This window comes from Flavobacterium sasangense DSM 21067, assembly GCF_000686885.1.
GTDB lineage: Bacteria > Bacteroidota > Bacteroidia > Flavobacteriales > Flavobacteriaceae > Flavobacterium > Flavobacterium sasangense.
The window spans coordinates 54,250-111,376 of the sequence record NZ_JMLU01000008.1 but is presented as its reverse complement, the minus strand read 5'-3'; the positions used below and the strand labels follow the sequence as shown (position 1 = coordinate 111,376).

Genomic DNA, 57,127 nt, shown 5'->3' with positions numbered 1-57,127 from the left:
GTCTTTGTGGAATTCCTGAAAACAGTATTGCTGAATTAGTTCGTAAAAATGTAACCAATTTAACTTGTATTTCAAATAATGCAGGTGTGGATGATTTCGGATTGGGATTACTATTACAAAAACGCCAAATCAAAAAAATGATTTCTTCTTATGTGGGAGAAAACGCTGAGTTCGAACGCCAAATGCTTTCAGGTGAATTAGAAGTAGAGCTAACGCCTCAAGGAACTTTAGCAGAAAAATGCCGTGCTGCACAAGCCGGAATTCCAGCATTCTTTACCCCAGCAGGTTTTGGAACAGAAGTAGCAGAAGGAAAAGAAACTCGCGAATTCAACGGAAAAATGCACGTAATGGAATTGGCATATAAAGCTGATTTTTCAATCGTAAAAGCATGGAAAGGTGACGAAGCAGGAAATCTTATTTTCAAAGGAACAGCTCGTAATTTCAACGCTTGTATGGCAGGTGCTGCAAAAATCACTATTGCTGAGGTAGAAGAATTAGTACCAGCAGGAACTTTAAATCCAAACGAAATTCACATTCCTGGAATTATGGTAAACCGTATTTTCCAAGGGGAGAAATTTGAGAAAAGAATTGAGCAAAGAACAGTTCGTCAAAAGTAATCAGTGTTCAGTTTTTAGTGTTCAGTAAAAAAGAAAGAATTATGTTATCAAAAGAAGATATAGCAAAAAGAATAGCACAAGAGGTGAAAGACGGTTACTATGTAAACTTAGGAATCGGAATCCCAACTTTAGTTGCCAATTATGTTCGCACCGATATTTCAGTTGAATTTCAATCGGAAAATGGAGTATTAGGTATGGGACCTTTCCCTTTTGAAGGAGAAGAAGATGCGGATATCATCAACGCAGGTAAACAAACGATTACAACTTTACCAGGAGCAAGTTTCTTTGATTCGGCTTTTAGTTTCGGAATGATTCGTGCGCAAAAAGTAGATTTAACGATTTTAGGAGCGATGGAAGTTTCTGAAAACGGAGACATTGCCAACTGGAAAATCCCAGGAAAAATGGTAAAAGGAATGGGTGGCGCTATGGATTTAGTAGCTTCGGCAGAAAATATTATAGTAGCCATGATGCACGTAAATAAAGCAGGAGAATCGAAAATCTTGAAAAAATGTACGCTTCCTTTAACCGGTGTTGGTTGTGTGAAAAAAGTCGTTACAGAATTAGCGGTTTTAGAAATCACACCAAAAGGATTCAAATTGTTAGAACGTGCGCCAGGTGTTTCAGTAGAAGACATTATCAAAGCAACAGAAGCAGATTTAATCATTGAAGGAGAAATCCCAGAAATGAAAATCGATTAGCCAATGAGGCAATTAGTCAATGTGTCAATTTGCTTAACTATAGTTCAATTGACACATTGGCACATTATAAAATCGACACATTAAACAAATATATAAGCCATGATAACATTTCAAGAAAAGTACAAAAACAATTTAATTCTTTTAAAATCATTTGAATTTGCTAAAAAAGTAGTTCAATACACAGAAAAATTAGAAGAAGATAGAAAGTATGTAATCGCCAATCAACTATTAAAATCAGGAACTTCAATAGGAGCAAACATCAAAGAAGCTCAAAATTCTGAAAGTAAAGCTGACTTCATTCATAAAATGAAAATTGCAATGAAAGAAGCCGATGAAACCGAGTTTTGGTTATTCCTTTGTAATGAGTTGGAAAATTATCCAAATTCAGAAGAATTACTAAATGAGGTTTTTGACATATTAAAAATTACAAATAAAATCATTTCAACCACTAAAAAAATGAGCCAATGAGGCAATAAGCCAATGTGACAATAAGAGAATGTGTCAATTAGTTGATGAATCAATAATAAGAATTGGCACATTGACACATTTTCAAATTGACTAATTAAATTGGCACATTGACACATTTTCAAATTGACACATTAATATGTTCCCAAAAGTAATTTTAAAATCAGGTAAAGAAAAATCAATTCAACGTCGTCATCCTTGGATTTTTAGTGGTGCGGTTTACGGTGTGAGTCGTGTAATTAACGATGGCGAAATGGTTGATGTAGTCGATTCGAAAAACAATCATTTAGGAACTGGATATTTCAGCGACAAAGGAAGTATTGTAGTTCGTATTTTGACGTTTGGCGATGAAACTTTTTCTGAGAATTTTTGGGCAGCCAAACTACAATCGGCTTGGTATTTACGTACCCAAATATTGGATTTTGAAGTTACGAATGCTTTTCGTGTCATTCACGGAGAAGGAGATGGAATTTCGGGATTAATTATTGATTATTACGATAAAAATTGGGTAATTCAAGCGCATTCTACTGGAGTTTTTCTTCAAATGGAACAAATTGCAGAAGCTATAAAATCGAATTTTTCGGAGTATTGCGAAACTATTTATTGCAAAAGTTCTGGAACTTTACCCAATACAGGAACTGATTATTTCTTATTCGGAAATAAAGTAGAAGCAGTTGCGAAAGAGAACAACATTTTGTTTTCGGTAAATTGGGTTGAAGGTCAAAAAACAGGTTTTTTCTTAGACCAACGCGAAAACCGAAAATTACTAGGCGAATTTTCAAAAGGCAAAAAAGTACTAAACACCTTTTGCTACACAGGCGGATTTTCAATTTACGCAATGAGTGCTGGAGCTGAATTGGTAACTTCGGTAGATATTTCTCAAAAAGCTGTGGATTTAGCAGCAAGCAATATGGAATTAAATTTCCCAAACGCCAATCATAAAGCAGTTGCCGATGATGTATTCAACTTCATGAAAGAGAATCATCAAATTTATGATGTAATTGTCTTAGATCCACCCGCATTTGCTAAAAGCATCAAAAGCAAACACACGGCAACACAAGCTTACAAACGTTTAAACATTGCAGGTTTAAAAGCTTTAGCTCCAAACGGAATTTTATTCACCTTTTCTTGTTCGCAAGTTATTGACGATGTTTTGTTCTACAACACCGTTGCCGCAGCAGCCATAGAAACCGGAAGAAACATAAGAGTTTTACACAAATTAGAACAAGGTCCCGATCACCCAACGAACATTTACCATCCAGAAGGTCATTATTTGAAAGGATTGGTGTTGTTTGTGGAGTAGTTCTTAGTTATGAATATATTTGATAGAATAAAATACAAGCTTTCAACAAGTATTAGATTTGTTGCCTTACTAAGTTTGATTTTGCAATTAATTATATTGAGTTTTATTTTTTTTGGCAAAATAGAGGCTACAGTTTTTATTTTTATTTTTTATCTTTTTTTCATTGTTATTGGCATCAGTAGATATGTTGAGCTTACATCTAAAAATTTCAAAGAAGTAGTATTTAATTTGTTTTATCTGATAAATTGTTTCCCACTTATTTTTATTGTTTTGTTCGTCTCAATTCATGTGTTGGAACAAACAAATATGCCTAAAGAAGAAAATATTGATGCAAATCAAATAGAACTCAAAGTCATTGATAAAAACAATGAAGAAAGAATTAAAAGTCCCAATGAGATTGATTATGACATAAAAAATAAGAAGTTAGAAGACAGCATAATTGAAGTAAAAATTTCGGAATAATGTTCAAAAAATCACAAATCATAAAAACCACTCTTTCAAAAGAAGAAATGATTGCAATTCTTCAAGCTAAGGTTGAAAATTTTCTCCGTGATAATTCTAAATTTGATTTTGAAGGTAATGTAAATTTGAGCGGAGAAATTAACATTAAACCAACCTTTGATTACGGTCCAAGAGAACAATTTCGTCCTGAAATATCAGGAAAAATTCATGGCAATCAAATGGATTTAGAGTTTCAGTTGAGTGCAATGATAAAAAAAGTTTTGTGGATTATTATTTTGATAGAACCTCTTTTTATAGGCTTTGTTTATTTCAAAACACAAGATAAACAAGTATTATTGTTTTTCCCTTTTTTGATTGTTTTTATGGTCATTTTTAAATTTACATTTGACAGTAAAGTCAAAAAGGCAATAACGTTATTAGAATCTTATTTTAAATAAAAAACCTGCAAGTCTTTCAACTCACAGGTTCCTTTTTTCTTGCTTCTTTTCTTTTTGTTCTAAACTAAAGATTCATAAAGAAATCATTCCCTTTATCATCGGTAATAATAAAAGCAGGGAAATCTTTCACTTCAATTTTTCTTACGGCTTCCATTCCTAATTCTGGGAAATCTACCACTTCAACCGATAAGATGTTTTCTTTGGCTAAAATCGCAGCAGGGCCTCCAATCGAACCTAAATAGAATCCGCCGTGTTTTTTACAAGCGTTCATTACGTCTTTGCTTCGGTTTCCTTTGGCTAACATAATCATGCTTCCACCAGCCGCTTGGAATTCGTCTACATAAACGTCCATTCTTCCTGCGGTGGTTGGTCCAAAACTTCCTGATGGCATTCCGTCTGGAGTTTTTGCTGGACCAGCGTAATATACTGGGTGATTTTTGAAATATTCTGGCATTGGTTTTCCAGCGTCTAACAATTCTTTGATTTTTGCATGTGCAATATCACGAGCCACAATCAAAGTTCCGTTTAATTTTAAACGCGTTTTGATTGGATATTTTGATAATTCTGCTAAAATTTCTGGCATTGGTTTGTTTAAATCAATTTCTACTGCTGGCTCTAAATGAGGTGCTGTTTCAGGTAAAAACTGAGCAGGATTCGTTTCCAATTGCTCTAAGAAAATACCATCTTTCGTGATTTTTCCTTTGATATTTCTATCTGCCGAACAAGAAACTCCCATTCCTACTGGACAAGATGCAGCATGACGCGGTAAACGAATGACACGAACATCATGCGTTAAATATTTTCCACCAAATTGGGCTCCAATTTGACTTTCTTGACAAATGATTTGCACTCTTTTTTCCCATTCTAAATCGCGAAACGCTTGACCTGACATATTTCCAGAAGTTGGTAAATGGTCATAATATCCTGCCGAAGCTTTTTTCACCGCAGCTAAATTCGCTTCCGCAGAAGTTCCACCGATAACAATAGCTAAGTGATACGGTGGACAAGCCGCTGTTCCTAAATCCATAATGCGCTCACGAACAAATTCGTCTAACGATTTTTCATTTAACAGCGATTTTGTCTTTTGATATAAAAACGTTTTGTTTGCCGAACCACCACCTTTTGTTAAAAATAAGAACTCATACGAATTTCCTTTTTTTGCATAAATGTCGATTTGTGCTGGTAAGTTCGAACCCGAGTTTTTTTCTTCAAACATCGAAATCGGAACAATTTGCGAGTAGCGAAGATTTTTATTTTGGTACGTATTGTAAATTCCTTTTGACAACCATTCGCCATCATCAACTCCTGTGTAAACGTTTTCACCTTTTTTGGCAACCACAATGGCTGTTCCAGTATCTTGACAAGAAGGCAATTGACCTTCTACAGCTACAGCAGCGTTTTGTAATAAATTATAAGCCACAAAACGGTCGTTGTCTGTTGCTTCTGGGTCTTCGATAATGTTTCTTAGTTTTTGTAAATGTGCCGAACGCAACATAAACGAAACGTCGTCCATAGCTTCTTGTGCTAATAATTCTAATCCTTTTGGATCCACCACTAAGATTTCTCTATCGCCAAGTTGCTCAACTTTTACGTAATCAGAAGTTAATTTTTTGTAGTGTGTATCGTCTTTTAAAATTGGATACGGGTCTTGATATAAAAAGTCCATTTTGTGTATGTTTTGAAAGGTAAAGTTACGGATTTTTGATGGGAATGAGAAAATGAATTTTGGTTATTTACTATACTTTAAAAAAACCAACTCGCCACAAAAATCGCCGTAATTACACAGATTAAATCCACTAAAAGCATCATTCCCAAGGTGTAACGCGTATTTTTTACGTTGATACTTCCAAAATAAACCGCAATTACATAGAAAGTGGTTTCGGCACTACATTGGAAAATACAGCTTAGTCTTCCGGTTAATGAATCGGGTCCAAATTGCTTCATCGCATCAATCATAAATCCTCGTGATCCACCAGAACTAAAAGGACGCAACATCGCCACAGGAAGCGAATCAGTGATTTCTTTAGCTACTCCAAGATGTGCAAATAAAAAGGAAATTCCGTTGGCAATAATTTCAAACAAGCCACTGTTTCTAAATAAGGAAATCGCTACTAACATTCCCATAACATAAGGAAAAATGGTAACTCCGGTTTTTAATCCGTTGTTCGCTCCCGCTACAAAAGTGTCGAAAATAGTCGTTTTTTGTTCTACGAATTTCTTCTCTTGAATAAAGGAAAATATCAAAGTTCCACCAATGATTAATATCAAAAGTAGTCCCGAAAGATTAGAAGTGAAGTAATTTTTTCCAATTAAATCCAAACTGTTTACGTAGAATAATAATCCCACAATCGCTCCGATAACTCCCATTAAAGCCGCTAATAAAGAAGCACTTTTGAAGTTTACTTTTTGTTTGATTCCCACTAAAATAAAAGCGGCAATAGTTCCAACAAAAGAAGTAATAATACAAGGTAACATTACATCGGCTGGATTTGCTGCGTGTTCAGCTGCGCGATAACCAATAATGGATGTTGGGATTAATGTTAAACCAGCAGCATGCAAACACATGAACATGATTTGGGCATCACTTGCTCTATCTTTATCTGGATTTAATTCTTGTAAACTTTGCATCGCTTTTAATCCAAACGGAGTTGCGGCTGAATCCAATCCTAAGAAGTTGGCAGAAAAATTCAATGTCATATAGGAAATCGATTCGTGATTTTTAGGAATTGAAGGAAAAACTTTTGCAAACAACGGACTTAATCTTTTTGCCAATCTTTCCGATGCTCCAGAAATGATTAGCAATTCCATTATTCCGCAGAAAAAAGATAAATAAGCGATTAAAGGTAAAATCAAATCAAACAAACTGCTTTTGGTCATTGGCAATAATCCATCTGCTTTTTGTTTTCCGCTGTAGATTTTTACAGTTTGATTGTTGTAAATATAAGTTGTGTCTGCATCCTTTTCATTTTTATTGATAATGAATGTTTTGTCTTCCGCTTTTTGGACACTATCTTGAACAAATTTCGGAACTTCTTTTAAATATTTTTCACCTATTAAAAGAGGTTCGCCTTGTTTCCCGTTCAAAACATAATCAATAGAATAATATTGCGATGAAAACAATCCGAATACAATAAAAAAGATAGACGATATAAATATTACTAACCAAAATCTACTTAAAACCATACAATGCTATTTTTTCGTAAATGTAGTATATCTTAACTTTTAAAGAAAATTTTATTTTTATTAGATAAAAATTCATAAATAATATATATTCAAGTTGTTATGTTTTAGAAAAAAGTTTATTTTTTTAAAACATTTTTTTAAGATTGTGAAAAAATTATATATTTGTTTTATTAAATAACACTAAACAGCCCCAAAAAATGAAAAAACAACAACTATTCGCTTCTTTCTTTGCGTTTTTTTGTACATTTTCTTTTTCCCAAACAAAAGAAGATGTTGCTAAAATCACAAAAGATTATGATGTAGAAAAAATCCAACAGAAAATTACCTACTTTCAAAAGTTGGAAGAAACAGAAAGAGCTAAAGCTATAGAAGTAGCAAATAAAAACGGTTGGCCAATATTCATTAAAGGTGAAAATGGTTCGTTCCAAGAGTTAATGAAATTAACGCCTGATGGTTTTCCTATTTATTACGCAACAACAAATGTAGCTGCTGCAAGATCAACAAGAGCTAATTTTTTAAATACTGGTGGTGGATTAGGATTAACCTTAGACGGACAAGGCATGGTAGCTCGTGTATGGGACGGAGGTACAGTGCGTAGATCTCATAGTGGATTTGGAGGCAGAGTAACAACAGTTGACGATGTTTCAGGAACAACATATAGCGACCATGGAACGCATGTTACAGGTACAATTCTTGCATTACCTTGGAATGCTGGCTCAGCTGGTGTTAAAGGAATGGCAACATTAGCAACTGCAAGAACATTTTATTGGGATAATGATGAATCAGAAGCATTATCTGAAGTTTTAGGTGGAATGTTGATTTCCAATCATTCGTATGGTGTGCCTATTACAAGCGGAACAACTTCTTTGCCTGCATGGTACATCGGGGCATACACAGATGCTGCACAAGGATGGGATGAAATTGCCTATTTATCTCCTTATTATTTAGCTGTTATGTCTGCTGGAAATGATGGGGGTAATAATAATAATACAAATCCAATAGCTGCAGGTTATGATAAATTAACTGGAAATAAGACATCAAAAAACACTTTAATTGTTGCTAATGCAAATGATGCTGTTATTAATGCAGACGGATCTTTATCAAGTGTTTCTATTAATGCATCTAGTAGTCAAGGACCAACTGATGATAGAAGAATTAAACCAGATATTACAGGTAATGGTACTGGTTTGACCTCAACTATTTCTACTAGTAATACGGCAACAGCTTCTTACTCAGGAACTTCAATGGCAAGTCCAAATGTTGCAGGAACCTTATTACTGGTTCAACAACACAATAAAAACCTAACCAATAGTTTTATGAAGTCGGCTACTTTAAGAGGGTTGGCATGTCATACAGCAGATGATGCTGGAAACGTAGGACCAGATGCTAAATTTGGTTGGGGTTTGTTAAATGCTAAAAAAGCAGTCGAAACGATAACAGGGAACGGATTAACATCTTGGGTTTCAGAAAACAATTTAACTCAAGGTCAAACATTTACTATGACTGTTAAATCAACTGGAGGCGCTTCAAATCCTTTAGTAGCTTCTATAACTTGGACTGATTTACCAGGAACAGCTAATAATGGTACTTTAGGAGATAATTATGCGGTGCCAGTTTTAGTTAATGATTTAGATATTAGAGTAACCAAAGATGGAACAACTACTTTTTATCCATGGAAATTACAATCAAGTCCAACTGCTTTAGCGGTGAGAACAGGAGATAATAATGTTGATAATATTGAAGTAGTTAGAATTGATACACCAGCGGCTGGTGATTATGTAATCACAGTTACTCATAAAGGGACTTTAGTTACAGGAGCTCAAAATTATTCATTAGTAGTTACTGGAATTACATCCAATTTTGCATTAATTTCTAAATCGGATGATTTAATCGTTTGTTCTAATCAAAATGCTGTATATACATTTGATTATAAACAATCGGGTAGCATGACAACGACTTTTTCAGCTGTTGGATTACCATCAGGTGCAACAGCTACATTTAACCCTTCATCATTAAGTGCTAATGGAACAGTAACGATGACAGTTTCTGGATTGGCGTCTGTTCAACCAGGAAATTACACAGTTGGAATTACAGGCTCAAATGGAACGGAAGTAGAAACAAGATTTAAGCAATTAAAAATTTATTCTCCTACCTTTCAACCAACAGTCTTAACTTCTCCTGCAACTGGACAGAATAGCGTTGCTACATCTGTTTTCTTCAACTGGAATTCTGATATAAATGTTGAAACTTACAATTTACAAGTATCTACTCAGTCTAATTTTGCTTCATTAATTTCAGATGTGAATACGGTAGAAAATAGTTACTTAGTAACAGGTTTGACTCCTGAAACTACTTATTATTGGAGAGTTGTTCCATCGAATCGTTGTGGGACAGCAGTAGCATCTTCGGCGACAGTAAATAACTTTAGAACAGGAATTGTAACTTGTGGAAATACATTTACAGCAACAGATTTTACTAATGCTACTATAGGTGCAACAGCAAATAGTATAGCTACTATTCCAATTGTTGTTACTGGAGGTTTAACTATTGGAGATATTAATGTTTCAATCGACATTACACACACATACATTCAAGATATGAAATATTATTTGGAAGGTCCTGCAGCTATAGGAAGTCCAATAATTACTTTATTTGATGAGCCTTGTGGCGATAATGATGATATCATTTGCACATTAGATGATGCAGGTGTTAATTTTACATGTGGAACAGGAATCCCTTCCATTACAGGAACAGTTAAGCCTGTAGGTTATTTAACAACTCTAAATAATTTATCTGCAGATGGAACTTGGATTTTAAGAGTAGTTGACTCCTACAATGGAGACAGTGGTATTATTAATGCGGTTTCATTATCGATTTGTAATATTGCACAATCTTTAAATACACCAACTAATGCTTTAGCTGAAATTAAAGTATATCCAAATCCAGCAAAAGGGGTTGTTAATATTGATTTAGCTGCAGACACTTTTGGAGAATCTACTTTTGTTATGTACGATGTGCAAGGAAGACAAGTTATTAGTAAAAAATCTTCAAACGCCATTGAAGTATTAAATATTGAAAATCTATCGGAAGGAATTTATATGTTAACCATTGAAAATGATTTAGGAAAAACTACTAGAAAAGTAGTGGTTAATAAATAATTTATTTAGAGTTATAAAAAGGGAGCTTAATTAGCTCCCTTTTTTTATACATGAATAATTTCATCTTCCACTAACAAATCTTCTCGTCTTAATCGTAAGAAAATTTGTGCTACAGCAATTACGTCTTTTTCACAATAGGTAATGATTCGGTCAATGTCGTTTTCAACATAAAAAACGTGTGCGACTTCGCTACCGTCAATGTCATCTTTTGGTGAAGGAATTCCAAGAACTTTAGTTAATAGTTTTAAAGAAGTAAAATGTTTATAGTCTCCAAATTTCCATAATTCTAAAGTATCTAAATGAGGTACTTCCCAAGGTTTTTTACCGAATAAATTCAACTTATTAGGAAGTGCAATTCCATTAATTATCATACGTCGAGCAATAAAAGGAATATCAAATTCTTTTGCATTATGACCACACAAAACATGTTGGGCACCATTAAAATGGGTATTCAATAAATTAGAAAAATCGTTTAAAATTTTCTTTTCGTCACCCCAAAAACTAGTAACACGAAAGTTTCGAATATCGACTTTATTAACAAAGTAACCCACTGAAATGGTAATGATTTTTCCAAATTCAGCCCAAATTCCAGCGCGTTCGTAAAAATCTTCTGCTGATACTTCATCTTTTCTTTGGTATTGCGTTTTTTGTTCCCAAAGTTGTTGGGTTTCATTATCTAAACCGCGATAATTGTGGTATTCTGGAACTGTTTCAATGTCTAAAAAAAGGATGTTGTTTAAATTAATTTTTTCAATCATGAGAGTAGTAGTTGTTTAAATTAATGTGCTATTTTTTCTTATCCCTTTGTGCTAACATGTTGTAGGCTTCTTCAACATAAATATATAAATCGTTACTATGTGGGTCTGTTTTAGTTTGAAGTCCTTTCAAATGTCCTAATCTTACAATGATTAAATCATCTTCAGGAATTACAATTACAAATTGTCCTAAATGACCGCGCATGTAAAAAAGTTTCTTTCCTTTAATTTCGTGCATCCACCACCCATAGCCATATTCTGGACTTTTTTCGAAACGTGGCGTGATGCATTTTTTCACAAAAGCACTATCTAATAGTTTTTGCCCATTCCACTTTCCATTGTTTAAATATAATTTTCCTAAACGAGCAAAATCTCTTGCATTACTTGCAATACAACAATAGGCTTTTTCAATTCCGTCAGGCGCTTCATCTAATTGCCAAAGTGCTTCGTTTTCGGCTCCCATAGGTTGCCAAAAATGTTTCGATACATAATCTGATAAATGTTCGCCAGTAGCTTTTTCAATACACATAGCTAATAGTTGTGTAGCACCACTTAAATATTTGAAAGATTGTCCTGGTTTTTCTTTGATGTCTAATCCTAGAATCATATCCTTCAAATTGTCATCAAAATAAGCACGAGTTACAATAGAAAACGGACTGTAATATTTCTCATCCCAACTTAGTCCAGAAGCCATAGAAGATAAATCGCCGATAGTAACTTCTTTGGCATATTTTCCTTTTAGTTCAGGAAAAAAGTCGGTTACTTTTTGATCTAAACTTTTCATTTTTCCTTCCATGATAGCTTTTCCCATAGCCATAGTAACAACACTTTTTGCCATGGAAAAAGAATTGGTTTTAGAATTTTTATCAAATCCATCGAAATAACTTTCGTGCCAAATACTATCATTTTTAATGATTAAATAAGCAACAGTTTGTAATTCTTTATGGTTTTTCGATAAGACTTCGGTGGCAGGAATAGAATTGTAATCGGTGGCTATTGCCCAAGGTTGTGCGATTCCTTTCTTAATTTCTCTATTAGGAAATTCTTTATAGTCTTCTAGAAAAGCTGTTGTGTAACCTTTAAAATAAATGGTTCTTACAGCTCGTAAAAGATAATCTACGTTAAAAATATACATTAAAACGATGATGCTTACTAAAATAATAGCAAACCATTTGAAGAATTTTATAAGAAATTTCATGAGCTAATTTTATAAGATTGCGTTATAAAAGTAGCAAAAAGTGATTGGATTTTACAACAAACTAAAACAAAGTTTCTTGTTTTACAGGATTTTCATGTTCAAGCAACCATTTTTTGCGCCACAAACCACCTGCATAACCTGTTAATGAGCCATCAGTACCAATAACTCTATGACAAGGAACCACAATCCAAAGTGGATTCTTTCCATTGGCAGAAGCAACTGCGCGAATTGCTTTTACATCACCTAATTTTTTTGATAATTCTAAATAGGAACAGGTTTTTCCGAAGGGAATATGAAGTAATTCATTCCAAACTTTTTTTTGAAAGTCGGTTCCACTTGGGTTAAGTGGAAAAGTAAAAGTTGTTCTTTTTCCATCAAAATAGTCTTGAAGTTGTAAAACAGCCTCTTTTAATTCTTTTGGAATTTTAGTTGAAATTTCAACATCTTCATTCATAACATGAATTTTTGAAATTCCATTTTCATCTCCTTGAATTTCTGTGAAGCCGAGAGGTGTATTTATAAAGACTGTTTTCATTTAGTAAAAATAAAAAAAAACCACCTATAAAAGGTGGTTTAATAAGATGTAAAAGCTGAATTAATAATATTATTAAGATTTAATCTCTTCTTTTTTGTCAGTAGCTGGCTCTAATACTTTTCCTTTAAAAGATAAAGTTTTTACAGCTTCAACTCCGTTTTCAGTTGTTGTAATAGTTACAGATTTTTGAAACATTCCACCGCTAGCGGCATTGAAAGTTGCAGCAACCATTCCTTTTTCTCCTGGTTTAATTGGAGTTTTTGTGTAATTTGCAGCAGTACAACCACAAGCTGGTCTTACATTTGTAATTAAGATAGTTTCTTTTGTAGTATTTGTAAAAGAAAATTCATAAGTAACTGGTTTTCCTTTTTCAATATCTCCAAAATCATGCATTTCTTGATCCCATTTAATGTTCGATTGTTTAGGAGTTACAGGAGCTTTAACTTCTGTAGGAGCTACTTGCATCGCTTTAGCATTTTCTACTTTAACTTCTTTAGTTTGCGCAAATGATGCACTAGCTATAAATAAAGCTACGATTGATAATTTAATTGATTTCATACGGTATAATTTTTTTAGTTATTTTAAATTTGTTGGTACAAAACTAAAAAAGTTTTATTTTTCTGTTGTTAATTAAATTTTAATGATTGTTAATGACATGTTAACAGGTGTTTTTAAAACCACTTTTTTCGTAATATCGAACTCATTATGAAGTTTAACAGATTTAATACCGTAATTTTTGCTGGGTTTTTAGCAATTGTAGGAGTAATTATCATGCAGTTGTTTTTACTCAATCAAGCCTATATTTTTGAGAAAAAAGATGTAGAAGATAAAATCCATTTTGCCTTGCAAGATGTGGTAAATAAAATTTATAAAGACAATAAAAAAGAACTTCCGATAGGAAATCAAATAAAAAAAGTTTCCGAAAATTACTTTATTGTAAATGTAAATGATGTTTTTGAAAATACCATATTAGAACAATATTTAAAAAATGAGTTCGAAAAGGTAAAGTTAGAATTAGACTACGAATATGCCATATATGATTGTAGTTCTGATGCTATGGTGTATGGAAATTACATTTCGGCTAATGGAAAAGAGCCTTCTAAATTTTGTGCCGATTGTTTCTCAAAAAATAGCGATTTAACCTATTACTTTGCGGTTCGTTTTCCAAATATTAAACAAACTTATTTTAAAAGTTTGTCACAATATTGGATTTTTACTGGAGTTTTATTTTTCGTTCTGATTATTTATGTGTATTCGGTTTTATTAATGCTAAAGCAAAAAAGATATACTGATTTACAAAAAGATTTCATCAATAATATGACGCATGAATTTAAAACACCATTGGCTTCTATCTTGATTGCTTCCAATTATGCTAATACTCAAAGAGAAATTATTGATAATCCAAAGCTTTCAAAATACATTCAAATTATTATCAACCAAAGTAATAAATTGAACCAGCACATTGAGAAAATTCTATATGTAGCGAAGACCGAAAGCAAGCAAATCGAATTAGAAAAATCGAAAGTTGATTTGAAAGTATTGTTGGAATTAGTTCGAGAAAACATCTTCTTAAAACATCAGAAAGAAATCAATATAGACATTCAATTAGAGCGAAATTATATCGTTCAGGCAGATGAATTTCATTTTTATAATGTGATTTACAATATCATGGATAATGCGGTGAAATATTCACCTCAAACACCACAAATAACCATTCAATCAAAAGAAAGTTCAAAAGGATTAGCTTTAAAATTTACCGATAATGGTTGCGGAATTCCAGAAAGTGATTTACCATTTGTGTTTGATAAATTCTATCGTGTAGCAAGAGAAGACAGCAAAGATATTGAAGGTTTTGGAATTGGCCTTTCATATGTAAAACGCGTTTGCGAATGGCATAAATGGAAAGTTGAAGCTAAAAATAATGAAGAAAAAGGAATCACTATAACCATCCAAATAAACAAAAACGATTATGAGTAAAAAGCGCATTTTGTATGTTGAAGACGACGAAACCTTAGCGTTTTTAACTTCCGATAATTTAGAGCAACATTTTGATGTAACGCATTGCGCCAATGGAAAAGAAGCTTTTCAATTGTTTTGCAAAGAGTCTTTCGATTTGTGTGTTTTGGATATTATGTTGCCCGATATGGATGGATTTGAAATTGCAACTGAAATCAGAAAACGAAATCAGGAAATTCCAATTATTTTTCTTTCGGCAAAAACCATGAAAGATGACCGAATTAAGGGTTTGAAATTGGGAGCCGATGATTATTTAGTAAAACCATATTCGATCGAAGAATTGATTTTAAAAATCGAAATTTTCTTAAACCGAAGCCAAAAGTCGACCGATAATTCAACACAAAAACAATATACATTTGGAAGTTTTCAATTTGAACCCGAGAATTATTTATTAAAGAACGAGAATCAAAGCATAACTTTAACCGAAAGAGAAGCCTCGCTTTTAAAACTGTTTTTAGACAATCCAAACACCGTTTTAAAACGTGAAAAAATCTTGATGGAATTATGGGGAAGCGATGATTATTTCCTTGGTAGAAGTTTAGATGTTTTTATTTCAAGATTGCGAAAAATCATAAAAGAAGAAACCCACGTGAGAATAGAAAACATTCCGCGCGTGGGCTTTAAATTAGTGGTTGAGTAACGGTTATTCGAAACTCATCATATATACTTCTAAGGCTTTGCGTTCTTCAGCCGTCATGGCTTTTGTAATAACAAAGTTAGCTTTCATAGTTTCGTATTGTGATGGGTCTACAATCGCTTCACTTTCTTCGTTTATAAAAGAAGCGATACTTGCTCCTTTTTCCTTGTAAATTTTGGCGATATCTTTTATGGCTGGTCCAATTACTTTTGTGTCAGCTTTGTGGCAAGCGGTACAAGTTCCTTTTCCTTCAAAAAGTTCTTGTCCTTTTGCTAGTAATGGGTCAACTGTGGGTTCTGCTGCTACTTCTGATTTTTCTTGAACAGGATTTCCGTAGGCATCCGTTTCCTTTTTTTCACCACAATTCGTTAAGGAAATGGCTAATGTGAAAACAGCAAATGATTTTAATATAAGTTTCATTTTGATATAATTTAGAAATATCGATAAAATTACAACATCGATTTCACTTAGTTTGTGACATTTGTCACATTACTTTTTATTTAATAAAATAGCAGCCTCTTTAGCAAAATAGGTTGAAATCAAACTTGCACCCGCTCTTTTGATACACATTAATTGTTCCATCATAATTTTGTCATGATCTAACCAACCTCTTTCCGAAGCCGCTTTAATCATTGCATATTCGCCCGAAACATGGAAAACCGTTACCGGAACATCCACTGCATTTTTAACTTCACGAACGATATCTAAATAAGCGATTCCAGGTTTTACCATGACCATATCGGCACCTTCTTCTACATCCCAAAGGGCTTCTTTAACCGCTTCGATGCGATTCGCATAATCCATTTGGTAGGTTTTTTTGTCTTTTGGAACTTCTACATCAGCATCTTTTGGAGCCGAATCCAAAGCATCACGAAACGGACCATAGAACGCAGAAGCATATTTAGCCGAATAACTCATGATTCCCACATTGTGAAATCCCGCAGCATCTAAACCTTGACGTAAGCGTAAAACACGACCATCCATCATATCGCTTGGTGCTACAAAATCGGCACCAGCTTGTGCATGTGAAACCGCCATTTTCACTAAAGCATCATTGGTGGCATCATTTGCTATATCACCTTTTTCAATAATTCCATCGTGACCATAAATCGAATACGGGTCTAAAGCCACATCAGGCATTACAATCATTTCTGGACAAGCGGCTTTTATGGCACGAATGGCTCTTTGCATCAAACCATTATCGTTCCAAGCTTCTTTTCCAGTATTGTCTTTTAAATCATCACTAACTTTAACATAGATGTTTACGGCACGAATTCCTAAAGCAAATAATTCTTTTACTTCTTCCACCGTTAAATCTAATGTTCGACGGAAAATTCCTGGCATAGAAGGGATTTCTACTTTAGTATTTTCACCTTCCATGATAAACATCGGAAACATAAAATCAGCCGGACTCAAGCTGGTTTCGCGAACTAAACTTCTTATAGATTCGTTTACTCTTAAACGACGACCTCTGTGTATTGGAAACATAATTTGTTGTTCAAAAAATTAGAGCGTAAAGTTACTAATTTTTAACCGATTTCTTTCTTTTGGAAACTATGTAAATCCGTAAAAATATTCTTAATTTTGTAGCATGAAGAAGCTAATTATTCTTTGCATTTGTTTGCTACTAACCAGTTGTTTTGAAATAACTGAAAAAATCAAGCATAATAATGACCAAAGTGGTGATTATAGTTTGGTAGTGGATTTTTCGAGTTCATGGTTCAAAACCAAGTCGGCTATAATGTTAGAAGAAGTTGATGGAGTTAGTATTCCAAATGAAGAAGACATCAAATCAAAGTTAGCACAATTTAGAACAGAAGCTTCAAAAATTAAAGGGGTTTCTAAAATTTCTACTTCGTATGATTTTAATACTTACATTTTCAAAATCAATTTTTCATACAATTCTTTAGAAACCTTGAATGCGGTTTTAAATGTAATGGATAAAAAAAATAATTTGGTTCATTTTAAAAACAATAATGGAAAATTTGAGCGAATTGCTTCCTATCCGTTACCAAAAAATTTAATCAAGAACGAAGATAAAAAAGAAGATTTACTAAAGGCAAATATCATAGCGGTTTATACTTTTGATAAAGATGTGGCAACGGTTCAAAATGCAAACAGTAAACTTTCAAAATCTAAAAAAACAGTGTTTTTAAAACAGAATATATGGAATGTTTTAAACAACAATAAACTGATGAACAATTCCATAAGTTTCAATCCTTAATTCAATTATGAAAAAGATTTTTTATTTCTTATTCCTATTTCCCGTTATCGTATTTGGCCAAAGCAAACAGGAAAACTATGATTATTTTGTGCAATTCAACACATCTCAATTTGCTAAAAAAGTAGATATGGATAGCTTGTTTAATCACAAGGTTTTTAAAAGTGTAAACGAAGCTAATTCCGATTTTAAATTAAACGATTTTATTTCGTTCATCGATAAAACAAAATCGGTTACGATTCATGGAAATTTTACGGATAGTATTGCTTATTATCAAATGACATTTCCACTAAAAGATGCTAAAGGTTGGAATACTTTCATCCAAAACAAGGTAAATAAAAACAATTTAAACACAGCAGATTCCATTAAAGAAGTTATTAAGAAACACGATAAATGGGCTCTTTATTCACCTAAAAACGATGATTTTACTCTGGCATGGAATGATGGTAATTTAATCATTTATGAAATTATTGAAACTAGAAATAACTTTGCTTATACTGACTTTTCTGATGCTACGATAGCCGTAGATACTGCCGCTGTGGTTGTAGATGAAGAATATTATGATGATGCTCCAGTTGAGGTTGTAGAAGAAGTTCCCACTAAAGTTATTTTAGATAAAAGAATTGAAGTTGGAGAAGGTGCTCCAATAGAAGAATTAGTTGATAAAAGAGCTGGAGCTGAAGAAGACGTTACTGAAGAGGAAGACATTGAAGAAGCGGATTTTAATGATGAAGAGTATAAAAAATGGATAGCTTCTTTTGAAAAAGAACAAGCACAAGAGCGAATCCAAAAGCATGAAAAACAAGAGGAACAAATTGCACTTTTATTTGAAAATGGATTTGTAACACCTGTGTCTTCAAAGATAAATACAAAGGCCGACATTGCTTGTTGGATTAATTATGAAGCTGTTTATGGCAGAATGAGTTCGTTTTATTATTTGTTAGGTTCTATCAATTCAAATAGAGAAGTAAACAATTCTAAGAATGCTATTAAAGGAATGAATGTTGATTTCTATTTTGAGAATAATAAAGCCCGAATGGAGCAAAAAGTAGAATATTCAGAATCTCTTGCCAATGTGATGCAAAAAGTAGTTGCGAGAAAACCGAATAAAAATATTTTTAATTACTTCCCAAAACAAGAGCCTTTAGCTTATTTTTCATATCATTCGAGTACCGAAGAATTGCTTAAAAATTATCCAGAAATCATGGAGCAAATTTTAGGTAATATACCAATTGACAAAAAAGATACAGAAATCTTAACCGATTTAATTTCAACTATTGTTGATGAAGAAGCTACTGCAACGCTTTTTGATGGTGACATTTCAATGTTTTTACATGCTATGGAAACGTATGAAAGTACTTTTATGTCGAGAACGTATGATGAAGATTACGAAGAAGTTGAAGAAGAAAAGACCATTACCAAAACTCGACCAATTTTTACTATGATTATGACATCTACTCATCCAACAATGGGAGATAAATTGTTGAATTTAGGTGTTAGAAAAAATCTTTTACAAAAAGTAGATGACTATTATTTGGTAAATCAATCAGAAGAACTAGGGGATTTCATGATTATTAAGAGAGGAGATGTAATGGTATTTACTAATGGTTTGGATTATTTAAATAATGGATCAAAATCAGATTTCACTAAAAAAGTGAAGAAAGATTTATCGAAGAATTATTTTTACGGAAATTTTGAAATACAACGTTTCTTCAAATCCTATTTGTTAAATCAAGATTTAGGAAGTGATACAGCTAAAATGGTACGTTTAGGAAATCAGTTTAAAAACATGGAGTTTAAAGCTTCAAATAAGTTAAACAATCACATTATGAAATTAGAAATGGATATTAATTCAAATTTTTCAAATGAAAACATTGTGCTTCAAATGTTAGATTTAATCGATTTCTTGGATTAATTTAATCATATAAATAAAAAACTCCGCTATAAAAATAGCGGAGTTTTTTTATACCCAATCGATTGGTTTTGCTAATATTTTCAATAATTTTTCTTCTTCACTTCCTGGTTCAGGATGATGGTCGTACACCCATTGCACATGTGGAGGTAAACTCATCAAAATACTTTCGATTCTTCCATTGGTTTTTAGTCCGAATAAAGTTCCTTTATCGTGAACTAAATTGAATTCTACATAACGACCACGACGAATTTCTTGCCAAGTGCGGTGTGCATCTGTATATGGTAAATCTTTTCTTTTTTCAACAATTGGAACATACGCTTGTAAGAAAGAATTCCCAACCTCAGTTACGAAATTGTACCAATCTTCCATCGACATTTGCTCGGTTGCTTTTAAATAATCGAAAAACAAACCACCGATTCCTCTTGCTTCATTGCGATGTGCATTCCAAAAATACTCGTCACATTTCTTTTTATAGTTGGGATAAAATTCAGGGTTATGTTTGTCGCAAGCGTTTTTACAGGTTTGATGAAAATGTTTGGCATCTTCTTCAAATAAATAATACGGTGTTAAATCTTGTCCTCCACCAAACCATTGGTTGATGATGTTTCCGTTTTCATCGTACATTTCGAAATAACGCCAATTGGCATGAACCGTTGGCACCATCGGATTTTTCGGATGAATTACTAAACTCAATCCGCAAGCGAAAAAATCGGCTTCTCCTACACCGAACATTTTTTGCATGGTATCAGGTAATTTTCCATGAACGGCTGAGATATTCACACCGCCTTTTTCAAAAACGTTTCCGTTTTCAATAACACGTGTGCGACCGCCACCGCCTTCTGGTCGTTCCCATAAATCTTCTCGAAATTTGGTGCCGCCATCGATGTCCTCTAATCCTTTACAGATTTGATCTTGTAGAGTTTGTATGTAGGTGTAGAATTTATTTTTCATATTGATCAGTTTTCAGTCGCAGTTTTCAGTCGCAGTTCTTTTGTAAACTGAGACTAAGACTGTCTACTTTTGATACTCTTTCACAGCCTCAACAAAAGCTTTAGCGTGATCTACCGGAATGTTTGGTAAAATACCGTGACCTAAGTTTACAATGTATTTGTCTTTTCCGAATTCGTCAATCATTTCGTGAACCATTTTTTTGATGGTTGGGATTGGAGATAACAAACGACTTGGGTCGAAATTCCCTTGTAACGTGATGTTACCACCGGTTAAATAGCGTGCGTTTCTAGGTGAACAAGTCCAATCTACTCCTAAAGCAGATGCTTTTGATTTTGACATTTCGTTTAAAGCGAACCAACATCCTTTTCCAAAAACGATTACTTCTGTTTCTTCGGCTAACGCTTCTACGATTTGGTTGATGTATTGCCATGAAAATTCTTGATAATCTACCGGAGAAAGCATTCCTCCCCATGAATCAAAAATTTGAATCGCATTACAACCTGCTTTTACTTTTTCTTTTAAGTATAAAATCGTAGTATCAGTAATTTTTTGTAATAATAGGTGAGCTGCAACTGGATTTGAAAAACAAAATCCTTTTGCTGTATCAAAACTTTTAGAACCTTTTCCTTCTACAGCATAACAGAAAATCGTCCATGGTGAACCTGCGAAACCAATTAAAGGTACTTCGTCGTTCAACATTTCTTTGGTTAATTTTACTGCATCCATCACGTAACCTAAAGTTTCGTGAATGTTTGGAACAAAAACCTGATTTACTTGCTCCATTGTGCGAATCGGATTTGGAATTATCGGACCTAAATTGTCTTTTAATTCAACGTGAATTCCCATTGCTCTCGGCACTACTAAAATATCTGAGAATAAAATCGCAGCATCTGGTTTTACAATACGAATAGGTTGTACGGTAATTTCAGCAGCTAATTCTGGAGTTTCGCATCGGGTGAAAAAATCATATTTATCGCGTAAAGCTCTAAATTCTGGTAAATATCTTCCGGCTTGACGCATCATCCATACTGGTGGACGTTCAACAGTTTCTCCTTTTAATGCTCGTAAAAATAAGTCGTTCTTAATCATTTTTTATACTTTATGCTTTAAGCAATTGGCTATAAGCGTTTATAATATTTTATTACTTCGGTAATTACATTTTCAACGGTGGGTTGCGATGCAATTATTATGTTGTTTGTTTTGTTTTCTAATGCTTTTGCTGTGGTGGTTCCAATGCAAAAACAGGTTTTGTTTTCTAATGAATTCTTTTCTGAAAAGCTGTTGACTCCAGACGGACTATAAAACAAAACACCATCAAATGGTTCTTTGATTTGGTGTCGTTTCAGCTTGGTTTCATATACGACAATTTCGTTATATGCGATTTTATTTTGCTGAAAAAAATCGGGAATCGTATTTCTTCTGATATTTCCACAAAAGAAAGTAAACGAATTAGTTTTATATTTTGATTCAATTATTTGAATTAATTCTTCCGCATAATCGGCACTTTCAATAACGGTGAATCCTTTCTTTTCAAGGAAACTTCGGGTTTTACTTCCCACACACAAACACGAAATGGAATGAACGTTTTTTATTTTCGATTTTAAAACACTTTTTACCGCTTCTTTACTTGTAAAAACCAAGAAGTCATTGAGTTGAGGTGTTTCAAAATCAATAGATTTAGTTTGAATGAAATTCTTTTCTACAAGTTCAATTTTAGCATCATAAAGTTTGTTTTTTAATACTTTTGAAAGTTTTTTTGTAGAGAGAATTTGGGTCATTTTAGCTTCTAATTTGGTGTTCTTCTTGTCCTAAACAATACGTTTCGATGTCTTTATTGTATCCGTAAACTACTAAAATATCGTCTTCTAATACAACAGTATCTGGAGCAGGACGACCAATCGTTTCTTTAATAATCGATTTTTTTCCGATAAGATTTCGTTTTTCTCTTTTTCGGATAATGGTTACTAAAGTCAAACGATATTTATCAATAGAATCTAATTCGGCTAATGTTTTTCCAAAAAATTCTGATTTTGCTTTTACTTCAGAAATGGTATAATTATCATCTAATTGGTAATTTTCTAAAGTCGATTTAAAGTTGATTTGCTTGGTTAATCGATCTGCTGATTCTTGTTCAGGGTGAATGATGCTGTAAATTCCCATCGCTTCTAAAACCGTATCGTGAATAGGAGATAAGGCGCGACTAATAATTTTTACATCGGATAATTTCTTAATAATCGCTGTTGTAATAATTGCTGCACCTTCATTTTCACCTATGGCAACGACCACTTTGTCAGCATCTTTTAAAGGCAAGGCTTCGTAAGACAGTTCGTTAGTAGAATCTAAGGCAATAGCTAGCGAAATTTTATCTTTCACTAAATTTACCTTTTCGATGTTTTTATCAACACCAATTACTTCGTTTCCAGTTTCAGTTAGACTGATAGCAAGCGACATTCCGAAGTTTCCTAAACCAAACACGATAATTTTCATTTGGACAAGATTAGTTAATTAATATATTTTCTTTTGGATATTCGTAGAATTGATGGTTCATTCTTCGTAATAATCCCACCATTAAGTTGAGCATTCCTATTCGACCTATAAACATGCAAGCAATAAGAACATATTTACTAGGCTCTGTTAAAATAGGTGTAAAATTTAGCGTCAATCCCACAGTACTATAAGCTGAAAAACATTCAAAGGCAACCGTTAATAAGGGCGTCCCTTTTGGTTCAAAAATTAATATTGCGACAATGGATATTCCAATGGTTATTAATGAAATACATAAAATAGCAAAAGCGCGAGAGGTAGATTCTGATGAAATTCTTCTTCCAAACAATTGAATTCTGCTCTTTCCGCTTGCCACGGCAAAAATATTTAGTGTTGCTAATGCAAAGGTACTTGTTTTTATACCACCGGCAGTAGATGCAGGCGAACCTCCAATCCACATTAAAAAAATGATAAACAAAAGAGAAGGAACATTCATTTGCGTGAAGTCAACCGCATTAAATCCAGCAGTTCTTGGAGTAACCGAATTGAATGATGCGGCGGTTATTTTTCCAAAAATAGTATTGTGTTCTAATAATGTGTTGTTGTATTCTGAAATAAATAAGAAAACAAAGCCACTGATTAACAAAATCAGCGTAGTGTAGATTACAATTTGCGTATTTAATGTTATGATTCTAACTTTTTTATGAACTATAGTTTTGTCGAAAAATTCAAGAACATGCGTTTTGATTTTCTGATAAAAATTAAATACGATATTGTGTCCTAACCCTCCTAAAACAATCAAAGTCATAATAATCCATTGAAGAAAATAGTCAAAGCGTATAGCCTCATCATATAATCCGGCAGACAAAATTGAAAAGCCAGCGTTACAAAAAGCTGAGATAGAGTGGAAAATTGAGAAGAAAAATTTGTTTTCTATAGTATTAATTTCCAATATAGAGGAATAGATGAAAATAGCACCTACGGCTTCAACTCCCAAGGTAAAAATTACTACGTTAAGGGCTGCTCTAAAAACATCTCTTAACCCTTCATGTGCAATAAAGTCTTTAGTATTCAATCCTTCTTTAAAAGAAGAACTCCCTCTAAAAAAGAAAGCAAAGAAAGAAGTGAAGGTTAATATTCCAATTCCGCCTAATTGAATTAAAACTAAAATTATGGATTGCCCAACGGTCGTAAAAGCGGTTGAGGTGTCTACAACTGCTAATCCAGTAACACAAACAGCACTTGTAGAAGTAAAAAGCGCATTGGTAAAAGTTATTCCGTTTGTTGTAGCACTCGGTAGCATTAATAAAAAGGCACCTGTTAAGGCTAAAATCATGAAACTTCCAACAAATACAATGGCTGGATTAAAGTAAATATCATAAATATGACGTACTAAAACTAAAAGTCGTAGTAAAAAATAAAAGATAAGCCCTCCTTCTAAAATTGGTTTTACTTTTTGAAGAATGTAATCTGATGAAAAGTTTAAATTTAGTAATGAAATTATAACACAAGTCAACATAATACCTGCTAATAATATCATGTTAGCAAGTGCTACTTTTTTATTACTCTTGTATTTATAGGTAAAAAATTTAAACGAATTAAACGCTAATAGTCCTATTGAAAGAAATATTAATCCTATAACGTGTGGCGAATTATAGTTTTCTTCGAAGTCATATCCAAAGTCAAAAACTATAAAAAGTAGTACGATGATATCAAAAAAACGATATAAATAATTGAGTAACGATTCTTTCTCCATTTTGGAATAAAATTACTTTTTTAAATCCTGGCGAATGCTTTCCATTAAAACATTTCCACCGTCGTTTAAAATTGCTTCGGCACAATTTTTTCCGAAGTTTTTATAAGAATCAAAAGTACAACTTTTTTTGATTGTGTGTTTTTCTTTTCCGTCTAAAGAAAATAAAACGCCTTCAAAATCAATTTTATCTGAAGTAAATGTGGCTAAAGCTCCAATTGGTGCCGTACAACCACCTTCAAGTGTTTTTAAGAATTCACGTTCAATGTGTGTGCAAATTTCGGTTTCGGTATGGTTTAATTTAGCTAAAGTTTCTCTACAAAAATCATCGTTTTCCATAGCAACTACAACCATTGCGCCTTGTGCAGGAGCTGGAATCATCCAACTTAAATCGATATAATTTTCAGGTTTTAAATTGATACGTTCTAATCCTGCTGCAGCAAAAATGGCTCCGTTCCAATCGCTATCATGTAGTTTTTGCATACGCGTATTTACATTTCCACGTAAATCAACCACATTGTGATTTGGATATTTATTTAGCCATTGGGCTTGTCTTCTCAAACTTCCCGTTGCAATAGTTCCTTCCGAATTTAAAAAATCTAAATTTCCTTTATGAACTAAAATATCCAACGTATTAGCACGTTCTAAAACAGCGGCTTGAACAATTCCGATAGGTAAAGCCGTTGGTACATCTTTCATAGAATGAACCGCAATATCTACCTGACCGTTTATCATGGCGATGTCTAAGGTTTTGGTAAAAATTCCTGTAATTCCTAATTCGTAAAGTGGTTTATCAAGAATAATGTCTCCTTGTGATTTTACGGCAATAATTTCAGTCTGATAGCCTAAATCATTTAATTTCTTTTGTACTGTGTGTGCTTGCCAAAGGGCTAATTCGCTGTCACGAGTTCCTATTCGGATTATTTTGCTCATTATTTTGAAACCGTTTCTAATTGGAAAATTTTCTCAATCCATTCAATACTTTCGTCCACCATAGTTTCATCATCTTTTAAATGATTAGCAAAATGATTTGTGATTTTCTGAATGATTCTTGCCGTAATCAACTCGGCTTGTTCTTCGTCAAAATTAGCTAATTTTTTACGTTGAAAATTTAATTCTCCTTCTTTAATTGTATTCAGTTTTGCTTTTAAAGCGTGTATGGTTGGGGCGAATTTACGTTGTTTGGTCCAAGCCATAAATTCGTCTTTAATTTCTTCAATGATAGCTTCGGCTGCTGGAATGTGTTTTTTTCTGTTTTCCAGAGTTTCATCCGTAATTTGCGAAAGCTCATCCATATGTACTAAAGTAACACCTTCAATATCTTTTACATTTTCGTTTACATTTTTCGGAATCGATAAATCTAAAATCAATAAAGGTTTTTTCAAATTTAAGATGGCTTTGTCAACTGTTGGGTTTTGAGCTCCAGTTGCTACTACAACTACATCCGCTTTTTGAAGTTCTATTTGTAAATCGGTGTAATCTTTTACGATAACGTCAAGTTTTTTTGCTAATTTCTCAGCCTTTTCTTTAGTTCTATTGATTAATGTGATTTGTTCGTGTTTGGTGTGTTTTACTAAGTTTTCACAAGTATTTCTTCCAATTTTTCCTGTGCCAAAAAGTAAAATATTTTTAGAAGCAATGTCTTCTATATTTTTAAAAATGTATTGTACCGAAGCAAATGACACAGAAGTTGCGCCTGAAGAAATTTCGGTTTCGTTTTTGATTTTTCTACTCGCCTGAATTACCGCATTGACTAATCTTTCTAAAAAAGCATTTACTAAGTTTAATTCTTTACTTTTTACGAAAGCATTTTTTAGTTGACTTATAATCTCAAAATCACCTAAGATTTGACTGTCTAAACCTGTTCCAACTCGAAACATGTGATTAATAGCTTCACTATTTTTGTATACAAAAGCTACTTTTTGAAAATCTTCAACCGTTCCTTGACTGTTTTCACACAATAGTTTGATTAATTGAAAAGGGTGTTGAGCAAAACCATAAATTTCAGTTCTGTTACAGGTAGAGGTTACAATTAAACTATCAATACCTTCTGCTTTGGCTTGATGTAATAAATTAGTCTTGGATTGTTCGTCTAAACTAAATTTCCCTCTCATTTCAGCATCCGCTTTCTTGTAACTCAAACCCACGGCATAGAATGTTGGATGCTTTGCAAATGTATTGTTTTCCATATGATCTACTCTTTCCTAAAAGTTTAACAAAATTATATTTTCCAATTTTATAAAAACAACGCTTGAAGTACTTTTTATGTCGCTCAAAGATATTTCAAAGACAATTCTATCTTTTTTGCATTATTTCATTAAATTTGTACTATATTCAAGTGTTAACAAGTGGTTTATGTAGAATAATTCTAAATAACAAACACTATATTAACTTGATTCATATACGAAAAAATATCGCTATGGGTTCATTAGAAGAAATAAAAATTGAAAACGACTTTATTTTATTGCGTTTTCAAAATGATAGTAATGAAATAATTAAAATAGAACGACCTGTAAACCAAGGACTTATTCAGTTTCATTTTGGTTTAAAAGGGAAGGGTAAATTTATTTTCAATCATGGGAATTATGCTTTAGATTTAAGAGAAGAGAAATCTCTTTTGTTTTATAATCCGCAAAAGGAATTGCCTATTCATTTAGAATTAGCACCCAATACTTGGATAATTTCGGTTATTGTATCTATAAAAAAATTCCATGGATTATTTTCAGCAGAAGCGGAAAATATTCCTTTTTTAAGTGAAGAAAATAAAGACAAGAAATATTATAAAGAAAATGACATAAGTCCTTCTATGTCAATTGTGTTGAGTCAAATATTCCATTATAATTTAAATTCGTTTATCAAAAACTTATATTATAAAGGAAAAGGATATGAACTGTTGAGTTTGTATTTTAATCGTTCCGAGGATCCAAATGCGGAACAATGTCCGTTTTTAATTGACGAAGAGAACGTTTTAAAAATTAAGAAGGCAAAAGAAATTATCATTGCTAATATGGCCGAGCCTCCTACATTAGAAGTTTTATCGGAACAAGTAGGGTTGAGTCTTAAAAAGCTAAAAATGGGTTTCAAACAAATTTATGGCGATACGGTTTACGGATTTCTATTTGACTACAAAATGGATTATGCACGTCAATTGTTAGATAGTGGTTCGTATAATGTAAATGAAGTGGGATTGAAAATTGGTTATAGTACAGGTAGCCATTTTATTGCTGCCTTCAAGAAAAAATTTGGTACGACACCTAAAAAATATTTAATGAATTTGAATGCTAATATTGAATAGTTCAATTATATTGATTTTGTAAATCGTATCATAGATAAAAAACGTATATAAAACTTTCCTTAAAAATAAGATTGATTACTTTTATAAAAAAAAGAAAATGAAAAAAGGAGTACTGTTAATTAATTTAGGTTCACCGGATAGCCCTGAGCCAAAAGATGTTAGAAAATATTTAGATGAATTTTTAATGGACGAACGTGTTATCGATGTCCCTTATTTACTTAGAGCCTTACTAGTAAAAGGAATTATTTTAAATACTCGTCCAAAAAAATCAGCTAAAGCATACAAAAAAATTTGGTGGGAAGAAGGTTCACCATTAATTGTGTTATCAAAACGATTACAAAATAAAGTTCAAGAACAAGTAAGTATTCCGGTTTCTTTAGCCATGCGTTATGGAAATCCAAGTATCGAATTTGGTTTAAAAGAATTACACAATCAAGAGGTTGATGAGGTTTTATTAATTCCATTGTATCCTCAGTTTGCTATGGCAACTACTGAAACTATTTTAGTATTAGCCGAAGAAATTCGCAAAAAACAATTCCCAAAAATGGAATTCACGGTTCTTCCAGCTTTTTATAACCAACCAGATTACATTCGTGATTTGTCTAATTCTATCAAATCGGCTTTAGATAATTTCAAATCAGATTATTTATTGTTTTCGTATCATGGTGTTCCAGAGCGACACATTAAAAAATCAGATGTAACAAAATCGCATTGTAAAATTGATGGAAGTTGTTGCAATACACCTTCAAAAGCACATGAATTCTGCTATCGTCATCAATGTTATGAAACTACTAAACAAGTGGCCGAATTTTTAGGTTTGGAAGAAGGAAAATACAGTACCTCTTTTCAATCTCGTTTAGGTCGCGATCCTTGGTTACAACCTTATACCGATGCTACCATTGATGGATTAGCTCAAAAAGGCATTAAAAATTTAGCTGTTGTTACTCCAGCTTTTGTATCGGATTGTTTAGAAACTTTAGAAGAAATTGGAATGGAAGCAGCACATAGTTTTAAAGAAAACGGAGGTGAAAATTTCTTATCCATTCCATGTTTAAACGATAGTGAAGATTGGGTAAAAACCATGAGCCGTTGGATTGATCAATGGGCTTTTCAAAATTAATATAAATGGAATTATACAATTACATAAAATCGTTGCATTTAATTTTTGTGGTTACTTGGTTTGCTGGGTTGTTTTACATTGTTAGGTTATTTGTTTATCACGCAGAGGCTAAACAAAAATCTCAACCTGAACAAGACATATTGATTAAACAATATCAATTAATGCAATACCGTTTGTGGTATATTATTACTTGGCCAAGCGCTATTTTAGCAAGTCTTTTTGCTTTTTGGATGCTATATTTCAAATATGGCTTGATTTATGCTGATTATTTTCAGGTAAAATTGTGCTTTGTTTTTTTGCTATATTTATATCATTTAAAATGCCATCAAATATTTAAACAATTACAAAAAAACGAAGTAAAACATTCGGGTAATTTTTTTAGAATTTGGAACGAAGGTGCTACTATTATACTTTTTGCAGTAGTTTTTTTAATAATTGTTAGAGATGCAATTAATTGGATTTTTGGAGTTGTTGGTATTCTTACTTTTTCAATTCTATTAATGTTAGGATTTAAATTATACAAGAAAATCCGAGAAAAAAATAACAGCTAATTTTTAGCACAACAAATGGATAGAATATTAAACTTTAAGAACCTTTCCTTGCGTGTAAGAATATTTCTTTCCATGATATTCTTAACGTTAATTGCATCTGTTCTTATTGCTGCAGTTTCTATTTATCAATTTAGAAAAGAAGCTCGTGAATATCATCAAGATAGGCTAGAAAGAAAAGAAGCTGCTATTACTGAGCATATTAATTACGTGCTTCAAACCACTACTTATCCACTTACAACAGAAAATATTCCATTAATTTTTAAAGATAAAATTTTTGAATTGGCGGATATTCATAGTATGGAAATTAATTTTTTCGATTTGAAAGGAAAATTATTGATTTCGTCAAAAGCTATTTTTAAGTTTGATAAAGACAAACCTAAAATCAATCCATCCACATTAAAAATCATACAATCTTCATTAGATAAACGCTACATTGAGTTTTCAAAAGTTGATGGACAATCGTTTCGTTCTTCTTATTCTTATTTAAAGGATACCAAGTTTAAACCTATGGGGATTTTAAATTTACCATATGAAGAAAACACTGAGTTTTATGATAATGAAGTTCAAAATTTCTTAATTCGATTTGGACAGGTGTATATTTTCATGTTTTTAATTTCAATTATTCTTTCCTACTTCTTATCAAGTTACATTACAAAATCGTTGAAGATTATTAGCGATAAAATTGAAGAAACACAATTGAATCAACGCAATGAGAAAATTGTAATTGAAGATGGAAGTAAAGAGATCAACTTGCTGATTAAATCATACAATACTATGGTTGACAAGTTAGAAGAAAGTGCTACGATTTTAGCTCAAAGTGAAAGAGAACAAGCTTGGCGCGAAATGGCAAAACAAGTAGCACATGAAATCAAAAATCCACTAACACCAATGCGATTAACTGTGCAAAGTTTTCAAAGAAAATTTGATCCAAATGATCCGAATATAACCCAAAAATTAGACGATTACACTAAAACAATTTTACAACAAATTGATACGATGACAGCTGTTGCGGGTGCTTTTTCAAATTTTGCAACGATGCCTGCTCAGCAAAACGAAACCTTAAATGTGGTTCGAATTGTAAAGATGGCATTGGAAATTTTTAATGAAGATTACATTCAGTTTTCAGCATTGGAAGATGAAATTATAGCTAAATTAGATCGAACACAACTAATTCGTGTAATTACCAATTTGGTTAAAAACGCAATTCAAGCTATCCCGGAAGAACAAGAAAATAAATTGGTTTTTGTTACGGTTTTTAGACAAGATAACGAAGTTAAAATTGCAGTAAAAGACAACGGAAAAGGAATTTCAAAAGAAAATCAGGAACGCGTTTTTGAACCAAAATTCACTACAAAATCAAGCGGAATGGGACTTGGTTTAGCTATTATTAAAAATATTATAGAAAATTATAACGGAACAATTACCTTTGAAACGGAACCTAATGTGGGAACTGAATTTTTGGTTTCTTTCCCAATAAATAAATAATCAAAACAAGTAAAGATGGAAAATATTCTTATTGAAAAACATGATGCTATTGCAATTGTAACGATTAACAGACCAACGAAATTAAATGCTTTAAATAAGGCAACTATTCAAGAATTACACGATGGATTTAAATCGTTAAACGAAGATAAATCAGTAAAAGCAATTATTGTAACGGGTAGTGGAGAAAAAGCTTTTGTTGCAGGAGCCGATATTTCAGAATTCGCGCATTTTTCAGTAGAAGAAGGTGGAAAATTAGCTGCTGAAGGGCAAAGATTGTTGTTTGATTTTGTGCAAAATTTAAGCACTCCAGTAATTGCAGCTGTAAACGGTTTTGCTTTAGGTGGCGGATTAGAATTAGCGATGTCATGTCATTTTAGAGTAGCATCAGATAACGCAAAAATGGGATTACCTGAAGTAACGTTAGGAGTTATTCCAGGTTATGGAGGAACACAACGTTTAGCACAATTAGTAGGAAAAGGTCGTGCTATGGAAATGATTATGACTGCTGGCATGATTGATGCCGAAACCGCTAAAAACTACGGCTTAGTAAACCATGTTGTTCCGCAAGCAGAATTGTTAGAATTGGCTAAAGGAATTGCAACAAAAATCACAAAAAATTCAAGTGTAGCTATCGCAAAAGCAATTGAAGCTATTAATGCCAATTTTGAAGACGGAACGAATGGTTATGAAGTAGAAATTAAAAACTTTGGTTTTTGTTTTGGAACCGAAGATTTTAAAGAAGGAACAACTGCATTTTTAGAAAAACGTAAAGCAGAGTTTCCAGGGAAATAATGTTATTATGAATAAAATAATCTTTTTTCTTTTTTTTTCAACTTTTTTAGTAGCTCAAGACTTAACTTTTAAAATTGAGAAAAGCGAACTTTTTGCAGATGAATATAAAGACTCTAAAATTATTTTAGTTGAGAAAGCTAATGTAAACGATATTCATATTCTTCGGTCATTTAAAAGTAGTGTTTCAACGAAGCGAGGTTTTTATATTGAAAAATATGATAAATCATTAAAAAAAATTAAAGAATTTGAATTTGAAATATCGCATCCAGTTTCAGAAAAATATAGTTTGGTTATAGGAGCTTTTTTCAAAGATTCTAAATTTTATATTATAGAAATGTTTTATGATTTAAAGGGTAAAAATTACGTTTGTCTGGCTAATATTGTTGATGAAAATTACAAAGTGTCTAAAAAGGAACTTTTTAAATTAAATAAAGAATTAGTTAAAGGTTTTGGACTTGAAACACATTACTACAATGAATATTTATTAGATAAGAACATAAGTAATTTAGGTTTGTTTGAACAGGAAAGTAGTAACCGTATTGGTTTTTTCAGTAACGTAAATTCAAAAGTTTCTGAGAATAACAGTTCATCTGATGTTGTTTTTAAAGTAAACAATCAAAAAACAATGTTTTCAATAGCAGTGAGTTTTAAATACGGAAGTAAAGAAAACACCAAATTATTTCTTTTTGATTTAAGCTTGAATCAAAAAATAGAAAAAGATTTTTCATTTGAAAAAAACACTGTAATTAATAAAAACATTGAATTGCATGAAAACTTAGAAGTTATTTATTTAACTCAAAAGATTTATTCAACGGAATTGAAAAATAAGGAATCTGGTGGAGAATATTTTTATGAGATAAAACAAGTAAGTTCAACTGATGTTAAAACAAAGAGAATAAATGTCGAAAATCATTATTTGCCATCATTAAGTTTTTTCTGTTTGAAAGATAAGCTTTATGGACTTGGTTTTTATTCTGATAATGCTGATTTTAAATATAGTGGTATTGCATTTTTTGAATTAGATTCGCATAATTTAGAGATAAAAAATTCAAAATATTCCTCTTTTACTCAGCAATTTGTTTTCGATAAATATGGAGAAAATAAATATAATGAACTTAAAAATATTATTATTAAAAATGTTTATTTGCAAGAGGATGGATTAGTTGTTAATAGTGAAGAGCAATATGCTACGACTAATAATTCCTCAAATAGCAAATTATATAATTACGACGATATCATATCTTTAAGATTAAACAATAAAGGTGATTTAATTAGCGCAAGAAATATTAATAAAAGACAATCAGTTGGCAATCCTGAAGACAGCCCTTTTATTTCTTACCAATCTTGCTTATCAAATAATAAAAATTATTTTTTTATAAATGCTAAAGATAAAATGAGAGAGTTATCTAATCAAAGAATCGAATTTAAAGGAACGAATTGGCTTACTAATTCTAATTTATTTGTTATATCAATGAATGAAAAGGGTGATTTCTTATACAAACAAATACTAAGTGATGAAGAAAATGATGTTCCTTTTATGGTTTCAAAAGGAGTATTCATTGATGATTCGATTGTTTTTTTAGGTCAAAAAGGCAAGAAAAAACAACTACTAAAAGTTACTTTATAATAAAAAAGGAGATTGTGAAAACAATCTCCTTTTTTATTCCTGACCATCCCATTCAGCATAAAATTGACTCAAAAATGTTACCATAAAATCATGACGTTTTTGAGCGATTTTTTTACCTGTTTCGGTGTTCATTTTATCTTTTAGAAGTAATAATTTTTCGTAAAAGTGATTCAAAGTTGGGGATTCACTATTCTTATATTCTTCTTTACTCATATTCAAATTAGGTTGAATATTAGGATTGTACAACGGACGATTTTTGAATCCTCCATAATTAAAAGTACGAGCAATTCCAATCGCGCCAATCGCATCCAATCGATCGGCATCTTGAACGATTTCTAATTCTTTTGAGTGAAAATCTTTTTCGAAATTCCCGCCTTTAAACGAAATGTTTTCAATAATCGCAATCACATGTGAAATGATAGCTTCAGAAACATTTTGGGATTCCAAAAAAGTTCTTGCTGTTTTTGGTCCAACGGATTCATCACCACCATGAAATTTAGAATCTGCAATATCATGAAGCAAAGCGGCTAATTTCACTACTGTTAAGTCACATTCTTCTTCTTCGGCAATTAATAAAGCATTTTTATAAACTCTTTCAATGTGAAACCAATCGTGACCACCCTCAGCATGAGTTAGTTGATTCTTAACAAAAAGTATAGTATTGTTGATAATTTGCATGGTTCTAATTTACAAAAAAATTCCAAACTCATAACGGAATTTGGAATCTCAAATTTATTTTTTGAATGTTATTTTACTAAAGCAGGCTGCACCCATTTAAAAAGTTGTCCTTCAGCAGGAACTACCAATCGTTCCGAAATTCTTGTCATTCTTTCAGGTAATTTCATTAAATAATCTCTAGCTTTTTCTGCTTCATCGCTAAGATTGGTAATTTTATCAATTTCCCATTTCTCATTCAATTTTTTTAGAATGTCTACATAATCCATCGCCGTGTAAACACCTAAACGTTGTGCTGATTCTGAGAATTTTTCAAATGCAGTTCCAATGCTTTCACCAGATTCTCTAATTAAATGTGCAGGCATCGTAATTTTTTTCTTCATCATGTATTGAAATGACAACATCATTTCGCTTGGGTCAATTTCAAAAATACGTTTTACAAATTCACTATAGGCTAAGTGATGACGCATTTCGTCTCCAGCAATTAAATTACACATTTTGAATAATTTTTTATCACCAAATTTCTTCGCCATCTGTGCTACACGATTGTGTGAAACATACGTAGCTAATTCTTGAAAACTAGTGAAAACAAAGTTCTTGTATGGATCTCGATCAGTTCCAGGATCAAAACCATCGTTGATTAAATGCTGTGTTGTAACTTCAACCTCACGCATATTTACTCTTCCTGAAAGGTATAAATATTTGTTTAATACATCTCCGTGGCGGTTTTCTTCACCTGTCCATTGACGTAACCATTTTGCCCAACCGTTATCGCCTTTTTCTCCTTTTTGAGAAACACCTTCTACATCCATTAACCAGGTTTCGTAGGTTGGTAAAGCTTCTTCAGTAATGGTATCACCAACTAGTGTAACCCAAAAATCATAAGGTAAATCTTTAGCAATTTCACGAAGTTCCGAAACTTCTTCAATAAAGTTTTCGTTTTCAGAATTGGGAAGTAAATCAGTAGGTTGCCAGATTTTTTCAACTGGAATTAAGAATTCTTCCATGAAGTGGTCAATTTTCTTTTCTAGAAATTGCATCACTTCTAAACGGACATTTTGAATAGACATAGGGGTTATATTTTAATATGTTTTGTAATTACAGATTCGGTTTTTTCAAAAATTTCTTCAAACGGATGTTCTGAAATTTTCATAGGCTCATGAATGGTGAATTCTAAACGAGTTCCTAATCCGAGAGGGAAGGTACCAAATTTAGTCATTTTCCATGAATTATTTATAGTAATTGGCAAGAAGTAGGCATCTGGAGCAAACTTGTATAACATTTTTAATCCGTTCACTGCAAATGGTTTAGGTGTTCCAGTTTTACTTCTTGTTCCTTCTGGGAATATGACAACCGAGTAGTTATTTTTGTTAATTAATTCGGCTACTTTTTTAATTTCGGGTAAAGCTTGTTTTGGATCTTTTCTGTCAATTAATGCTGATCCTCCGTGTTTTAAATTATAGGAAACGCTCGGAATTCCTTTTCCTAATTCGATTTTACTGATAAATTTTGGATGTACTTTTCGTAAAAACCAAATGATTGTAGTAATATCATGTAAACTTTGATGATTTGCAACAATAACTAAAGGTTTGTTTTCAGGAACATTTTCCATTCCTTTAATATGATAGGTAGTTCCAACAATGTGTGCCGTTCTAACCAAAAACCAGTTCAAATAAGCCACACTTAAACGATGCGCATTGTACCCAAAAACATTGAAGCAAATCCATTGTATTGGGTGGAAAATCAATAACCAAAGTAAGAATAGAATGTAATAAACTATTGATAGTGGATAAGAAAGAATTTTTTCCATGTATAAACCTATATAATCGCAAAATTAAAATGTGCATAAATCAAATTTAAAATGTGCACAATTTCAGAGCAAATATAGTAATCTTTATCAGTATTTAAACGGTATTTAAAAAGCCCCTAAACGGGGCTTTATTTATGTGCTTGGTGATGCGAATTGCTCTAACATCAATAAATCTGGTTTAAACACGTCCTTGACGTCTGTATTAGGCTCAAAAGTGCTAAATTCTTTCTTCTGTGGCTTTTTTATAATTATTCCATTACTTATATCCACTAATGCCTTTTCAATCAATTGTAGCCCCATAGATTGTAATTCGTGTTCCCATAAAAGTTTGGCCGCCTTTCGTGGATCTATTCCATACATCTTTGGATCTATGAAACAAATATCCTGATAGGCAATATCGCCCCTGTCTATTCCGTTATTTAACCAAAATACAGTCCCTCCAGTAATTGCATCACGCATACGAACCGCCCACTCAATGGATGAGCGTCCACGATGACGAGGCAATAAGCTAGGGTGGTAACCTATCCAACCAATTTTCGCTTTGTAACGTGTTCTCACGCCGATATAATCGAATGAGTGAGCCGTTATTCCAATATCCACATTATCGGGGAATGTGTCCGCATTTAAAGAACCCGCAGGAACTACGGGAATATCAAATGTACGAGCCATTTTTGTAACATATCTATCATCCAAAGGAGAGCAAACGCCTACAACTTCAACAAAGTCCAATCGAGTGCATAAACTCAATACTTGCTCACCAAAATACTTTTGACCACTTATAAAAACTCTTAACTTTTTCATTTTCCTAAATATTTAAAACTTTGAACGGCTCTAAAGTGGCCACCATAACCACAACCTGTAATTCCGTTTTCTTTCTTACCTGTTTTGACGATACTTGCATTACTACGTTTTTTATTTGCTCCAAACAACATCGCACCAGTCTGAACCCACTTTTCAGAGTTTCTCAAGTAACCACAAAGTTGTGGGTGTGAAGTATGAAAGAAAGTGTGGTATTTATGTCCACAACGTCCATTTCCTTCTAAATGGTACTGCATAACCTCGTTTAAAAATGCAGTTCCAACGCCTGCACCTTGCCACTCTGGCATAACAACCAACCGAGTAGCTCGATAAGCCTTTGCAGTAAATAAGGGACAAACTGCTACGTGTGCAACGAGTTCGCCATTTACAACGCCAACAAAATACTCCGCTGCAGGTGGATGTTTTAGATCTAAATAGTAATGCTCTTTAAAAAACTTCCAGTAAGTTCCGTTGACCTTCCAAACTTCGAGCTTAACTTCTGGTCGTTTCCCAATATCGCTTTTTTTTTTAATACTTTGGTGTTCACGTCATACACCCAGTCTGGTTGAAGCCACTCAATTATATCATAATGGCACGATAACAAAACTACTTTTTTGCCTTTGTTCCTACGCCAGTTCTTACCGAACGCCAACGCCCCAACTTTAGCAATTTGTCTATCAATTACAGATGTGAACTCGTCAACGACAACCTCGTCGGGAGCTTCGGTAACTAACCGAGCCAATCCCGCTCTAAATTGCTGACCGTTGGATAACGCATTGAAAGGTCGCAACCAACTTGGAACGTCACCCAATCCCACCGATGCCAATGCTCCTGTAGCTTGGTTAAAATCGCCATTTGGTAAAATGCAATCCACTATCGGTTTGGTTGAGTCCCAACCTTTGTAAAGGTCATAAAGTTTGTCCTCTCCAAAGAATTGACGGCCTAAAGAAGTTTTGCCACTTCCCGAAGTTCCTACGATTAAACCAATACCCCAATCCAAATCGTCAATATCAATATTAAATTCTTGCACCCAGTTTGCACCACTTTCGGCATTGAATAAAGACTTCACTCGTTGAGCCCTGTAACTTTCAAAATCCTTGCACGAATGTTCAACTTTTATTATCATACCGTTACTACTTTAAGGGTTAAACCTTCTTTTTGGAGCTTCTCGAAAATAGCTTTTTGCTCCTCCTCATCTTTGCAAATTACAATAACACCGTATTGCTCTTTGTAGTTAAATTTTTTTGTCATTTTTATAACTTTTTTTATCTTTTTATTTGGTTAATTCATTGATAAATACTATCTTTACATAGTATTTGAAAGGTTACGCTTTGGTAAAAAGAACATTCCATTCTTTGTGAATTCTGTTTGCCAACTTTGCCATCATTAGCGGTGGAACTGACATACCTAACGTGTATTGAACTTTTGAACTTTTTTGGCTTCCGAAGTCATAATCTAATGGGAATGACTGTGCGAGCTTCATTTCGATTGTATTCATTCTTCTTGACTCGTCAAATAATGTAAGTTTAGATCCTTCACTACTTGCAATCGTTGGTACTGGTTTGTGCGGATAAATGAAAACGCTATTGAAATTCGAGTCTCGAGTTTCAATTCTCCACAAAACATCAGAATATTTTCGATCTCCATAAATTCGCCTGTCCCAAATTCTTTGGTCATGGTCAGTCCAACCTGTGTCATTTAGCCCATCGGTTCTAATTTCTTCAAATGGTATTGGATCCTGTGCAAACTTTAAATCCAGTTTTGGGAATTCTGAAAACAATAGCCCGAATGGCTTCGGAAGTAACTCCACCAAATCTTGACGAATAGCCACAAAAAACACTCGTTCTCTTTTTTGTGGTACGCCCATCTGCGAACTATCCAACTCAAACTCCTGTACCAAATAACCTGCCTTATCAAATTCGGTTATTACTTTTCGAACATAGTCCCGGGCATTGCCTTTTAATATTCCTGTTACATTTTCGGCCACTACAATTTTTGGCTGTAGTCTTTTAGCCAAATCAATAAAGTCATAAAATAGCGTGTCGAGAACCTGCTCCGCTTGACCCTCTGAAAACTTCCTTTGTTTACCCCAATCTCTCTCTCGAGTTCCACTCATTGAAAACGAGCTACACGGAGGCGAGCCGTCCAAAATATCCAGTTCAAATAATTCCGCAGGTAAATCCGTTCTGTTTTTAAAAGTTTGGATTGCTTCAACAAAAGCAAACTTTGGATTATGATTTTTTACATACATATCCGCCATTCGTTTGTCAATCTCAAGAAAACCGACCACGTCAAAACCTGCCAATTTGTAGCCCATAGTTGAGCCACCACCACACGCAAAGCAGCTAAATACTTTACCTTTGTTTTTTGGAAAATAGGCATCTGCCAACTTCCAACGATAATTTAATTCCATTCGTTTTTTGATTGATGATTAATGATTATATTTGTGCCTCTCACTTCATTAAACACAAAACCCGAAAACCCACAGAAGACATATTGTCCTCCGTAGGGCTTTCGGGTTCGTGTTTAAAAATGAGGTGAGATTCTTTTTAAAGCGGAGGACTTTTTTTACGCTATCCTACCAAAGCGTTGATTTTTTAAAAATAGATACCGTTTAAAACGGCATCTATTAATTTCTAAAGTGGATTTATTTTACTTGCTACCAACATCGCAATCAGATAATGACCGCCTCCTTTCTTTTAGTTAATATTACTTGTTCGGGTTGCCTATGAGCCAATTTGCTTTCGCTCCTTGGCTCAATCCTTACACCTTATAATTTCTTTCAGATGACAGGTTTTCTGTAAAGTATCCTTATAGCTTATAATTTCTTTCACTTGCACAGGTCACTTTATTGGCTTCCCTAATTTTTAAACTAGCTTATAGCTAATTGATATTTTTTGATTGTCGCCGTCATTGTACCATCTATCGCATATCATTTGAATAGTAGCCAACGGTTTTGAAAAATATGTTTTATTTCCTTTTCTTACTTTAATTCTAAATTGTAAATATTGCCACGCTCTGTTTTTATCAGATGTGTGGCTTTTTCCGCCAGCTCCTCGAGTTCTAATTTCCGAAGTGGTATCTACAATTTTATGAAAGTAAAAAGGCTGTCCCATTTTTAAAATAGTTTCTTTTTCTGTTATCAATATTTCAGATGGTCGTTTTGGATTTTCAATGTCCGGGTAGATGCCGTGTTTGAATCCCGAACCTTTAAACTTTCCATTAGTTCTAACAGTACGCTTTGGCTTATATCGGTCAATCAACAATGTAACTTCGTCTGTATTTTCCAACATCCAAACATCATTAAACTTTAAAACCAATTGTTGAACGGTTGAAATTCCTGCAAAATTTTGCACGATATGTTCGGGTTTGTTACTCCAAAACAATTCAATTTTTACGTTTTCAATTGCAGCCTCAACGGCTTTTCGAGTTACATCGTTAAACTCATCAGCAAACAAAATGTATTTTGTTTCTTTGTTGGCAACCGCCGCCAATTTTTCTGTGCTATCCTGTTTTTGCTCTATGTCGAAAATTGTGTTCATTATCTTTCTTGAGTTGGTTGGTCTAATTCTTTACTATATTCAATTGGTTTTATTAGGTTGTTATACAAGGCTAAAACTCGTTCAAATTCGGCTAATAAATCCGTTGTATCAACTTCCATTCGTTCTGACAAACCAATTTGAATGTGTAAGGTTTCAAGTTGTGTTCTTAACTTATATTTATTCAATTCTAAGAGATAAATATCCTCATCGTTTTCATCGTTTATTATAGTTTTGCCATCGTATTTACTCCACGGCTTTCTTATTTTTACAAAGTTTAAATATTGAAACTCTGTAATTTCTAAATACTCCTTCGGGAACTCATCTTCATCAAAAAATCTTAAATCTAAAACTTTTGAATTTTTATCTATTTCTATTCCAAATACGCTCATAGTTTTTGTTTTTTTAAATTCCTAAATACATAATGTAACACAGTGCATAATACGGCGGACGATTTTCGTGGGCCTCATTACCCCCAATAGAATCCGTTGAAAAATTATGATTATGAACCCCAGAGTTAGCAATATTTGCTGTATGCGTATGAAGACCACTCGTTGAGACATTACCTGGATATGATGTTGAGTTTGGAGCAGAATTATTACCACCACCTTTCCAATCTCCAGAAGCTTGTATAACGTGACCACTATGCGTATGACTACCTGATTGATTGATACTTATTGAATGATTATGTGAGCCCGCACTTTGAGTAGTTCCGTTGTGTGAGTGACTTGCCATTTGTTCCACAGATAATTGAACAGAATTTAAACCACCAAAATCCCCAACATTATATATGCCACCTGCACCAACAATAAATCTATCAATTAAATTAGGGGTTCCATCATTACCATTGCATAACTTCCAACCTGAAGGAATATTTCCAATTTCGCCGCCCCACATCTGAATAGTACCAATTGGTTGCAAATCTTTTAAAGTTCTTAATCGAAATAATTCTGAAAAGTTAAAAATGTCAATACCTCCAGTTCCGCACTTTGCATAAATGGTTCGGTATGCTGGTAAGCTATCCAAAACCGTATCATTATTAATGTCAGTATTGTAGTCAACATTTTCAAAGGCTTCAAAAATGGTTACTGTATTCGCAAATGCACCACCTTTAAAAGGGATGATTTCATTTTGATAAACGATAAATCCATCTGAAACTACACCTGCAGTATTTACAACACCTGTAATAATAGTTTTCTCACCGGCCATTTGTGCCAAAGCTCCAAGTGGTTCACGAAAGGCATCTTGTATAAAACGTAACGTTTTATTGGTACCAGGAAACCCAGTAGCGGAAACGATTAATTTGTTACCTAAACCCATAATATTATATAGTTTTTAACGAATAATTTGTAATAATCTAACTGTGCTTTCATTTTAATTAAAAAAGCAACTTCTTCTAATGCCGTTAATGGTTTTAAGTCAATGGGAACTAATACTGTAAAATCAGCACCATCTCCTAAAAGTTCCCACTCCTCCCTAAAGTAAACAGGTTTGTTGTCTTCGGGTTCGTAGAAAACAACCGGCTTATTTTCTTCTGGCTCATAAAACCATAAAGGCTCTTTTATTTTAGCATTTCTTATAATGATTCTCCTTTGTACATTATCGAAGCTATCATTCAAAACTGCCTGTAAATAGCAAATTTGCGAGTTGTGGTTCACCTTGTATAATGCCTGTGTACGAAATGCCAAAAACTCAATATGTAGTCTTATAATTGGCTTAAATAAAACCTCCAACCACTTAACAGTTTTTGCACGGCGTAAATCAACCTCGAGGTTTTCGATTATGAATTTTCTCCAGTTTATGTTATAAACATTATCCATTATTCTGTATATGGTATGTAGTTAATTAACAATTCACTCTCGTCAAGTTTCATATACCCGGCATCGGCAATTCGTATTTCATTTATTACGCCTACGTTCTGCACTCCAATAGTTGAGTATTCATAAGTACCATACTTTGAAAATGCCTCTTTTACTACTGGTAAAACAACTCCGTCCACCTTTTGCAATTTATCGGTCAAGTAGGTTAACACTAACTTTCCGTTTTCAAAATCAATAGATTTTAAATACTCTTTAATCTGTGTTATAACTGGAGTTAAATTAGTTCCATCAAGGCGAGAACCATCCGCTCCCAAAATCAATGGATCATAATAAATGTCGAGCTTCAATTTCAAAAGGTCTGCATCTCCAGTCGTAACATTTACAACTGTACCGGCATCGGCAATGTGATGATTGAAATAAATATCTAATGCGGTTAAGTGTTCGGGCAATACTGGAGCATACTCTCCGCCAACATTGCGCACAACTTTTAACCTTAAAGTTCCGTATCCATTTTGAACTACTCTAACCGAAGCGGCATTGGCCACAATTTTAGCCGCCAAAATTTCGGCATCAGTTAATAAACTTAAATCGTAATAATCTTTGTCCTGGACTAATGGAACTCCAAATAAAAAGTCGAGGGCCTTTTCTCTGTACCACTTTGGTGTATGGATACGAGATTGAGCGATTCGAGCTTCAATTTCTATTCTAAAAGCGTCCCAGTATTGTTCCAAAACAAATTGGCCAAAAGAAAACACCCACACCCAACGTCTCCAAATACTAACCTTACTCGAGCTATTTGCGTTTAGAATGGTTTGCTCACTATCCGTTAAAATTTCTAATGGAGAGAGTTCTGCGGCAGTATTTCTAGCCGTTAAAATTTCAGTTTGTATGTCGTTAATTGATCTAGCCATTTTATAAACTTATTGCGAATTCGTAGGCAAACATATAATCCAAACTATTGTCTAATAGTTGAACTGGATAACTGGTTGCAATGTTTTGTGTTTTGCTTTTAAAATATTGAGCAATATCATTGTCTCTATTAACAGAACTTGGAACAATCAGTTTTTGTCCTGGTACTAATTCTTCAGTAATAGAAATGCCATTGGCTAAAGCCCACTCAAAAGCGGCTAAAACGTTTCCATCTTCTTGAATGGCAATGTCTAATAATGATTGATTAGATAGTACAGTTATCACGGATGCTCCTTTTTATATTTGTTAAATTCTCTTACTTTATCGTCATACATCTTTTTGTATAGTGCGGCTTGTTTTTTATGGTACTCTATTTCCTGCAGTAATATTTGTTCCTTTTTTTCAAAAAGATTTGCAATATTATCAGACATCTCCTGAACGTGTTTGTATTTATCTTCATAGCGAATACTTAAGTCATCTAAAGCATTTTTATAAAGTTCAACCACCTTTGAGCCATTATCAATTTCACTACCTGTTGCCTCCGCATTTTGTTTTCGTCTAGTAAAAAACCAACCGAAAAACCCGCCAATTCCGCCAGTAGCCGAAAGCATAATAATCTCATTAATTAAATTATCCATTATCTCTTTTTTATATTGATTAACTTTTTGATGTCCTCATAGTTTTTGTTGTCCCTTCTTAAAAATAAACGAACTCGCTCCTCAAATTCTTGGTCATTGGATGCACTATTTACCAACTGAATCAAGTTAGGAGCTAGCACAGGATCATTGCGTAATTCTCCAGAGTTTAATCTCAAGATGATACCAACCTCCTGAAGCGTACTTTCTCCAATGACAAAGTCACCATTAACAATGTTAAGGTCATCGCTATCATCAAGTAATATGTCGCTTTCGTAATACATTATTGTAAATTTCCGTTAAACGTTCCAGTCACGGGCCCATTAGGAGCCGTTAACCCATTTGTATAAACAATCTTTGCCTCTTTTACATACTCATCAATTGCATCGGCTATTTGTTCCGCTACTTGCTCAACGTTACTATCCGTATCAGGTTGAGAAAATATCTGAATTAGCTTATTCTTTAATGTTAATTTATTTAATGGCATTTTTACTCTATTAAAATGGTGTTTAAACGGCCTTTAATTTGGTCGGTTTCTGTCGCTATTTGAACTAATGCTGGAACGTTTGGAGATACTCCAATGCTCACAACAATTTTTTGAACTTCTTCGTTCAATTTGTTTTTTTGTTCAAATAAATCATTAAAAACTTCCTTTAAGCTCTCGCCACCTTGTTTGACAATAAAGCCCTCCTCTTTAATTATGAATTCGCTTTCTCCACTGGTAAAAACAATTTCTTCTATCTCATCGCATTCAATCAAAAAGGCATCGGCAATGTTATTATTTATGATACCAATAAGGCATTTTGTTTTAATTTTTGGCTTTTTATAAATTGAGCCAACTCCTAGATTAACATCGAAAAAATCCAAATCGTCAACTAACCCAGTAGCAACCATTGTCTTTTTGTCCCAGTCAACTGATTTCACATTGCACCAATGCGTTTGAACATCAATCAGTTTTTTAGTTCTCTCATTAAGAACCGCACCAAGCTCCGTTATGTTATCTCCTCTTTTCAACTTGTTTTTTGATCTAATTTTATAACCTGACGAATTCCTTCTCGGTTAAATGTTTTTGTAACTCCTTCGATATAATAAATTCCGTTCCTATCATCATATAAAGAACTTGTTAAATCCGCTTTTTGTCCGTGCTTTACTGATGGAATACCAAATGCGGTATATGAGCCATCAAATCGGTCTTGTTTACTTTTTTCGAAGTCTAGTTTTACTAAAACCTCGAGTTCACTTTTTGTTTTATTGTAATGAGTGAGCTGTCTTGTTTGTCCGTCTTTATCTCCAAACTCAACTTCAATTTTTGTCCCATTTGATAGAGTTGAAACTCCTTTAATTAATATTTGAATATCATCTTTACGGACATAGTTCAAAGAGCTACTTACACAATTACGCTCTAAATTGAACTTAACTTTTGCAACATCACTATCATCAGCATAATACTTACCACATACAAGAACTGGAGAGCCGTTGACCGTTTTAAAATAAGTATTCAACTTCCACGGATCTTGTTGCAATTTTTCTAAAACTGCGGCAACCGTAGTTTTAGGAAAACGAACACTTCCTATTTGAACACCCTCTAAAGCATCAACTTTATATCCTGGAGCAATAGAAGTAAGTAAATCTTTTAAGCTAATATTCGGGCTACTAAAGTTTACAGGAACTTGTTTAAGTTTCCACATTTCGTCCTGTAGTTTTATTCTAATTGGAATATCTGCAGAAACTTCTGTTATATAGCCTCTGAACTCCTCAACGTTATTACCATTATAGCCAAATGCGATGGTTACATAGTCGCCTCGTCTGAAGACCTCCCTAACATTATTTTTATCAAAGAACTTTACTTTGCGTGGAATTACAATTTCGGCCGTTGATGTTAATAGCTTCCACGAACTATCAACTATTATTTCGGTTGCCTGTGTTAAAACTATTCCAGATCTGCGATCATTTTTAGCAAACACGATACGGCAGTTCATTGGTAAAGTCATAATCTAATCGTTTGTATCTGGTAAAATCAAAACAATAGACTCATCCGAACTTAAAACCATTGAAAACGGAATGATACCAGGCGAGCCCTGTACGCTTTCTTCTTTGTAGTCATCAATTGTAATGGCGTGAATATTTTTGTTAGTAAATAAGCTCCCACTTATCTCAATTGATGCCGCTAAATTTTCCCATTCTCCCAAAGTTTTAATTTGGTCAGTCGCACTCATTTCGGGAGTATCAATAGCCAACCCTTTTGCTTCAATTATCCAGTCATCAAATCCGAAAATTTCTTTAACAGTACCATTACTTCCCAAAAGGTTTGTTTTGGTAATATTCTTTGCTCTACGGAATGAAAACAACGTTGCTGGTGGTAATGTAAAGTCCGGCATTTGTCTATCCTCTAAAACTCCGCTCGAGTTATATTGTTTATACGTTCCGCCTTTAAATTTTAGTAGCCCAATTATAGGTGTTCCCATCCAACTGGTTGCCTCCGATTTATGATAATCTTTTATCATTTCAATACCTTTATAATCAAAAGTTTCTTTTTGCTCTTTTGATAATGGTTGAGTAATGAATATTGGAGAGTTAATTCCAAATGCCGCTTTAAATAATTGCGAAAGGTTGTATCTTGAATCTGCCATATTATCCACCAATTAAAATTGTTCCATCACGTAGTTTATCTATTACGAATCCAATTATCTCGTCTGCTAATTTTCTTTTATCAGTACCTTGTTCAACTCCAAAATGATTGTTTATGGTCAAGTTTTGAACTATTGACTTACTAACATTATTTCCTTCTGTTGCTGTTACACCTGTTTTTTTAGCACTTTTGTCGCCTGTTGTTTGGTTTAAATTTTTAAGGTTTAAACCAGTCGTTTTATCCGTTTTTGTATCAAGAGCTACTTTTGATTTTTTCTCTGTAGTTGATACCTTACTTGTTTTTGCATCGAGAGCTTCTTTTGCTTTTTGCTCTTTTTCGCCTTTGGTAACTAACTTGCTATCGTTTCTAAATTTTTCAATTTTTTTAGCCCAAGAGTCCAGTCCAACCATCTCGAACATTTGTTGCATTGGCTTTAAAATAGCGTCTAAAATAACCATACCAATACGTTTTAATCCTCCTATAATTCCATCCGTTTTAAAAGCAGTTTTAATACTTTCCCAATGGTCATATATTGATTTGAACGCACCAATTACTAATCCTATTGGCCCAAGTAATAAACTCATTGCCGCACCCCAACTGTCCCAATAATTTATTATGGTTGCCACCACTGCAATAAGTGCTACAATAGCAACAATTATCACACCTATTGGGTTTGCAGTCATTGCCACATTCAACCTCATTTGTGCCGCTGTCGCTAAATTGGTTATCCCAGTCCAAACTCCTTGAGCAATAGAAACTATTTTTGTTTTTGCCGCACTAATCAAAGATTGATCGGTTGTTAAACCTAGCATTGTTTTTACACCGCTTAATGCCGTTTTATATCCTTCGTAGGCGTTTTTCCCGTCTGCCATAATACTTATGGCGTTTGCTCCGGCACTTACATAAGGCGAAAAAGCTGCCGTATATTCGCCAATGGCTATTTTAGCATCATTGTACAAAGCCGTTAAACGACTTTGTTTTTCGGCTGTGGTGTTCATCATAATAGCCGCTTGTTCTGACGCTACATTGGTATTGACTATTTTTGTTTTTAAAACATCTTGAGCATCAACACTATTTAGCATAATACTTGCAGCTGCCGCATTTTCAGTACCAAACATTTGAGCCATAATTGTAGCATCGCCCTGTGCTTTTTTAAGCTCTCGCAAACGTGTAGTTAATGGTAATGAGGTATTAGAAACCACATTCATATTAACGCCTAATCGGTTTAATTTCTCAACTGCTTCTTTTGGCAATACATCAACACCCGCCATTTTGCCTAAAACATTTCGCAAAGCAACACCCGCCTCCGAGCCTTCTTTTCCCCCAGCGGCTAATGATTGCAAAACGGCATTCGTTTCTTCAAAGGAAACATTAGATTGTTTGGCTTGCACTCCTGCCACTTTTAAAGCGGCCGCTATACTTGGAACTTCCGCCGCACCTTCTTTTGCACCTGCCGCCATAATGTTCATCATTCGCTCCATTTCTTCTTGGGCCGCAATTGGATCAGATAAATCAACTCCATATTGTAACATTGCAGTTGTCAAGGCATCAACAGAACCAACGGCATCATTGCCCATTGTTTTAGAAAGTGTACGGACATTGCGTTCCATTTTTTCTAAAGCCTCTGGCGAATTTGCAATATCGGGGCCTAATCTAGAAAGGAGTGTTTTATAGTTATTTAAACTATCTGTGGCCTCTCCTCCAAAATCTTTGGCACTTTTACGGGCTTTCTCTCCTAAATCTTCAAGTCCTTTTCCAGTTACTCCAGTAATCGCAGAAACTTCGGCTAATCCACTTTCATAACTAATAAAAGGTTGGTTAAGGTTTTCAAATCGCTGGTTCAAATTTTGAGCCGATTGCGATATAGCTTGCAAATCAATTGCGTTTAATCTTTTAAAGCAAGCCCCTAAATTATCAACTCGTGTACTCGCAGTATTTACAACCTCTTGCACTTTTTGTACTGAGTTTGAAATCAAGTCTTTAAACTTTAGCTCCCAAGTTGTAATTGCGTTTGACATTTTTTATTATCTTTGCTCAAATTCGTATAACGATGTATGAAACTTTTACTTTTTATGTGATTATGGTTTTTGTGATTTTTATATCACTTTTACTTGCCTATACTTTTATTTTCCCTAAAATATTGAAAGTCGTATTGTTTTTTTTGAAAGCAATAGAATCCATTTTAAATAATAGAGCTTCAAAAAGATTATCGGGATAAAAATATTTTGCCAAATTCAAACAGGGCGTTTTTTATAACAATTTCAAATGTTTCGTTTTCCCTTCTTTTTACATAAGCCCATTCATTGTATAACTTTGACCATTCGGCATTTGAAAGCTCTTCGGGATTAATTTGAAGTGAAAACCGTAGGATAGCATTTACTTTTTCTATCCATTGGTTATCGTCTTCTTTGTCCTCTGGGTCAAGTTGAGACCCCTCTAAAGCTTTTTTATCTCGCTCTTAACACCACTAATCAAAGAGGTAATGTTTTCAACAAGTGCCAAATACATTGCTCCGTTGTTTTCAATAGCTTGCATATCGCCCTCTAAAACACAACCTAACAAAATTTTTGAAGCTCCATTAATATCATTTTTTGTATTTGAATTTGTTATGGCTTGCACAACACTTCTTGAAGGGCGTTTTACCAAATAATAAAAGTCAATACCTTCATCATCGGTTACAATTATTTCACGCAAATTAGATTTTCCGCCTACTTTGGCTTCGTGTTCTGCCACTACCTCTGGAGTATATGGCTTAACAATAACCTCTTTTTTGTTTTCAACTTCTGGCATATTTTTTTTAGATTACATTCCACTCAATGTGGCTGATTAATAATTCGTACTTGGTTGCAATAGTGATGTCGTTTTGTTTAACTTCGACACCATCACCTAAAAACTCCGCATTGCGAATTCTATCTTTTTTGATAGATCCGTTTTCAGTTTCATACTCAACAACAATATCAAAAGGAGCGATATCTTGAATTGTTTTACCTGCAGGTAATGCAAGTTTTAAAGCATCGACCTCCTCTTTTAAAAGTGTGATCGTTGCTTTGGCCTCGTAGTTCCCACGACCTCGACCAATTGGAAATGGCCCAGCTCCGTAAACATTCTCCTTTTTTTGCGAGTCGCTGTACGCTAGCTCCGTAACTCCTTCTAGGTCTCTACCTAAAAGGTTTGCAGTAACTGCGTTCCAACCCTGCATTACACCGAATTTATTTATAATCGTACTCATCTTAATTTATTGAATTAGTTAAACCTAAAGCAACCTCAAACTCGTGAACGATACCATCCATAACTACTGAAGCTTTAATTTTTACGGGTTGAGTACTATTAACTACTTGTTGAGGATTGATATAAATATCAAAACCGCTTATTTCGTCATTAGTAACCATTTGCTCCAGAGCCTTGTTACCGATACCAGTCCAACGGCTTATGGTTGTGGACTTGATAAATCCTGTAGTTGGGTTCTTTTTTACGACTCCTTTTACTTCTGGCAAAAGGGCAATTCTCAACGTTCTAGCCGCTTTATTCCAAACTCGATTGTTCTCGATAAAACAGTAGTCGGATGCTTGACTGATACACGTTTTTGAGTTCGTGAAGAATGCACCAGGATAACCCTCATACGATGCCGCATAAATGTATCCTTTGTTCTCTAAATCGGTTAATTGTGCCTTTGTCAGCGAGCTGATTGTCGCACCTCCAGTTAATTTTGGATTAACCCATAAACCTTTGTTTTTGTCAGTCAATGTATAGTCTGATGAGCCTCTTTTTTCAAGTGGCTTGTTTTGAATATCCACAGAACCTGCATTCTCATTTACTTTGCGAACGGCTAACATTCCTAAAAATGCACCAACGGCCGCAAAGGTTGATGTTCCAGATCCAACGACTAAAACAGAAATTTGAGGAGCGTCTAACTCCGTTAAATCAATTACATTGGCAACGTTGAAATTGTTCCAACCAATAATACCAAAATCAATCAACCTGTTTTCGGTAGCTAATACATTGATGATACCTGATTGATATTGAGCAATGGTATCTTCTTGAGTAGCCGCACCAAAATCGTCAACAATTCCAAAACCTTTAATCTCTTTGTTTTCTTTAATGAAAGCTAAAAGATTAGCAACGGTTTTGTTGTTAAATAAGTAAAGCGTTCCTTCGGGAGCAAGTCTGAAAAATTCAGAGATATGCTCATAAAAAGGAGATGCACCGTTGGCACTTGCACTCAATGTAAGCCCTAAACTTTCTGCTTGAGAAAGTGAGGTTAATATCAACCCTTTACCTGCATTAGAAATAATCGCATCTAGTGCGGCATTTCCTGTAGCCTTAATAATTAAGGCAACGTGAGAGTCCGTACTCGGGTTCTTACGTCCTAAACCTCCTTGAAGTTTTTCAATTTTTACTCCTGCTAATTCCGCCATTATTTCTTCTTATTAGAGTTTCTTGTTTCAGGATTTTTGCCGTCTTTACCTAAAGTTTTATCAACCTTTGGAGTTTCAACTTTCGGAGCATCAACTACTGGAGTTTCAACTTTTGGGGTATCAACCGCAGGAGTGTCAACTACTGGAGTTTCAACTTTTGGGGTATCAACCGCAGGAGCGTCAACTACTGGAGTTTCAACTTTCGGAGCATCAACCGCAGGAGTGTCAACTACTGGAGTTTCAACTTTTGGGGTATCAACCGCAGGAGTGTCAACTACTGGAGTTTCAACTTTCGGAGTTTCAACCACAGGAGCTTCAACTACAATCTCCGCATCTACATCGATATCCTCAACGGCTTTGTCCGTTTTAACGATATCGCTTCTGTCGAAAGGATAAACCTTTAGTTTACCTCTGCCAAGCTCTGCCAAGTTTTCATTAAAGAAAATGTTACCATCTTCTCGAGCGAAAACTTTATCCTCTGAAGGATACTGCTCAAACACTTCTTGTGCTTTCGCTTTCAGTTCTTTTTTTGAATATACTTTGTTCATTTTTTCGTTTTTTAAATAGCTTTTAAACCCACCAAATCTTATCGCGACACCTCCGAAAAACATATATTCCAATTGGAATAAGTAGGAGAAGTAACCACCACCAACTAAAAGAAGTCCGGCTAATATTTTTGCCTTTTGTTGCCTCTTTAGTTTTTGTCCTGGTACTATTGTTTTTTACTCCTTTGTCTTTTGTGGTTTTAGCTTGGGATAACTCGGTTTTAGTCGTGCCTTTTTTATTGGTTTTTGACGTTGTTTTTTCTTCTGTATAAGAAGCATTATTCAACTCCTTTTTATTGCCTTTATCGTCTGTAAACAAACTCGGCTTTGTTGGATCAACTGGAGAATAAGTTTTCTTTTCTGTGGTTGTCTCCTCCGTTTGAGTTACATCGTTTGTAACCTTAACATTAGAGTTCTCCTTTACTTCCAAGTCCTTTTTTTCAGTTTTCAAGTTCTCAACGTCATTCTCCTTTTTAACCGTTGAACTTGCAACTTTTCGAGTTGAGCAACTAGTCATCCAAAGAATGATTAAAAGGAATCCAAACCAACTTAATATGGCGTATGCTTTTGAGTTTTTCATTTTGTTATAATTCAGGGTGTACAAATATTGCGGTTGAGTAGTTCCTAACTCGTCTCATTACTTGACCACCATTACTTTGATTAGTTAATGAAGTATTACCTTCTATACTTTCAAATGTTTTTTTATCAATTCCTTTGACAAAAATTCCTGTGTGGTCGTATCTGCCGTCCGAATTCCAATCAAAAAAAACAATGTCTCCAGGTACTGGCTTTGTTGTAATCCAACCCTTCTTTTTAAAGAAGGCTACGGCGGTTTGACAACCTGCAAAACCTTTTTTAAATCCTATGTTTGGTAGTTGCTTTCCTGCTATAGCATAAACCCAACTTACAAACATTCCACACCAAGCAACTCCATCAAGTCCAAACCACTTTCCGTATTTGGTTTTGTTGCTATCTTTTGGAGATTCAACAACTCCGATTTCCTTTTCTGCAGTTCCTACTATTACATCCATTTTTTTAAAGATTAACCCCTAAGGGTGCAGTCGAGCCGCATTGGCTTCGACTGCCGTTTTAAAATAAATCAGACTATGAAATGATTGCTCCAACACCTTCGTCACGAATTGGAATACCAATAAAGTATAATTCGAAACCAATTGTGTGGCGTCTGTTTTCTGGATCTAACTCTTTAGGTCTTGCATAACGAGTTACTGAACCTGTCGCTTTGAAACAAGTTTTATTGTGCATAATAACCGATGCAACTTGTGGCCCATCAACTGCACCAAATGCTACTTTAGTTCCGTTGTTATAAGTTGGGTTGTAGGTACTTTCATAAATCATAAATCCGTAGTACGATTTTGCAAGTAACCCATCAGTTGCATTGTGATATTGTGTTTGGAATGTTCTGTCCTCGTCTAACAAGTCGGCAACGTGATCAGGGCATAAAACCAAGATTCTACCTTCTTTCGGAACTAACAATTTATCCAACATTTTTTTAGCTCGAGATACATCTTTTGATCTCATTGTTGGTCTGCCGTTTGCATCTGGTGCACCTGTACAAACAATAACAGGAGTATTTGCACTATTTGTGTTTGGAGCAATTGAGTGTAATGCGTGTTGAGCTGTTTTATCTTCCAACTCCTCTCTGTGTTGTTCTTGAACGTCTGAAACCTTTTCGTATGGCAATGCGTATAGTTCTGCCGCCGTTACGGTTGTATTTGTAGTTTCGTATTTGTTCAAAGAAAGCACTACGTGAGAATCATTACGCCCATTTGAAACAATAGGATAAACGGTGTTGTTAATTAATACCGTTGGTGCGGCTCCTCTTTTTGGGATTTTAATAACATCATTATCAACCCAACCCTGCTTACTTTTTAATGCACCTAGCCACGTATTATCGTGTCGGAACTTTTTAATCATTTCCTTTTCTGCAGTTTGGTTTAATAGTGGTAATGCGACTGGAGTAACTGCGGCCATTTGCACATTATGATTATTGTCATTCATACCAAGTGCGTTGGCCACTAAAGATGCGCCCAAACAAAGGGCTAACAAGAACACGACTTTAAAAAGTCCTTTTAACTGAATTTTTTTCATTTTTCTTAATATTGGTTTTACTTTTTTTTCTTTTTGTGAAAGGTTCTAATGCCCGGACAAACTATGCACCGAAATAAGCGGCTTCTAGCTTTTTGAATTTTTCAGGTTCTTTAGCCATCATTTCCATCAACGCTTCGGGATCTTTTTCTTGATAATCCTCCATCGTCCATTTTTCACGACCCGATGCAGTTGCACCCGGAGCTTCAATTTCTGCAGAGACTTTTACAACACCTTGCATAGCGTCAATAATTGCCTTTGTTCCCTCAAAATCGGCGTTGGCTAATTTTAAGTAGTTGTCTTTTTGATCGGCCGTGATTTTTTTGTCTAAAATCGCCTGATCTACCAATGTAGATGCCATCGCCTCTTTTTGAGTTTTTGCGTTGGCCTCTAAAGCTTCCGTTCTGGACGCTTTCGTCTCGAGTGCACTCAATGCCGCTTCAATATCGGCATCGTTAGCATCAGCCGATAATTTTAATCGGCTAATCAATTGCTTTCTTTCCATTTTTTGTTTTTGATTTTCTTTTGTTAATTCGGGAATAATCGGAGCGGCAACCGCCTCCAGTATTTTTATACTCTCGGCAGTAACCTCCTCCGTTTGGTCTAAAATTGTATCCAATAAACCTTGAGCTTTGGCTTCATTTGCAGTCATCCAGTAATCGCCCTGTGCAAAAAACTCCTCGACTTGCTCAACCGTCTTATTCATTTTAGTAGCATAAGCGGTTTTGTAGTCATCGGTGGTGTTTTCTAATAATTTTAAATCCGCTTTAATAGTTATGATATCTCCATAAGTTCCCAACTTTGGGCGATGGATCATTATTTGCGAATTAGGAAAAGCGACACTAGGAAACTGTGTCATAAAATAAGTTGCAGCGGAAGCCGCAACCGAGCCAATTTTAATAGTAACTTTAGATAGCCTCTTTAAATCGTTGCACATTTCTGTAGCTTCAAAGCAATTACCACCTGCACTATTAATGTAAACTTCTACATCTGTAACACCTGTTTTTAAATACTCATCAACAATAGTTTTAATAGTAGATGATGAACTTTGAGAGTACTCACTAATGCGGTCAACTATTCTAATGGTTCCAGTTGTTCCATTTGCAGAGGCTTCGATAAATGTTCTAGGTTTTGACATTCAATTTTAGATTTTTATTCCTTTTGAGATGGCAAAGTTTAGGTTTTGTCAAGTGGTAAAAAAAAAGAGGTTTTTATTTAGTAACTCTCAATTACTGAATTAGTTAATTTGGGTTACTGATTTAAAACAGCAATTCAATTTTTACAGCCGATTGCAACAACTTTGTACCATAGAAATAGTAAGTATGGCAAAGGATAAAGAGAAAAGAATTGCATTTGATTACTACACAAATCAAGGTTTGACGGCAAAAGCAATAGCGGATATTGTGAACGTTTCCGAAAAAACCATTGGTGATTGGGTAGAGAAAGGCAATTGGAAAGCCGTTAGAGATGCTAATCTTAACGGAGCTCAAACAAGGTCGGCAAATATCAAGGAATTAATCAGCGAGTTAACAGACCAACAACTCGAGATTAATATTGAAATAAAGGAAGCCAAATCAATTGGCGATAAGGATCGTGTTATTGCTTTGCGTCAACAATCTGCTACTATTTCTCAAGAAGTGGCCATCCAAACAAAAGCATTGGAGCGTATGGACAGTGATAATAAAATTTCATTATCCACTTACCTTGAGGTTATGAATGACATATTCAAAAACCTTGAGCATTTCGACAAAGATGTTTATTTAAAAACGCTTGACTTTCAGGAGTCTCATTTATCAACCATATCAATTAAACTAGGATGACATTATTAAGAATCATTTTGAACCTTATGATTAGTAGGGCTCCATTAAATCAATATTACCTAAATATTGGCTCACACCTATTAAAGAAAGGTGCGGGATTTAAAGTAGGTCAAATTGTAAAAGAAAAACATTTGCGTGAAAACATTTACAGAGTGAGTGTTATTACTGGGTTGTTTTACAATTTTCAAGAAAATAAAGTAACGCATACTGCGGATAAAAGAATAATGAAAGTAGATGAAAAAAACAGATAAAGCCGCTCTCGAACGCTATAAAAAGAAGCTCCAACTCTCTCGCTCGTTTTCTAATGTTAATCCATTTGAAACCGAAAAGGAAAAACGTGCGGCTATTGAAATGGCAAAAACGAGTTTTAGCTTTATGGTTAAACGATACTTTCCGCATTACGCTACTGCAGAAACTCCCGATTTCCATATTGACTTTGCAAACAAGGTAAAGAAAAACAAAACTTTTAAGGGTTTTGCTCAATGGGGTCGTGCCTCGGCAAAATCTGTGGTTAATTGCGTTTTAATCCCTTTTTGGTTGTGGATTAACGAGGAGCCAATTTATTTGGTTGTCGTTGGAAACAATGCAGATAGAGGGAAGCAATTATTGGAGGATATAAGAGCCGAGTTTGAGTCCAATCCTCAAATCATCAATGATTTTGGAGAGCAATATAATCAAGGTAGTTGGGAGGATGGTTTTTTCATTACAAAAGGTGGATTTATTGGCCAGTCTTTAGGTATGGGACAATCAGTAAGGGGATTGCGTGTTAAAAACAAAAGACCTACACACATTGTACCTGATGATATTGAAACTAAAGACTTAAACGCAAATCCTGTTAGACAGTTAAAAATGGCTCGTTGGATTGAAAGGGACTTAATACCAACAATGGACGGCGGAATTAGAAGGTATATTCACTCTAACAATAAGTTTGCTCACAAAATGGTACAAACCATTTTACAGGAGATACACCCCGACTGGGTAATTGATCAAGTGAACTCATACGACCCCGTAACATTTGAGCCTACTTGGTGGCAAAAATACTCAAGCGACTATTTCCAACAAATGGAAAAGGAGATTGGAGCATTAGCGGCTAGAGCTGAGTTTAATAATGAGCCTCACGTTGAAGGTACTATTTTCAAAGCAGAGGATATCCAATATGCGCCACTTCCAAAACTAAATACTTTTAAAATCATTTTCGGTTATTGGGACGTTGCTTATTCAGGAACTCAAAGCTCCGATTATAATGCTATTGTAGTACAGGGATTAAAAGACCGAGATTTTTGGGAGATTGATTGCTTTGTTCAACAATGCAAAATGAGTGCCGCTTTAGCTTATATGTGTCAATTCCAACTATCCTTACCCGATACAGTTGTGGTACATTGGGTGTTTGAGAGCCAATTTTGGAATGATGCCGTTGAGAGTGCAATACGTGATGCCGAAAGGCTATTTAATTGCCGTTTAAACATCATTAAAAGAGATAGACCTCGAGCCGCAAAATATGATAGAATGTTGCAACTTCAACCTTACTATCAAAATGGTCGCTTTTACTATAATGAAAAGTTAAAGCACAAAAAAGACCATCAAGTGGCAATGGCTCAACTTTTTGGGATTGAACCAGGATACAACACAAAGGATGATTACCCAGATGCCAAAAAAGGCGTAACCGATGAATGCGAAAAGTATGTAACGTTTTCAGGTTCTGAAAACAGCAACTATAAATCAGGGCTAATGCGCCCAAAAAATGACCGTATATGATTTACATTGATAA

General features: G+C 34.0%; 65 protein-coding genes (2 of these 65 running past the window's edge). 21 read left to right on the top strand and 44 right to left on the bottom strand.

Going from position 1 to position 57,127, the window contains the following annotated elements:
* The 6 genes from BP92_RS0108045 to BP92_RS0108020 all read left to right on the top strand — a co-directional run.
* Positions 1–617 carry the 3' portion of a CoA transferase subunit A gene (locus BP92_RS0108045; protein ID WP_026725592.1) on the top strand. It extends 82 nt beyond the left edge of the window, so 617 of the gene's 699 nt are visible here — the last part of the coding sequence; its start codon lies off the left edge, out of view; its stop codon occupies positions 615–617.
* 41 nt (positions 618–658) lie between these two features.
* Positions 659–1,315 carry a CoA transferase subunit B gene (locus BP92_RS0108040; protein ID WP_026725591.1) on the top strand — a complete coding sequence of 219 codons (657 nt, stop codon included), beginning with the start codon at positions 659–661 and terminating at the stop codon, positions 1,313–1,315.
* Between the two features lie 99 nt (positions 1,316–1,414).
* Positions 1,415–1,783, top strand: coding sequence for a four helix bundle protein (locus tag BP92_RS0108035; RefSeq protein WP_026725590.1), 369 nt, complete (start codon positions 1,415–1,417; stop codon positions 1,781–1,783).
* 136 nt (positions 1,784–1,919) lie between these two features.
* Positions 1,920–3,083 (top strand): class I SAM-dependent rRNA methyltransferase, encoded by a 1,164-nt coding sequence (locus tag BP92_RS0108030; RefSeq protein WP_026725589.1) that lies wholly within the window; start codon positions 1,920–1,922, stop codon positions 3,081–3,083.
* A 9-nt stretch (positions 3,084–3,092) separates the two neighbouring features.
* Positions 3,093–3,545 (top strand): hypothetical protein, encoded by a 453-nt coding sequence (locus BP92_RS0108025; RefSeq protein WP_026725588.1) that lies wholly within the window; start codon positions 3,093–3,095, stop codon positions 3,543–3,545.
* Positions 3,545–3,982, top strand: a complete 438-nt coding sequence (locus BP92_RS0108020) for a hypothetical protein (RefSeq protein ID WP_026725587.1) — start codon at positions 3,545–3,547, stop codon at positions 3,980–3,982. The genes BP92_RS0108025 and BP92_RS0108020 overlap by 1 nt, the downstream gene beginning before the upstream one ends.
* Before the next feature lie 64 nt (positions 3,983–4,046).
* On the opposite strand, the gene BP92_RS0108015 is transcribed toward BP92_RS0108020, so the two are convergent.
* Both BP92_RS0108015 and BP92_RS0108010 read right to left on the bottom strand, forming a co-directional pair.
* The gene (locus tag BP92_RS0108015) at positions 4,047–5,648 is read right to left on the bottom strand and encodes a fumarate hydratase (RefSeq protein ID WP_026725586.1); all 1,602 of its coding nucleotides are present in this window, start codon (positions 5,646–5,648) and stop codon (positions 4,047–4,049) included.
* Positions 5,649–5,725: 77 nt separating this feature from the next.
* Positions 5,726–7,165: a nucleoside recognition domain-containing protein gene (locus BP92_RS0108010; RefSeq protein ID WP_026725585.1), complete on the bottom strand. Its 1,440-nt coding sequence runs from the start codon at positions 7,163–7,165 to the stop codon at positions 5,726–5,728.
* A gap of 197 nt (positions 7,166–7,362) precedes the next feature.
* Between BP92_RS0108010 and BP92_RS16750 the strand changes: the two genes are divergently transcribed.
* On the top strand, positions 7,363–10,323 hold the full coding sequence (locus BP92_RS16750) for a S8 family serine peptidase (protein WP_051604429.1): 2,961 nt from the start codon (positions 7,363–7,365) through the stop codon (positions 10,321–10,323).
* Between the two features lie 44 nt (positions 10,324–10,367).
* On the opposite strand, the gene BP92_RS0108000 is transcribed toward BP92_RS16750, so the two are convergent.
* The 4 genes from BP92_RS0108000 to BP92_RS0107985 form a co-directional block, all read right to left on the bottom strand.
* Positions 10,368–11,081 carry a 3'-5' exonuclease gene (locus BP92_RS0108000; RefSeq protein ID WP_026725584.1) on the bottom strand — a complete coding sequence of 238 codons (714 nt, stop codon included), beginning with the start codon at positions 11,079–11,081 and terminating at the stop codon, positions 10,368–10,370.
* A gap of 28 nt (positions 11,082–11,109) precedes the next feature.
* Positions 11,110–12,276, bottom strand: a complete 1,167-nt coding sequence (locus tag BP92_RS0107995; RefSeq protein WP_026725583.1) for a serine hydrolase domain-containing protein — start codon at positions 12,274–12,276, stop codon at positions 11,110–11,112.
* Positions 12,277–12,337: 61 nt separating this feature from the next.
* The gene (locus tag BP92_RS0107990) at positions 12,338–12,811 is read right to left on the bottom strand and encodes a methylated-DNA--[protein]-cysteine S-methyltransferase (protein ID WP_026725582.1); all 474 of its coding nucleotides are present in this window, start codon (positions 12,809–12,811) and stop codon (positions 12,338–12,340) included.
* 72 nt (positions 12,812–12,883) lie between these two features.
* A complete protein-coding gene (locus BP92_RS0107985) occupies positions 12,884–13,369 on the bottom strand; it encodes a DUF1573 domain-containing protein (protein ID WP_026725581.1) in 486 nt (161 codons plus the stop codon).
* A gap of 147 nt (positions 13,370–13,516) precedes the next feature.
* Here BP92_RS0107985 and BP92_RS0107980 point away from each other — a divergent pair, with 147 nt between their 5' ends.
* Positions 13,517–14,788, top strand: a complete 1,272-nt coding sequence (locus tag BP92_RS0107980; RefSeq protein ID WP_026725580.1) for a sensor histidine kinase — start codon at positions 13,517–13,519, stop codon at positions 14,786–14,788.
* Positions 14,781–15,467: a response regulator transcription factor gene (locus BP92_RS0107975; protein ID WP_026725579.1), complete on the top strand. Its 687-nt coding sequence runs from the start codon at positions 14,781–14,783 to the stop codon at positions 15,465–15,467. The genes BP92_RS0107980 and BP92_RS0107975 overlap by 8 nt, the downstream gene beginning before the upstream one ends.
* A 3-nt stretch (positions 15,468–15,470) precedes the next feature.
* On the opposite strand, the gene BP92_RS0107970 is transcribed toward BP92_RS0107975, so the two are convergent.
* Together BP92_RS0107970 and hemB are read right to left on the bottom strand one after the other, a co-directional pair.
* Complete coding sequence (locus tag BP92_RS0107970; RefSeq protein WP_026725578.1) at positions 15,471–15,884, bottom strand: c-type cytochrome; 414 nt, start codon at positions 15,882–15,884, stop codon at positions 15,471–15,473.
* Positions 15,885–15,953: 69 nt separating this feature from the next.
* The gene (hemB, locus tag BP92_RS0107965; RefSeq protein WP_026725577.1) at positions 15,954–16,952 is read right to left on the bottom strand and encodes a porphobilinogen synthase; all 999 of its coding nucleotides are present in this window, start codon (positions 16,950–16,952) and stop codon (positions 15,954–15,956) included.
* Positions 16,953–17,055: 103 nt separating this feature from the next.
* On the opposite strand from hemB, the gene BP92_RS0107960 reads away from it, so the two are divergent.
* Together BP92_RS0107960 and BP92_RS0107955 are read left to right on the top strand one after the other, a co-directional pair.
* Positions 17,056–17,688 (top strand): hypothetical protein, encoded by a 633-nt coding sequence (locus BP92_RS0107960; RefSeq protein WP_026725576.1) that lies wholly within the window; start codon positions 17,056–17,058, stop codon positions 17,686–17,688.
* Between the two features lie 7 nt (positions 17,689–17,695).
* Positions 17,696–19,600: a hypothetical protein gene (locus BP92_RS0107955; protein ID WP_026725575.1), complete on the top strand. Its 1,905-nt coding sequence runs from the start codon at positions 17,696–17,698 to the stop codon at positions 19,598–19,600.
* A 48-nt stretch (positions 19,601–19,648) separates the two neighbouring features.
* On the opposite strand, the gene hemF is transcribed toward BP92_RS0107955, so the two are convergent.
* The 7 genes from hemF to hemA all read right to left on the bottom strand — a co-directional run bounded on the left by hemF (position 19,649) and on the right by hemA (position 26,977).
* Positions 19,649–20,551 carry an oxygen-dependent coproporphyrinogen oxidase gene (gene hemF, locus BP92_RS0107950; protein WP_026725574.1) on the bottom strand — a complete coding sequence of 301 codons (903 nt, stop codon included), beginning with the start codon at positions 20,549–20,551 and terminating at the stop codon, positions 19,649–19,651.
* 63 nt (positions 20,552–20,614) lie between these two features.
* Positions 20,615–21,640, bottom strand: coding sequence for a uroporphyrinogen decarboxylase (gene hemE, locus BP92_RS0107945; RefSeq protein WP_026725573.1), 1,026 nt, complete (start codon positions 21,638–21,640; stop codon positions 20,615–20,617).
* Positions 21,641–21,669: 29 nt separating this feature from the next.
* Positions 21,670–22,329 (bottom strand): uroporphyrinogen-III synthase, encoded by a 660-nt coding sequence (locus tag BP92_RS0107940; RefSeq protein WP_026725572.1) that lies wholly within the window; start codon positions 22,327–22,329, stop codon positions 21,670–21,672.
* Between the two features lies 1 nt (position 22,330).
* The gene (locus BP92_RS0107935) at positions 22,331–23,038 is read right to left on the bottom strand and encodes a potassium channel family protein (protein WP_026725571.1); all 708 of its coding nucleotides are present in this window, start codon (positions 23,036–23,038) and stop codon (positions 22,331–22,333) included.
* A gap of 10 nt (positions 23,039–23,048) precedes the next feature.
* The gene (locus tag BP92_RS0107930) at positions 23,049–24,791 is read right to left on the bottom strand and encodes a TrkH family potassium uptake protein (RefSeq protein ID WP_026725570.1); all 1,743 of its coding nucleotides are present in this window, start codon (positions 24,789–24,791) and stop codon (positions 23,049–23,051) included.
* A 12-nt stretch (positions 24,792–24,803) separates the two neighbouring features.
* Positions 24,804–25,724 carry a hydroxymethylbilane synthase gene (gene hemC / locus BP92_RS0107925; RefSeq protein ID WP_150111894.1) on the bottom strand — a complete coding sequence of 307 codons (921 nt, stop codon included), beginning with the start codon at positions 25,722–25,724 and terminating at the stop codon, positions 24,804–24,806.
* Entirely contained in the window at positions 25,721–26,977 is a 1,257-nt protein-coding gene (hemA, locus tag BP92_RS0107920) for a glutamyl-tRNA reductase (RefSeq protein ID WP_026725568.1), read from the bottom strand. Before hemA ends, hemC begins: the two co-directional genes overlap by 4 nt.
* Before the next feature lie 230 nt (positions 26,978–27,207).
* Here hemA and BP92_RS0107915 point away from each other — a divergent pair, with 230 nt between their 5' ends.
* From BP92_RS0107915 to BP92_RS0107890, 6 genes are all read left to right on the top strand, one after another.
* Complete coding sequence (locus tag BP92_RS0107915) at positions 27,208–28,083, top strand: helix-turn-helix transcriptional regulator (RefSeq protein ID WP_026725567.1); 876 nt, start codon at positions 27,208–27,210, stop codon at positions 28,081–28,083.
* 97 nt (positions 28,084–28,180) lie between these two features.
* Positions 28,181–29,203 carry a ferrochelatase gene (gene hemH / locus BP92_RS0107910; RefSeq protein ID WP_026725566.1) on the top strand — a complete coding sequence of 341 codons (1,023 nt, stop codon included), beginning with the start codon at positions 28,181–28,183 and terminating at the stop codon, positions 29,201–29,203.
* A gap of 5 nt (positions 29,204–29,208) precedes the next feature.
* A complete protein-coding gene (locus BP92_RS0107905) occupies positions 29,209–29,754 on the top strand; it encodes a CopD family protein (RefSeq protein ID WP_026725565.1) in 546 nt (181 codons plus the stop codon).
* A gap of 72 nt (positions 29,755–29,826) precedes the next feature.
* Positions 29,827–31,239, top strand: a complete 1,413-nt coding sequence (locus tag BP92_RS0107900; protein ID WP_026725564.1) for a sensor histidine kinase — start codon at positions 29,827–29,829, stop codon at positions 31,237–31,239.
* A gap of 15 nt (positions 31,240–31,254) precedes the next feature.
* The gene (locus BP92_RS0107895; protein ID WP_026725563.1) at positions 31,255–32,031 is read left to right on the top strand and encodes an enoyl-CoA hydratase/isomerase family protein; all 777 of its coding nucleotides are present in this window, start codon (positions 31,255–31,257) and stop codon (positions 32,029–32,031) included.
* A 7-nt stretch (positions 32,032–32,038) separates the two neighbouring features.
* Entirely contained in the window at positions 32,039–33,658 is a 1,620-nt protein-coding gene (locus BP92_RS0107890; RefSeq protein WP_026725562.1) for a hypothetical protein, read from the top strand.
* Between the two features lie 33 nt (positions 33,659–33,691).
* On the opposite strand, the gene BP92_RS0107885 is transcribed toward BP92_RS0107890, so the two are convergent.
* From BP92_RS0107885 to BP92_RS0107745, 29 genes are all read right to left on the bottom strand, one after another.
* Positions 33,692–34,336 (bottom strand): HD domain-containing protein, encoded by a 645-nt coding sequence (locus BP92_RS0107885; protein WP_035693109.1) that lies wholly within the window; start codon positions 34,334–34,336, stop codon positions 33,692–33,694.
* A gap of 68 nt (positions 34,337–34,404) precedes the next feature.
* Positions 34,405–35,403 carry an acyl-ACP desaturase gene (locus BP92_RS0107880; RefSeq protein ID WP_026725560.1) on the bottom strand — a complete coding sequence of 333 codons (999 nt, stop codon included), beginning with the start codon at positions 35,401–35,403 and terminating at the stop codon, positions 34,405–34,407.
* Between the two features lie 5 nt (positions 35,404–35,408).
* Positions 35,409–36,143 (bottom strand): lysophospholipid acyltransferase family protein, encoded by a 735-nt coding sequence (locus BP92_RS0107875; protein ID WP_026725559.1) that lies wholly within the window; start codon positions 36,141–36,143, stop codon positions 35,409–35,411.
* Between the two features lie 132 nt (positions 36,144–36,275).
* On the bottom strand, positions 36,276–36,944 hold the full coding sequence (locus BP92_RS16010) for a formyltransferase family protein (RefSeq protein WP_051604428.1): 669 nt from the start codon (positions 36,942–36,944) through the stop codon (positions 36,276–36,278).
* Positions 36,941–37,456 carry a GNAT family N-acetyltransferase gene (locus tag BP92_RS17265; RefSeq protein ID WP_245598369.1) on the bottom strand — a complete coding sequence of 172 codons (516 nt, stop codon included), beginning with the start codon at positions 37,454–37,456 and terminating at the stop codon, positions 36,941–36,943. The genes BP92_RS16010 and BP92_RS17265 overlap by 4 nt, the downstream gene beginning before the upstream one ends.
* Positions 37,372–38,010 carry a hypothetical protein gene (locus BP92_RS17260; protein WP_211252189.1) on the bottom strand — a complete coding sequence of 213 codons (639 nt, stop codon included), beginning with the start codon at positions 38,008–38,010 and terminating at the stop codon, positions 37,372–37,374. Before BP92_RS17260 ends, BP92_RS17265 begins: the two co-directional genes overlap by 85 nt.
* A 53-nt stretch (positions 38,011–38,063) precedes the next feature.
* A complete protein-coding gene (locus BP92_RS17420) occupies positions 38,064–38,192 on the bottom strand; it encodes a hypothetical protein (protein ID WP_262486605.1) in 129 nt (42 codons plus the stop codon).
* 73 nt (positions 38,193–38,265) lie between these two features.
* Positions 38,266–39,354 (bottom strand): DNA cytosine methyltransferase, encoded by a 1,089-nt coding sequence (locus BP92_RS0107855; RefSeq protein WP_026725558.1) that lies wholly within the window; start codon positions 39,352–39,354, stop codon positions 38,266–38,268.
* A gap of 454 nt (positions 39,355–39,808) precedes the next feature.
* Positions 39,809–40,483 carry a hypothetical protein gene (locus BP92_RS0107850; protein ID WP_026725557.1) on the bottom strand — a complete coding sequence of 225 codons (675 nt, stop codon included), beginning with the start codon at positions 40,481–40,483 and terminating at the stop codon, positions 39,809–39,811.
* A complete protein-coding gene (locus BP92_RS0107845; protein WP_026725556.1) occupies positions 40,483–40,872 on the bottom strand; it encodes a hypothetical protein in 390 nt (129 codons plus the stop codon). Before BP92_RS0107845 ends, BP92_RS0107850 begins: the two co-directional genes overlap by 1 nt.
* Before the next feature lie 13 nt (positions 40,873–40,885).
* On the bottom strand, positions 40,886–41,800 hold the full coding sequence (locus BP92_RS0107840; RefSeq protein WP_026725555.1) for a hypothetical protein: 915 nt from the start codon (positions 41,798–41,800) through the stop codon (positions 40,886–40,888).
* Entirely contained in the window at positions 41,791–42,168 is a 378-nt protein-coding gene (locus BP92_RS0107835) for a hypothetical protein (protein WP_150111893.1), read from the bottom strand. The genes BP92_RS0107840 and BP92_RS0107835 overlap by 10 nt, the downstream gene beginning before the upstream one ends.
* A 131-nt stretch (positions 42,169–42,299) precedes the next feature.
* Positions 42,300–43,211 carry a hypothetical protein gene (locus tag BP92_RS16000; RefSeq protein WP_051604427.1) on the bottom strand — a complete coding sequence of 304 codons (912 nt, stop codon included), beginning with the start codon at positions 43,209–43,211 and terminating at the stop codon, positions 42,300–42,302.
* Position 43,212: 1 nt separating this feature from the next.
* Positions 43,213–43,494 carry a hypothetical protein gene (locus BP92_RS15995; protein WP_051604426.1) on the bottom strand — a complete coding sequence of 94 codons (282 nt, stop codon included), beginning with the start codon at positions 43,492–43,494 and terminating at the stop codon, positions 43,213–43,215.
* Positions 43,491–43,847 (bottom strand): hypothetical protein, encoded by a 357-nt coding sequence (locus BP92_RS15990; protein ID WP_035693105.1) that lies wholly within the window; start codon positions 43,845–43,847, stop codon positions 43,491–43,493. Before BP92_RS15990 ends, BP92_RS15995 begins: the two co-directional genes overlap by 4 nt.
* A complete protein-coding gene (locus BP92_RS0107815; protein WP_026725553.1) occupies positions 43,847–44,128 on the bottom strand; it encodes a hypothetical protein in 282 nt (93 codons plus the stop codon). Before BP92_RS0107815 ends, BP92_RS15990 begins: the two co-directional genes overlap by 1 nt.
* Positions 44,128–44,331: a hypothetical protein gene (locus BP92_RS0107810; protein ID WP_026725552.1), complete on the bottom strand. Its 204-nt coding sequence runs from the start codon at positions 44,329–44,331 to the stop codon at positions 44,128–44,130. Before BP92_RS0107810 ends, BP92_RS0107815 begins: the two co-directional genes overlap by 1 nt.
* A gap of 2 nt (positions 44,332–44,333) precedes the next feature.
* Positions 44,334–44,858 (bottom strand): hypothetical protein, encoded by a 525-nt coding sequence (locus BP92_RS16745; RefSeq protein ID WP_026725551.1) that lies wholly within the window; start codon positions 44,856–44,858, stop codon positions 44,334–44,336.
* Positions 44,855–45,835, bottom strand: a complete 981-nt coding sequence (locus tag BP92_RS0107800) for a hypothetical protein (RefSeq protein WP_026725550.1) — start codon at positions 45,833–45,835, stop codon at positions 44,855–44,857. The genes BP92_RS16745 and BP92_RS0107800 overlap by 4 nt, the downstream gene beginning before the upstream one ends.
* Before the next feature lie 3 nt (positions 45,836–45,838).
* The gene (locus BP92_RS0107795) at positions 45,839–46,474 is read right to left on the bottom strand and encodes a DUF6046 domain-containing protein (protein WP_026725549.1); all 636 of its coding nucleotides are present in this window, start codon (positions 46,472–46,474) and stop codon (positions 45,839–45,841) included.
* Position 46,475: 1 nt separating this feature from the next.
* Positions 46,476–48,491: a phage tail tape measure protein gene (locus tag BP92_RS16740; RefSeq protein WP_051604425.1), complete on the bottom strand. Its 2,016-nt coding sequence runs from the start codon at positions 48,489–48,491 to the stop codon at positions 46,476–46,478.
* Positions 48,492–48,909: 418 nt separating this feature from the next.
* The gene (locus BP92_RS0107780; protein ID WP_026725548.1) at positions 48,910–49,263 is read right to left on the bottom strand and encodes a hypothetical protein; all 354 of its coding nucleotides are present in this window, start codon (positions 49,261–49,263) and stop codon (positions 48,910–48,912) included.
* A 7-nt stretch (positions 49,264–49,270) separates the two neighbouring features.
* Entirely contained in the window at positions 49,271–49,672 is a 402-nt protein-coding gene (locus BP92_RS0107775) for a hypothetical protein (protein WP_245598367.1), read from the bottom strand.
* A gap of 31 nt (positions 49,673–49,703) precedes the next feature.
* Positions 49,704–50,888, bottom strand: a complete 1,185-nt coding sequence (locus BP92_RS15975) for a DUF2586 family protein (RefSeq protein ID WP_051604424.1) — start codon at positions 50,886–50,888, stop codon at positions 49,704–49,706.
* A complete protein-coding gene (locus tag BP92_RS16735; protein ID WP_051604423.1) occupies positions 50,888–51,436 on the bottom strand; it encodes a hypothetical protein in 549 nt (182 codons plus the stop codon). Before BP92_RS16735 ends, BP92_RS15975 begins: the two co-directional genes overlap by 1 nt.
* 22 nt (positions 51,437–51,458) lie before the next feature.
* Entirely contained in the window at positions 51,459–52,013 is a 555-nt protein-coding gene (locus BP92_RS0107760; protein ID WP_026725546.1) for a hypothetical protein, read from the bottom strand.
* Positions 52,014–52,017: 4 nt separating this feature from the next.
* Positions 52,018–52,464, bottom strand: a complete 447-nt coding sequence (locus BP92_RS15965) for a CHAP domain-containing protein (protein ID WP_051604422.1) — start codon at positions 52,462–52,464, stop codon at positions 52,018–52,020.
* A 73-nt stretch (positions 52,465–52,537) separates the two neighbouring features.
* A complete protein-coding gene (locus BP92_RS0107750) occupies positions 52,538–53,542 on the bottom strand; it encodes a hypothetical protein (RefSeq protein ID WP_026725545.1) in 1,005 nt (334 codons plus the stop codon).
* A 61-nt stretch (positions 53,543–53,603) separates the two neighbouring features.
* Positions 53,604–54,677, bottom strand: coding sequence for an ATP-dependent Clp protease proteolytic subunit (locus BP92_RS0107745; RefSeq protein ID WP_026725544.1), 1,074 nt, complete (start codon positions 54,675–54,677; stop codon positions 53,604–53,606).
* A gap of 184 nt (positions 54,678–54,861) precedes the next feature.
* Between BP92_RS0107745 and BP92_RS0107740 the strand changes: the two genes are divergently transcribed.
* The 4 genes in view from BP92_RS0107740 to BP92_RS0107725 are tightly spaced (at most 26 nt apart) and all read left to right on the top strand, a layout consistent with a single transcriptional unit that may run on beyond the window.
* On the top strand, positions 54,862–55,359 hold the full coding sequence (locus tag BP92_RS0107740; RefSeq protein WP_026725543.1) for a DUF1804 family protein: 498 nt from the start codon (positions 54,862–54,864) through the stop codon (positions 55,357–55,359).
* Positions 55,360–55,385: 26 nt separating this feature from the next.
* Entirely contained in the window at positions 55,386–55,610 is a 225-nt protein-coding gene (locus BP92_RS0107735) for a hypothetical protein (RefSeq protein ID WP_150111892.1), read from the top strand.
* Entirely contained in the window at positions 55,594–57,114 is a 1,521-nt protein-coding gene (locus BP92_RS15960; RefSeq protein WP_051604421.1) for a hypothetical protein, read from the top strand. Before BP92_RS0107735 ends, BP92_RS15960 begins: the two co-directional genes overlap by 17 nt.
* Positions 57,111–57,127, top strand: the start of a protein-coding gene (locus tag BP92_RS0107725) for a phage protein Gp36 family protein (RefSeq protein WP_026725541.1). Its footprint extends 406 nt past the window's final position; only the first 17 of its 423 coding nucleotides appear in the window; it begins with the start codon at positions 57,111–57,113; its stop codon lies off the right edge, out of view. The genes BP92_RS15960 and BP92_RS0107725 overlap by 4 nt, the downstream gene beginning before the upstream one ends.

Coding starts and splice junctions, on each gene's coding strand:
- BP92_RS0107990 (WP_026725582.1), bottom strand. CDS start 12,811: ATGAAAACAGTCTTTATAAATACACCTCTCGGCTTCACAGAAATTCAA.
- BP92_RS16735 (WP_051604423.1), bottom strand. CDS start 51,436: ATGAACAAAGTATATTCAAAAAAAGAACTGAAAGCGAAAGCACAAGAA.
- BP92_RS0108030 (WP_026725589.1), top strand. CDS start 1,920: ATGTTCCCAAAAGTAATTTTAAAATCAGGTAAAGAAAAATCAATTCAA.
- BP92_RS0107955 (WP_026725575.1), top strand. CDS start 17,696: ATGAAAAAGATTTTTTATTTCTTATTCCTATTTCCCGTTATCGTATTT.
- BP92_RS0107855 (WP_026725558.1), bottom strand. CDS start 39,354: ATGGAATTAAATTATCGTTGGAAGTTGGCAGATGCCTATTTTCCAAAA.
- BP92_RS0107940 (WP_026725572.1), bottom strand. CDS start 22,329: ATGACCCAAATTCTCTCTACAAAAAAACTTTCAAAAGTATTAAAAAAC.
- BP92_RS0107800 (WP_026725550.1), bottom strand. CDS start 45,835: ATGACTTTACCAATGAACTGCCGTATCGTGTTTGCTAAAAATGATCGC.
- BP92_RS15965 (WP_051604422.1), bottom strand. CDS start 52,464: ATGGATGTAATAGTAGGAACTGCAGAAAAGGAAATCGGAGTTGTTGAA.
- BP92_RS0107840 (WP_026725555.1), bottom strand. CDS start 41,800: ATGGGTTTAGGTAACAAATTAATCGTTTCCGCTACTGGGTTTCCTGGT.
- BP92_RS16750 (WP_051604429.1), top strand. CDS start 7,363: ATGAAAAAACAACAACTATTCGCTTCTTTCTTTGCGTTTTTTTGTACA.
- BP92_RS0107985 (WP_026725581.1), bottom strand. CDS start 13,369: ATGAAATCAATTAAATTATCAATCGTAGCTTTATTTATAGCTAGTGCA.
- BP92_RS17420 (WP_262486605.1), bottom strand. CDS start 38,192: ATGACAAAAAAATTTAACTACAAAGAGCAATACGGTGTTATTGTAATT.
- BP92_RS0107815 (WP_026725553.1), bottom strand. CDS start 44,128: ATGTATTACGAAAGCGACATATTACTTGATGATAGCGATGACCTTAAC.
- BP92_RS0108025 (WP_026725588.1), top strand. CDS start 3,093: ATGAATATATTTGATAGAATAAAATACAAGCTTTCAACAAGTATTAGA.
- BP92_RS15960 (WP_051604421.1), top strand. CDS start 55,594: ATGAAAAAAACAGATAAAGCCGCTCTCGAACGCTATAAAAAGAAGCTC.
- hemB (WP_026725577.1), bottom strand. CDS start 16,952: ATGTTTCCAATACACAGAGGTCGTCGTTTAAGAGTAAACGAATCTATA.
- BP92_RS15990 (WP_035693105.1), bottom strand. CDS start 43,847: ATGGATAATTTAATTAATGAGATTATTATGCTTTCGGCTACTGGCGGA.
- BP92_RS0108010 (WP_026725585.1), bottom strand. CDS start 7,165: ATGGTTTTAAGTAGATTTTGGTTAGTAATATTTATATCGTCTATCTTT.
- BP92_RS0107975 (WP_026725579.1), top strand. CDS start 14,781: ATGAGTAAAAAGCGCATTTTGTATGTTGAAGACGACGAAACCTTAGCG.
- BP92_RS0107850 (WP_026725557.1), bottom strand. CDS start 40,483: ATGAACACAATTTTCGACATAGAGCAAAAACAGGATAGCACAGAAAAA.
- hemF (WP_026725574.1), bottom strand. CDS start 20,551: ATGAAAAATAAATTCTACACCTACATACAAACTCTACAAGATCAAATC.
- BP92_RS0107885 (WP_035693109.1), bottom strand. CDS start 34,336: ATGCAAATTATCAACAATACTATACTTTTTGTTAAGAATCAACTAACT.
- BP92_RS15975 (WP_051604424.1), bottom strand. CDS start 50,888: ATGGCGGAATTAGCAGGAGTAAAAATTGAAAAACTTCAAGGAGGTTTA.
- BP92_RS0107980 (WP_026725580.1), top strand. CDS start 13,517: ATGAAGTTTAACAGATTTAATACCGTAATTTTTGCTGGGTTTTTAGCA.
- BP92_RS0107880 (WP_026725560.1), bottom strand. CDS start 35,403: ATGTCTATTCAAAATGTCCGTTTAGAAGTGATGCAATTTCTAGAAAAG.
- BP92_RS0107930 (WP_026725570.1), bottom strand. CDS start 24,791: ATGGAGAAAGAATCGTTACTCAATTATTTATATCGTTTTTTTGATATC.
- BP92_RS16010 (WP_051604428.1), bottom strand. CDS start 36,944: ATGAAAAAGTTAAGAGTTTTTATAAGTGGTCAAAAGTATTTTGGTGAG.
- BP92_RS0107905 (WP_026725565.1), top strand. CDS start 29,209: ATGGAATTATACAATTACATAAAATCGTTGCATTTAATTTTTGTGGTT.
- BP92_RS0107745 (WP_026725544.1), bottom strand. CDS start 54,677: ATGTCAAAACCTAGAACATTTATCGAAGCCTCTGCAAATGGAACAACT.
- hemH (WP_026725566.1), top strand. CDS start 28,181: ATGAAAAAAGGAGTACTGTTAATTAATTTAGGTTCACCGGATAGCCCT.
- BP92_RS0108020 (WP_026725587.1), top strand. CDS start 3,545: ATGTTCAAAAAATCACAAATCATAAAAACCACTCTTTCAAAAGAAGAA.
- BP92_RS0107970 (WP_026725578.1), bottom strand. CDS start 15,884: ATGAAACTTATATTAAAATCATTTGCTGTTTTCACATTAGCCATTTCC.
- hemE (WP_026725573.1), bottom strand. CDS start 21,640: ATGATTAAGAACGACTTATTTTTACGAGCATTAAAAGGAGAAACTGTT.
- BP92_RS0107935 (WP_026725571.1), bottom strand. CDS start 23,038: ATGAAAATTATCGTGTTTGGTTTAGGAAACTTCGGAATGTCGCTTGCT.
- BP92_RS0107810 (WP_026725552.1), bottom strand. CDS start 44,331: ATGCCATTAAATAAATTAACATTAAAGAATAAGCTAATTCAGATATTT.
- BP92_RS0107795 (WP_026725549.1), bottom strand. CDS start 46,474: ATGGCAGATTCAAGATACAACCTTTCGCAATTATTTAAAGCGGCATTT.
- BP92_RS0107780 (WP_026725548.1), bottom strand. CDS start 49,263: ATGCCAGAAGTTGAAAACAAAAAAGAGGTTATTGTTAAGCCATATACT.
- BP92_RS0108015 (WP_026725586.1), bottom strand. CDS start 5,648: ATGGACTTTTTATATCAAGACCCGTATCCAATTTTAAAAGACGATACA.
- BP92_RS0107735 (WP_150111892.1), top strand. CDS start 55,386: ATGATTAGTAGGGCTCCATTAAATCAATATTACCTAAATATTGGCTCA.
- BP92_RS0107890 (WP_026725562.1), top strand. CDS start 32,039: ATGAATAAAATAATCTTTTTTCTTTTTTTTTCAACTTTTTTAGTAGCT.
- BP92_RS0108040 (WP_026725591.1), top strand. CDS start 659: ATGTTATCAAAAGAAGATATAGCAAAAAGAATAGCACAAGAGGTGAAA.
- BP92_RS0107900 (WP_026725564.1), top strand. CDS start 29,827: ATGATATTCTTAACGTTAATTGCATCTGTTCTTATTGCTGCAGTTTCT.
- BP92_RS16740 (WP_051604425.1), bottom strand. CDS start 48,491: ATGTCAAACGCAATTACAACTTGGGAGCTAAAGTTTAAAGACTTGATT.
- BP92_RS0107995 (WP_026725583.1), bottom strand. CDS start 12,276: ATGAAATTTCTTATAAAATTCTTCAAATGGTTTGCTATTATTTTAGTA.
- BP92_RS0107875 (WP_026725559.1), bottom strand. CDS start 36,143: ATGGAAAAAATTCTTTCTTATCCACTATCAATAGTTTATTACATTCTA.
- BP92_RS16000 (WP_051604427.1), bottom strand. CDS start 43,211: ATGGCTAGATCAATTAACGACATACAAACTGAAATTTTAACGGCTAGA.
- BP92_RS0107915 (WP_026725567.1), top strand. CDS start 27,208: ATGGGTTCATTAGAAGAAATAAAAATTGAAAACGACTTTATTTTATTG.
- BP92_RS0107895 (WP_026725563.1), top strand. CDS start 31,255: ATGGAAAATATTCTTATTGAAAAACATGATGCTATTGCAATTGTAACG.
- BP92_RS0107740 (WP_026725543.1), top strand. CDS start 54,862: ATGGCAAAGGATAAAGAGAAAAGAATTGCATTTGATTACTACACAAAT.
- BP92_RS0107775 (WP_245598367.1), bottom strand. CDS start 49,672: ATGCAGGGTTGGAACGCAGTTACTGCAAACCTTTTAGGTAGAGACCTA.
- hemA (WP_026725568.1), bottom strand. CDS start 26,977: ATGGAAAACAATACATTTGCAAAGCATCCAACATTCTATGCCGTGGGT.
- BP92_RS0107760 (WP_026725546.1), bottom strand. CDS start 52,013: ATGAAAAACTCAAAAGCATACGCCATATTAAGTTGGTTTGGATTCCTT.
- BP92_RS0107750 (WP_026725545.1), bottom strand. CDS start 53,542: ATGAAAAAAATTCAGTTAAAAGGACTTTTTAAAGTCGTGTTCTTGTTA.
- BP92_RS0108000 (WP_026725584.1), bottom strand. CDS start 11,081: ATGATTGAAAAAATTAATTTAAACAACATCCTTTTTTTAGACATTGAA.
- BP92_RS0108035 (WP_026725590.1), top strand. CDS start 1,415: ATGATAACATTTCAAGAAAAGTACAAAAACAATTTAATTCTTTTAAAA.
- BP92_RS0107845 (WP_026725556.1), bottom strand. CDS start 40,872: ATGAGCGTATTTGGAATAGAAATAGATAAAAATTCAAAAGTTTTAGAT.
- BP92_RS0107960 (WP_026725576.1), top strand. CDS start 17,056: ATGAAGAAGCTAATTATTCTTTGCATTTGTTTGCTACTAACCAGTTGT.